Annotated in this window: 50 protein-coding genes and 1 pseudogene (2 of these 51 cut by a window edge); 25 read left to right on the top strand and 26 right to left on the bottom strand. The window is 64.6% G+C overall.

Annotation, left to right across the window (positions count from 1 at the left end; genetic code table 11):
• The 7 genes from RW112_RS18645 to RW112_RS18615 all read right to left on the bottom strand — a co-directional run.
• Positions 1–1088: the beginning of a type I restriction endonuclease subunit R gene (locus RW112_RS18645; RefSeq protein ID WP_317783181.1), read on the bottom strand. Its footprint begins 2152 nt before the window's first position; 1088 of the gene's 3240 nt are visible here — the first part of the coding sequence; it begins with the start codon at positions 1086–1088; its stop codon lies beyond the left edge, outside the window.
• Positions 1085–2281: a restriction endonuclease subunit S gene (locus RW112_RS18640; RefSeq protein WP_317783180.1), complete on the bottom strand. Its 1197-nt coding sequence runs from the start codon at positions 2279–2281 to the stop codon at positions 1085–1087. The genes RW112_RS18645 and RW112_RS18640 overlap by 4 nt, the downstream gene beginning before the upstream one ends.
• Complete coding sequence (locus tag RW112_RS18635) at positions 2278–4284, bottom strand: class I SAM-dependent DNA methyltransferase (RefSeq protein WP_317783179.1); 2007 nt, start codon at positions 4282–4284, stop codon at positions 2278–2280. Before RW112_RS18635 ends, RW112_RS18640 begins: the two co-directional genes overlap by 4 nt.
• 573 nt (positions 4285–4857) lie before the next feature.
• A protein-coding gene (locus tag RW112_RS18630; RefSeq protein ID WP_317783178.1) for an IS3 family transposase occupies positions 4858–6002 on the bottom strand; the annotation gives its coding sequence in 2 pieces (ribosomal slippage) (positions 4858–5726 and positions 5726–6002; 1146 coding nt in all).
• 465 nt (positions 6003–6467) lie between these two features.
• Complete coding sequence (locus tag RW112_RS18625) at positions 6468–9623, bottom strand: DUF3427 domain-containing protein (protein WP_317783177.1); 3156 nt, start codon at positions 9621–9623, stop codon at positions 6468–6470.
• A gap of 297 nt (positions 9624–9920) precedes the next feature.
• Positions 9921–10481 (bottom strand): hypothetical protein, encoded by a 561-nt coding sequence (locus RW112_RS18620; protein ID WP_317783176.1) that lies wholly within the window; start codon positions 10479–10481, stop codon positions 9921–9923.
• A gap of 17 nt (positions 10482–10498) precedes the next feature.
• Complete coding sequence (locus RW112_RS18615; protein WP_317783175.1) at positions 10499–11395, bottom strand: DUF6731 family protein; 897 nt, start codon at positions 11393–11395, stop codon at positions 10499–10501.
• Between the two features lie 412 nt (positions 11396–11807).
• On the opposite strand from RW112_RS18615, the gene RW112_RS18610 reads away from it, so the two are divergent.
• The gene (locus RW112_RS18610; protein ID WP_317783174.1) at positions 11808–12404 is read left to right on the top strand and encodes a hypothetical protein; all 597 of its coding nucleotides are present in this window, start codon (positions 11808–11810) and stop codon (positions 12402–12404) included.
• A 424-nt stretch (positions 12405–12828) separates the two neighbouring features.
• Here RW112_RS18610 and RW112_RS18605 read toward each other — a convergent pair whose 3' ends face one another.
• From RW112_RS18605 to RW112_RS18595, 3 genes are all read right to left on the bottom strand, one after another.
• Entirely contained in the window at positions 12829–13617 is a 789-nt protein-coding gene (locus tag RW112_RS18605) for a carbon-nitrogen hydrolase family protein (RefSeq protein WP_317783173.1), read from the bottom strand.
• A gap of 65 nt (positions 13618–13682) precedes the next feature.
• A complete protein-coding gene (locus RW112_RS18600) occupies positions 13683–15032 on the bottom strand; it encodes an APC family permease (RefSeq protein ID WP_317783172.1) in 1350 nt (449 codons plus the stop codon).
• 9 nt (positions 15033–15041) lie between these two features.
• Positions 15042–15932, bottom strand: coding sequence for a carbon-nitrogen hydrolase family protein (locus tag RW112_RS18595; protein ID WP_317783171.1), 891 nt, complete (start codon positions 15930–15932; stop codon positions 15042–15044).
• 83 nt (positions 15933–16015) lie between these two features.
• On the opposite strand from RW112_RS18595, the gene RW112_RS18590 reads away from it, so the two are divergent.
• Together RW112_RS18590 and RW112_RS18585 are read left to right on the top strand one after the other, a co-directional pair.
• Positions 16016–16780 carry a FadR/GntR family transcriptional regulator gene (locus RW112_RS18590; protein ID WP_317783170.1) on the top strand — a complete coding sequence of 255 codons (765 nt, stop codon included), beginning with the start codon at positions 16016–16018 and terminating at the stop codon, positions 16778–16780.
• A gap of 297 nt (positions 16781–17077) precedes the next feature.
• Positions 17078–18865 (top strand): ATP-dependent nuclease, encoded by a 1788-nt coding sequence (locus RW112_RS18585; RefSeq protein ID WP_317783169.1) that lies wholly within the window; start codon positions 17078–17080, stop codon positions 18863–18865.
• Positions 18866–19106: 241 nt separating this feature from the next.
• Here the strand turns inward: RW112_RS18585 and RW112_RS18580 are convergent, their stop codons facing one another.
• Both RW112_RS18580 and hisC read right to left on the bottom strand, forming a co-directional pair.
• Entirely contained in the window at positions 19107–20519 is a 1413-nt protein-coding gene (locus RW112_RS18580; RefSeq protein ID WP_317783168.1) for an amino acid permease, read from the bottom strand.
• Positions 20520–20560: 41 nt separating this feature from the next.
• Positions 20561–21670 carry a histidinol-phosphate transaminase gene (gene hisC / locus RW112_RS18575; RefSeq protein WP_317783167.1) on the bottom strand — a complete coding sequence of 370 codons (1110 nt, stop codon included), beginning with the start codon at positions 21668–21670 and terminating at the stop codon, positions 20561–20563.
• Positions 21671–21763: 93 nt separating this feature from the next.
• On the opposite strand from hisC, the gene RW112_RS18570 reads away from it, so the two are divergent.
• Together RW112_RS18570 and RW112_RS18565 are read left to right on the top strand one after the other, a co-directional pair.
• Positions 21764–22267: an Lrp/AsnC family transcriptional regulator gene (locus RW112_RS18570; protein WP_305940031.1), complete on the top strand. Its 504-nt coding sequence runs from the start codon at positions 21764–21766 to the stop codon at positions 22265–22267.
• A 120-nt stretch (positions 22268–22387) separates the two neighbouring features.
• The gene (locus RW112_RS18565; RefSeq protein WP_317783166.1) at positions 22388–24046 is read left to right on the top strand and encodes a thiamine pyrophosphate-binding protein; all 1659 of its coding nucleotides are present in this window, start codon (positions 22388–22390) and stop codon (positions 24044–24046) included.
• Between the two features lie 102 nt (positions 24047–24148).
• On the opposite strand, the gene RW112_RS18560 is transcribed toward RW112_RS18565, so the two are convergent.
• A complete protein-coding gene (locus RW112_RS18560; RefSeq protein WP_317783165.1) occupies positions 24149–24436 on the bottom strand; it encodes a hypothetical protein in 288 nt (95 codons plus the stop codon).
• Between the two features lie 312 nt (positions 24437–24748).
• Complete coding sequence (locus RW112_RS18555) at positions 24749–25996, bottom strand: endonuclease/exonuclease/phosphatase family protein (RefSeq protein ID WP_317783164.1); 1248 nt, start codon at positions 25994–25996, stop codon at positions 24749–24751.
• A gap of 199 nt (positions 25997–26195) precedes the next feature.
• On the opposite strand from RW112_RS18555, the gene RW112_RS18550 reads away from it, so the two are divergent.
• Entirely contained in the window at positions 26196–27152 is a 957-nt protein-coding gene (locus RW112_RS18550) for a lipid kinase (protein WP_317783163.1), read from the top strand.
• A 23-nt stretch (positions 27153–27175) separates the two neighbouring features.
• Here RW112_RS18550 and RW112_RS18545 read toward each other — a convergent pair whose 3' ends face one another.
• Both RW112_RS18545 and RW112_RS18540 read right to left on the bottom strand, forming a co-directional pair.
• On the bottom strand, positions 27176–28249 hold the full coding sequence (locus RW112_RS18545; protein ID WP_411709940.1) for a methyltransferase: 1074 nt from the start codon (positions 28247–28249) through the stop codon (positions 27176–27178).
• A gap of 268 nt (positions 28250–28517) precedes the next feature.
• Positions 28518–29090: a hypothetical protein gene (locus RW112_RS18540; protein ID WP_317783161.1), complete on the bottom strand. Its 573-nt coding sequence runs from the start codon at positions 29088–29090 to the stop codon at positions 28518–28520.
• A gap of 233 nt (positions 29091–29323) precedes the next feature.
• Between RW112_RS18540 and RW112_RS18535 the strand changes: the two genes are divergently transcribed.
• Together RW112_RS18535 and RW112_RS18530 are read left to right on the top strand one after the other, a co-directional pair.
• Positions 29324–30028 (top strand): DUF998 domain-containing protein, encoded by a 705-nt coding sequence (locus RW112_RS18535; protein ID WP_317783160.1) that lies wholly within the window; start codon positions 29324–29326, stop codon positions 30026–30028.
• Between the two features lie 43 nt (positions 30029–30071).
• A complete protein-coding gene (locus RW112_RS18530; RefSeq protein ID WP_317783159.1) occupies positions 30072–30743 on the top strand; it encodes a hypothetical protein in 672 nt (223 codons plus the stop codon).
• Between the two features lie 88 nt (positions 30744–30831).
• On the opposite strand, the gene RW112_RS18525 is transcribed toward RW112_RS18530, so the two are convergent.
• The 5 genes from RW112_RS18525 to RW112_RS18505 are packed head-to-tail and all read right to left on the bottom strand — an operon-like array spanning position 30832 to position 36598.
• Positions 30832–31911 (bottom strand): LacI family DNA-binding transcriptional regulator, encoded by a 1080-nt coding sequence (locus RW112_RS18525; protein ID WP_317783158.1) that lies wholly within the window; start codon positions 31909–31911, stop codon positions 30832–30834.
• Positions 31912–31949: 38 nt separating this feature from the next.
• Entirely contained in the window at positions 31950–32852 is a 903-nt protein-coding gene (locus tag RW112_RS18520) for a carbohydrate ABC transporter permease (RefSeq protein WP_317783157.1), read from the bottom strand.
• The gene (locus RW112_RS18515) at positions 32849–33730 is read right to left on the bottom strand and encodes a sugar ABC transporter permease (protein WP_317783156.1); all 882 of its coding nucleotides are present in this window, start codon (positions 33728–33730) and stop codon (positions 32849–32851) included. Before RW112_RS18515 ends, RW112_RS18520 begins: the two co-directional genes overlap by 4 nt.
• A gap of 48 nt (positions 33731–33778) precedes the next feature.
• Entirely contained in the window at positions 33779–35116 is a 1338-nt protein-coding gene (locus tag RW112_RS18510) for an ABC transporter substrate-binding protein (protein WP_317783155.1), read from the bottom strand.
• 45 nt (positions 35117–35161) lie between these two features.
• A complete protein-coding gene (locus RW112_RS18505; protein WP_317783154.1) occupies positions 35162–36598 on the bottom strand; it encodes a GH32 C-terminal domain-containing protein in 1437 nt (478 codons plus the stop codon).
• A 105-nt stretch (positions 36599–36703) separates the two neighbouring features.
• On the opposite strand from RW112_RS18505, the pseudogene RW112_RS18500 reads away from it, so the two are divergent.
• From RW112_RS18500 to RW112_RS18475, 6 genes and pseudogenes are all read left to right on the top strand, one after another.
• Positions 36704–36967, top strand: a pseudogene (locus RW112_RS18500) (bile acid:sodium symporter family protein); the annotation flags it as partial.
• Positions 36968–37055: 88 nt separating this feature from the next.
• Positions 37056–38642 carry a serine hydrolase domain-containing protein gene (locus tag RW112_RS18495; RefSeq protein ID WP_317783153.1) on the top strand — a complete coding sequence of 529 codons (1587 nt, stop codon included), beginning with the start codon at positions 37056–37058 and terminating at the stop codon, positions 38640–38642.
• 62 nt (positions 38643–38704) lie between these two features.
• Positions 38705–39058 (top strand): hypothetical protein, encoded by a 354-nt coding sequence (locus RW112_RS18490; protein ID WP_305940016.1) that lies wholly within the window; start codon positions 38705–38707, stop codon positions 39056–39058.
• Positions 39059–39165: 107 nt separating this feature from the next.
• Complete coding sequence (locus RW112_RS18485) at positions 39166–40059, top strand: potassium channel family protein (protein ID WP_317783152.1); 894 nt, start codon at positions 39166–39168, stop codon at positions 40057–40059.
• Between the two features lie 39 nt (positions 40060–40098).
• Positions 40099–40920, top strand: a complete 822-nt coding sequence (locus tag RW112_RS18480) for an alpha/beta hydrolase (RefSeq protein WP_317783151.1) — start codon at positions 40099–40101, stop codon at positions 40918–40920.
• The gene (locus RW112_RS18475) at positions 40917–41444 is read left to right on the top strand and encodes an isoprenylcysteine carboxylmethyltransferase family protein (RefSeq protein ID WP_317783150.1); all 528 of its coding nucleotides are present in this window, start codon (positions 40917–40919) and stop codon (positions 41442–41444) included. The genes RW112_RS18480 and RW112_RS18475 overlap by 4 nt, the downstream gene beginning before the upstream one ends.
• Here the strand turns inward: RW112_RS18475 and RW112_RS18470 are convergent.
• The 3 genes from RW112_RS18470 to RW112_RS18460 all read right to left on the bottom strand — a co-directional run bounded on the left by RW112_RS18470 (position 41439) and on the right by RW112_RS18460 (position 44053).
• Complete coding sequence (locus RW112_RS18470; protein ID WP_317783149.1) at positions 41439–41984, bottom strand: GNAT family N-acetyltransferase; 546 nt, start codon at positions 41982–41984, stop codon at positions 41439–41441. The two genes, RW112_RS18475 and RW112_RS18470, sit on opposite strands and share 6 nt — an antisense overlap.
• Positions 41985–42106: 122 nt before the next feature.
• Complete coding sequence (locus RW112_RS18465) at positions 42107–42709, bottom strand: excalibur calcium-binding domain-containing protein (protein WP_317783148.1); 603 nt, start codon at positions 42707–42709, stop codon at positions 42107–42109.
• Positions 42710–42826: 117 nt separating this feature from the next.
• Positions 42827–44053, bottom strand: a complete 1227-nt coding sequence (locus RW112_RS18460) for a DUF1524 domain-containing protein (protein ID WP_317783147.1) — start codon at positions 44051–44053, stop codon at positions 42827–42829.
• Between the two features lie 284 nt (positions 44054–44337).
• Here RW112_RS18460 and RW112_RS18455 point away from each other — a divergent pair, with 284 nt between their 5' ends.
• From RW112_RS18455 to RW112_RS18425, 7 genes are all read left to right on the top strand, one after another.
• A complete protein-coding gene (locus RW112_RS18455) occupies positions 44338–45411 on the top strand; it encodes a glycerophosphodiester phosphodiesterase (protein ID WP_317783146.1) in 1074 nt (357 codons plus the stop codon).
• A gap of 53 nt (positions 45412–45464) precedes the next feature.
• On the top strand, positions 45465–46463 hold the full coding sequence (locus RW112_RS18450; RefSeq protein WP_317783145.1) for a DUF6454 family protein: 999 nt from the start codon (positions 45465–45467) through the stop codon (positions 46461–46463).
• A gap of 226 nt (positions 46464–46689) precedes the next feature.
• On the top strand, positions 46690–47589 hold the full coding sequence (locus RW112_RS18445; RefSeq protein ID WP_317783144.1) for a phosphate/phosphite/phosphonate ABC transporter substrate-binding protein: 900 nt from the start codon (positions 46690–46692) through the stop codon (positions 47587–47589).
• On the top strand, positions 47586–48386 hold the full coding sequence (phnC, locus tag RW112_RS18440) for a phosphonate ABC transporter ATP-binding protein (protein WP_317783143.1): 801 nt from the start codon (positions 47586–47588) through the stop codon (positions 48384–48386). The genes RW112_RS18445 and phnC overlap by 4 nt, the downstream gene beginning before the upstream one ends.
• Positions 48376–49236 carry a phosphonate ABC transporter, permease protein PhnE gene (phnE, locus tag RW112_RS18435; RefSeq protein ID WP_317783142.1) on the top strand — a complete coding sequence of 287 codons (861 nt, stop codon included), beginning with the start codon at positions 48376–48378 and terminating at the stop codon, positions 49234–49236. The genes phnC and phnE overlap by 11 nt, the downstream gene beginning before the upstream one ends.
• A gap of 7 nt (positions 49237–49243) precedes the next feature.
• The gene (locus RW112_RS18430; RefSeq protein WP_317783141.1) at positions 49244–50053 is read left to right on the top strand and encodes a tyrosine-protein phosphatase; all 810 of its coding nucleotides are present in this window, start codon (positions 49244–49246) and stop codon (positions 50051–50053) included.
• Positions 50046–50684, top strand: a complete 639-nt coding sequence (locus tag RW112_RS18425) for a TetR/AcrR family transcriptional regulator (RefSeq protein ID WP_317783140.1) — start codon at positions 50046–50048, stop codon at positions 50682–50684. The genes RW112_RS18430 and RW112_RS18425 overlap by 8 nt, the downstream gene beginning before the upstream one ends.
• A gap of 123 nt (positions 50685–50807) precedes the next feature.
• Here RW112_RS18425 and RW112_RS18420 read toward each other — a convergent pair whose 3' ends face one another.
• Positions 50808–52643 (bottom strand): hypothetical protein, encoded by a 1836-nt coding sequence (locus RW112_RS18420; protein WP_317783139.1) that lies wholly within the window; start codon positions 52641–52643, stop codon positions 50808–50810.
• Between the two features lie 393 nt (positions 52644–53036).
• Here RW112_RS18420 and RW112_RS18415 point away from each other — a divergent pair, with 393 nt between their 5' ends.
• The 4 genes from RW112_RS18415 (at position 53037) to RW112_RS18400 (ending at position 57226) form a co-directional block, all read left to right on the top strand.
• Positions 53037–54098: a hypothetical protein gene (locus tag RW112_RS18415; protein ID WP_317783138.1), complete on the top strand. Its 1062-nt coding sequence runs from the start codon at positions 53037–53039 to the stop codon at positions 54096–54098.
• Between the two features lie 41 nt (positions 54099–54139).
• Positions 54140–55921, top strand: a complete 1782-nt coding sequence (locus RW112_RS18410; protein WP_317783137.1) for an ATP-dependent DNA helicase RecQ — start codon at positions 54140–54142, stop codon at positions 55919–55921.
• Positions 55922–56031: 110 nt separating this feature from the next.
• On the top strand, positions 56032–56670 hold the full coding sequence (locus RW112_RS18405) for a hypothetical protein (protein ID WP_317783136.1): 639 nt from the start codon (positions 56032–56034) through the stop codon (positions 56668–56670).
• 88 nt (positions 56671–56758) lie between these two features.
• Entirely contained in the window at positions 56759–57226 is a 468-nt protein-coding gene (locus RW112_RS18400; protein ID WP_317783135.1) for an SRPBCC domain-containing protein, read from the top strand.
• Here the strand turns inward: RW112_RS18400 and RW112_RS18395 are convergent.
• Positions 57206–57671, bottom strand: the 3' portion of a protein-coding gene (locus RW112_RS18395) for a cation diffusion facilitator family transporter (protein ID WP_317783134.1). Its footprint extends 260 nt past the window's final position; the window shows 466 of its 726 coding nt (coding positions 261–726); the start codon falls outside the window, past its right edge; the stop codon is at positions 57206–57208. The two genes, RW112_RS18400 and RW112_RS18395, sit on opposite strands and share 21 nt — an antisense overlap.

Here is a 57671-nt window from a genome sequence, read left to right as displayed (position 1 = left end):
TCCGAGACGATCAGGACCTTGTCGAAAATCTTCTCGTTCGCCTGGTCGTGGAGCCGGGCCAACCGGTGCGCGGTCCACGCAATCGTATTTGTCTTCCCCGAACCCGCAGAGTGCTCGATCAGGTAACGACGCCCCGGGCCCTCTTCGGTGATCGCGCCGACGAGCTTCGTCACCGCACACCATTGGTGGAAGCGCGGGAACATCAGCGTCGTCGAGCGTTTGATGCGGCCGGTGACCGGGTGCTCGTCGGCTTCGGTCTTGACGAACATCTGCGATCCCAGGATCGCCAGCCAAGTGTCGCGCTGCAGGATGTCCTCCCACAAGTACGACGTGGAAGGGCCATGCGGGTTTTGGGGGTTGCCTGCCGCGCCCGTGTCCTCGTGCCCCCGGTTGAACGGGAGGAAATACGTCTTCTCCCCGGCCAGCTTCGTCGTCATATGGACCTGGTCGTCGTCGACAGCGAAGTGCACCAGCGCTCTGTTGCCGAAGCCGAGAAGGGGCTGCCCGGCCGGGTCCCGGTCCTTGCGGTACTGCGTCACCGCCGTGCGCCACTCCTGCTTGAAGAACGACTTCAGTTCCAGCGTGGCCACCGGCAGGCCGTTGACGAAGAACACCAGGTCGATCGACCGGTTGTCCCCGCGCTTTGGCGAGAAGTGAACCTGACGGACGACCCTCAGCCGCACCTTGCCGTAGTGCTTGGTGACGTCCCGGTTCAGCGTCGTCGCCGGCTTGAACTGACACATCCTCAGATGGGCAGTTGCACCCCTGGTGTGGGAGAACTTCCGACGCAGCACGTTCAGCGTCCCGCCGCCCGAGCTCATCGGCGTGTCCAGACGAGACACGAGGGATGACAGCAACGCCTCACGGTCCGCAGCCTCGGCCGCCGTACCCACGCGGACGACTTTGGCGAACTCGTCCGGCTGCGTCTCGCTCAGCCACCAGTGAACGTCCTCGGGCCAGATCGCCCGTTGGGCGTCGTATCCCTCGTCGTTCTCGCTGTATTCCCATCCATGCGCCGCCAGGTACCCTGCGATCTCGGTCTCGAACGCCTCTTCGCGCGTAGCGTCGGGTCCTGTCATCGTCGTCATGCCGCCTTTCGTGCCGTGCGTACGTCGATCTGCCCTGTGGCTGCCGCCGTGATTAGGGCCGATCGGCGCTCCCTTGCGAGGGAGATGTGCTCCTCTGCCTTGGAGATGAGGGCGTCGATCGCGTCAGTCTCCGCCTTGATCTGCGAAGCGGCACGGCGTTGCGTGGTCAAAGGCGGAACGCTGACCTCGATGTCGGCGAGGTCCTGCCAATACAACCGCCATTGGGATGGCCGGATCCCTCGGGACCGGACTCTGTACTGTAGGACCATCTGAGGTGAGCGCAGTAGAAAGTGAGCAAACCCAGGGTCCAGGTCCGTGGTACTTGGCCGGAGGACCTCATAATCGGCGCTAACGATACCCCGGTGGACGGACACTCCCAGTGAGCCCTGCCATGCCTTCATCTTGTTAACGACCAAGTCATCGGGCCGAACCAAGAGGTATCTTTCGACATTCTCGGGAGTTTTATTGAAGTTATCCGATCTGGACGACTTCGGGATGACGCCGTGCTCTCGGTACACGGAGAGCACTTCCTCGTTTGGATTGTTCGCATCATTAGACGGACGGTATAACCAACGCAATCGACACCGCTCCCCCTGAACGCCTGCCAGAACGTCATCAAGAACGGAGCGCTTTCTTTCGGCGAGCAGTGTTACCAATTCCTCCTGCTTGGCCACGAGCGCGTCGATCTGGGCCGTCTCATGGTCTAGGAATTCAGCGATGGCTCGCTGCTCATCGATTGGTGGGAGGACGAATGGCATGTCCGTCAACATCCATCGGCGCACAGAATCGACTGTGGTCCGGGCGGAACCATCCTGCGCCATCAACCTGAAGAAGGAGGAGAAGTAGTAGAAGAAGTACCGAGGAAGAACTCCACGGAAATTGGTAAGCACATAGACACGCTGATGCGCGTGGAACTTGCCGCGAACGTGGTGGAAGACTTCTCCCACCGCACCATCACCAGCGGTAAGTACCGCCTCGGTGTTGAAAGTAAACCCTGTGCTACCGAGCGGCTTCGGTGATCGGACGTAGAAGTCATATTCACCGTCTGGCTCTGCATCCTGAGTGTCGCCTGACCCAGTCGCAACATCGCAGATGAAGCGGAGCCTGGTGATAGACCAATCTTCGGGAACCTCGCCCAGCCACCGGTTCCCGACATGTTTAATCACACGAGATGGGGATACCGTGGTACTCACGCTTCCACCTGCCGGAGCAACTCCATGATCTCGCCGATGACTCGTTCAAGATCCGCGTCGATCTCCTTGAGTGGCCTTGGCGGTTCGTAGTTGTAGAAGTGGCGGGTGAAGGGGATCTCGTAGCCCGTCTTGGTCTTGTCCCAGTCAATCCACGCGTCGTCGACATGAGGCTTCACCTCGGCTTCGAAGTACGCCTGCACCGTCTCTGTTAGCGCGTCGTGGGTCTTCGGGTACCCGCCCCACCCGAACGGTACGTTCTCAGTGTCGCGTAGAGCCGGATTCGGCTCTGGTTCGCCCTTGTTTTTACCCGAGGAGGCACGGCAGATGTCGGCCGTCTCGTCGTGGACGCCGATGGCCTGCCACAGCGACTTGCTCTGCGCGGCGGTCAGCCGCACACCGTGGTCTTTGAGGTGTTTGCCGAGCGCGTGATTGAACTTCTCACGATTCAGGTACGCCTCGTCGCCGAATGCCTTCAGTGCGTCGATGAGCCGGTCGATCGGGCCGAGCTTTTTGTCGTCGGCGACTTCGCTGATCCGCTCGGGTGTGCACTCGAACCGCAGCTGGAGGGGACGTTCTACGGTTACCGTCCAGTAGGCGAAGTCGCGGTTGGCGAAAACCTTGACGGGAACACGGATCTCGTCGTCTGCAGCTTCGTCACCTGTGAAGGCGCGAACGATCGCTGTGCGCTTCTTGTCCTCAATCTCGACCCGCTTCGAGCCGATCGTCTTTCGCAGCTTCGATCCCAGGCCAGTGGCATCAATGAGCTGCACCGTGCCCTTGCGCTCCGTGGGCTTTGCGTTCGACAGGATCCACAGGTAGGTGGATATGCCAGTGTTGTAGAACATGTCGTTCGGGAGCGCGACGATCGCCTCTAGGAGGTCGTTCTCCAACATGTGACCGCGAATCTCCGACGGGCCGGAGCCGGCACCCCCGTTGAAGAGCGGCGAGCCGTTGAGAACGATGCCGGCTTTGCCACCGCGGCCCGTCTCGTCGACGTCACGCATCTTTGACGCGACGTGCAGCAGGAACAGCATGGCCGCATCGCCGACCGCAGGTAACCCTGGCGCGAACCGGCCCTGGCCGCCGCGGGCGTGCTCTTCCTTTACCTTCTTTTCGACAGCCTTCCAGTCGGTCCCGAATGGCGGGTTGGAAAGCACATAGTCGAAGCGGCGGCCCTCAAATCGATCGACCAGGAGTGTGTCGCCCTGCCGGACGTTCGAAGGGTCCTGCCCCGTGATAAGGAGGTCAGCCTTGCAGATGGCGTAGGTCCGCGGATTGATCTCCTGCCCGAACAGAGCCGTCGAGGCGTCGGGGTTGAAATCCCGCAGATGCTCGTCGGCGACAGTCAGCATGCCGCCGGTGCCGACTGTGGGGTCGTAGATCGAGCGCACCGTACCGCGCCCGCGCAGGGCTTCGGTGTCCTCTGCGTAGACGAGGTCGACAAGAAGCCGGACAACATCACGTGGCGTGTAGAACTGGCCTGCGCCGTCGTTTGCGGACTCCGCAAACCGGTAGATGAGGTTCTCGAAGAGGTCCCCCATGTCCGCGTTCGACACCGCGTCGGGCGACAGGTCGATCTTCTCGAAGTGCCGCACAACCTGGGCGAGCCGGTCCCGAGCATCGAGCGTGCGGATGACATTCTCGAAGTCGAAAGACTTGAACACGTCGAGGTTGGCTGAGAAACCTCCGACGTAGTCGATGAGGTTCGCCGCGAGGTTGTCCGGGTCCTGTAGCGCCTTTTTCAGCGTGTAGTCACTCGTCGTCCAGAACGACAGGCCAGCGCTCTCGGCCGTGCGGGTCTTGAGCTTCAGATGGGTCCGCCGCTGTTGCTCTCCCTTATACGCGGAGACCACCTCGGCCATCGCTTCCCGATGCGGAGCCATGACGCATTCAAGGCGGCGCAGCACAGTGAACGGCAGGATGACGGAGCCGTATTCGGCCTCGGAATACGGTCCGCGCAGCGTGTCGGCGACACTCCACACGAAGTTGGAAAGGACAGACATGGGGTACTACTCCGGATCTCAAAGACGCTCGCTGCGCGTGGACGGTCACTTCATCTTCTCTTATGAGAGACCCTATCGAGGAGCTCCGACACGATGACGACAACCGTTCGAGGCCTCGTAAAGGCGCGGACATGAAGGCCACGAAAGGAGCAATCTTAGGACACTGACACGCGTCGACCGAGCGGCTCACGATTGGGATTGAGACGTGACCGCACAAACTACCGAGGCTAGATCGGTCGACCCTGAACTACCCCCTTTACGCGTCGATCACACACTCAAGCCGCTAGAACTTCGCGTCGGCCTCGCCCCCATGACGAGAGCGAACGTCACGCTCGAGCACCAGCGAGATGCGCGGCCCGAACGGCGCGACAGCTCCACTGACGCGCTCCGTGGCGTCGAAAGCCCCGCCTGAGCAGCCTTCAAGCTCCGTCAACTTTTGACCTATTCAGCCCTTCAGTGCGATGGCCTCGCCGTCGATGATCGTCGCCGGGTCCAATCCGCACTCGGGGCAGGAGGTCGATCCCGCGAAAGCAGCATGTAGGGGACTGCCCCGGCTTTTGTTGACTCGGGGTCTTAGGCCGCTGCGATCGCGGTCCGGTTGATTGTTTCATATTCGATCGGCGTGAGTTTGCCCAGCCGTCGTTGCCATCGCCGGCGGTGGTAGGTCCGTTCGATCCAGGTCGTGATGGCCAATCGAAGTTCCTGTCTGGTGAGCCACCGCTGACGGTCCAGGACGTTCTTCTGCAGCAGCGAGAAGAACGATTCCATCGCGGCGTTGTCCGCGCACGCACCGACCCTGCCCATTGAGCCTGTCAGCCCATGGTGCCGGAGGGATTCGACGAACCGGCGCGACCTGAACTGGGACCCACGATCCGAATGCACCACGGTCCCTGCCGGGCGGCGTGAGCGCACCGCGTTCTCCAGTGCGGCGACGGCCAGCGACGACTTCATCCGCGAGTCCATCGAATACCCGACGATCCTTCCGGAATAGACATCCTTCACCGCGCAGAGGTAGAGCTTCCCCTCGGCAGTGGGGTGCTCGGTGATGTCCGTCAGCCACAGCTCATTCGGCGCAGCGGCGGTGAAGTCCCGCTCCACCAGGTCGTCGTGGACCGGTGGACCGGGTTGCCGGTTCAGTCCACGCTTCTTGGAAAATACCGACCAAATCCCGTGGTCCCTGCACAAGCGCTGAACCCTGTTCTCACCGGCCATGATGCCCTTCTCGGGGAGTTCGTCGGCGATGAACCGGTACCCGAATGCAGGATCGTCGGCATGGATGTCCAGGGCGGCGTTAAGCAAGTGCGCGTCTACCCAATCCCGTTCCGTGACCGGGCTGGCTCTCCACCGGTAATAGCCTTGCTTGCTGAATCCCAACACCCTGCAGGTCACCGCCACGGGAACACCGTCGGCGGCAAGATCCGTGACCAGCGGGTAGGTCATTTTGGGTTGATGTCCCGTGCCAGATAGGCAGCAGCGCGGCGCAGGATCTCATTCTCCTGCTCCAGCAAGCGGTTGCGCTTCTTCAGCTCCCGCACCTCGGCCGACTCAGCCGCTGCCGGACCGGTCCCGGATTCTTTCCGTTCGGCCATGGCAATCCATCGCTTCAACGTCGCGACCGACAGCCCGAAATCCTTCGCAATCTGCGCCAGCGGCGCCTCGCCCTTGCGGGCCACATCAATAACATCCTGGCGGAACTCCGCCCCATAAGCCGTGGGCATGGTCAACATCCTTCCACGAGCAACAGCTCGTTAGGTCAAGGAGTCAACAAAACCGGGGGCAGTCCCGGGAGTACTGGAAGCCAATCCGGCTTAGTATGTTCGGCTCACCACGCTGTCCAAGGTCCTCCACGGTAAGCGCCCAACCGATTCCGCTGTTCGACGGCCACATCAGATATTGCTATAGCGAATGCGCAGGCGCGCTGTTCCTTTTGAAGATGGCAGAAATCGAGCAGGGTATCGGGCGGCGTGATTGAAGGCACTCTGAGATGACCGTGCGACTCAGCTGCCTCACTGGGAAGAGATCCTTGCTTTGGCTCCAGGGCCGAAAATAACGCCTCTGTGCGGCGAACACTGCGGGCATATGAAGTTGAGCCAAATCCGAGAATTCGGCAGACTAATGCCCCTGGAACTGCGGTTGTGATAACCAGGGCGGCGGATAGTGGTCTTGGCTCGCTGCAGGAGACCCTACTGCGCCACAGCAGCAGCTATCGCGTAGACATCAGCAGGCATCGGCCGGTGTAGTTTCCAGGTGATCGCAATGGGCTTCTCTCCGCTGTGCTGCACGTAGTCGACCTGCCCGAGGCACGTATAGGGAACGGTCAGGCCCGTCTCGTCGTCCGCCGTATCCCTAGTGAAGATCAAGATCTTCGAACCCCGCGAAGCTCGGTCCAGGTACCGCTTCCCCGTCGGGCTCCCCGGCGAGGTCGCGTTCTGCGACTCCCAGTGGAACAGTTCCGGGCTGATGGCGTAGTCCTTGTACATTGTGGTCGCCGAGTGCTTCTTATCGTCCTTGTTAAGCGTGACGAAGAAGGCGTCCGTGGACGTCGCCGGGCACCAGGCCACGCCCTCACGGTGCTGCACGTTCTTGCCCAGCTCCAGCGATCCATATTGCAGGGCCGCAAGGATCTCCTCGCGCCGGTAGGTGGCGTGCGAGAGCAGCGGAACGTGCTGCAGCCCCGCTCCGAGCCCCTTCGCGGCGTGCTTGGACGCGGCCACTCCCAGCTTCACGATCTGGCGGATCTCGCTGCAGACGAACTGATAGCCGCGCAGGTAGTCCAGACCGGCGTCGTACGACTGGAAACCGCCGCCGTCGTCCCACAGCGTATAAAACAGCATCCGGGCGAACGTCCGTTCCCTCATTCCAAGCTCCGCGTAGCGGGGCGCATCGGGGCCGACCAGCATCGAGTACGCCTCGGCGCGTTCCGGGTCGTCCACGTGGATAAGCGCAGCCATGCGGCCCAGGAGCTTCTTCTCATCGGCATCCGAGAGCTCCTGGATCCTCCCGCTGAGGGCCGCCTCCAACGGTGAGAACCCTTCGATCAGCCCCGCCTGGCGAAGGTAACCGGTCCAGGAATCCCTGGTCGAACGGTAGATCGACTTCACGTCGTTCCCGGACTGCTCCAGATAGGCCTCCAGCTCGATCTCCGCATACGAGGCGATGTCCCGGACCAGCTGGGCCCTGTTGAACCGCAGCTGTGCCTTGATGTTGTCCAGCACCACCTGCTGCGCCACCCGGTCCAACACGATCTGCGACCCCGAGGGCAGATAGGGGAACTCATCCTCGACGGCTTTCTCCAGCTCCTTCCGCCCGTAGCCGGTCAGCGCCCGGTATCGCAGATCGAAGCGGAACTCTCGGCGCTGCTGGCCGATGAAATCCATAACCGTCAGCACCGCCTTGCCCTCGGCACGGCGTAGGCCACGTCCCAGCTGCTGGAGGAAGATCGTGGCGCTCTGCGTCGGCCGGAGCAGCAGGATGGTGTCCACCTGCGGCAGGTCCAGGCCTTCGTTGAAGAGGTCCACGGCGAAGATGCAGTTGATCTTCCGCTGTCGGAGGCGTTCCAGCGCCGCCGCGCGGTCGACGTCGCCGGTGCTGCCGTCGACTGCAACGGAAGCGATGCCGGCGCGGTTGAACACCTCGGCCATGTAGTGGGCGTGCTGGACCGAAACGCAGAAGCCGATGGCCCGCATCTGGTCGGTGCTGGTGACCTTGTCGCGGAGTTCGCGGATCACCTTGGCGGCGCGGGCATCGTTGCCGGTGTAGAGGTTGTTCAGCTGTGTGCTGTCGTAATTGCCGCGCTTCCATTCCAGCTGGCTCAGGTCAACGTCGTCTGACACGCCGAAGTAGTGGAACGGCACCAGCAGGTCAGCGTCCAGGGCGTCCCACAATCTCAGCTCGCTGGCAGTGCGGCCGGCGAAGAACTGCTTGGCGACGTCGATGCCGTCGCCGCGTTCCGGCGTCGCGGTCAGGCCGAGGAGTTGCTGCGGCTGGAGATAATCCAGCAGCCGGCGGTAGGTGGGCGCCATGGCGTGGTGGAATTCATCGATGACCACGACGTCGAAGAAGTCTGGCTCCAGCTGCTCGACGCCGAGCGAAGACAGCGACTGGACGGAGGCGAAGATGTGCTTCCACTGTGCGGGTTTGTGTTCCCCGACGTAGAGTTCGCCGAAGGTGCCGTCCTGCATGACGTCACGGTAGGTGCGCATCGCCTGTTTCAGGATTTCCTGCCGGTGGGCAACGAAGAGCAGCTTCAGATCACGGCCGGCAGCCTCGCACAGGCGCTTGTAGTCCAGGGCAGCAATGACGGTCTTGCCGGTGCCGGTGGCCGCGACCACGAGGTTGTGGTTGAAGCCCTTGAGACGCTCGGCTTCCAGATCCTCAAGCATCTCCTCCTGGTGGAGGAACGGCTGGACTTCGAGGCCGGTGGACGCGTCCGAGTCGGCCGTACGCCGGCCGCCGTTGCGCTCCAGGGCTGCGTCCAGCTTGTCGCCGTCGCGCTCCGGATCGTAGCCCTGGAAGGCTCGCTGCTCCCAGTAGCTGTCGAAGGTGACCTCGAACTTCTGCAGCAGTGTAGGTGTGCCGACTGAACTGAGCCTGACATTCCATTCGAGGCCCTCCAGGAGGGCAGCCTGGCTGAGGTTGGAGCTGCCGACGTAGGCGGTGTCAAAGCCCGTGTTACGGCGGAACAGCCAGGCCTTGGCGTGCAGTCGGGTGGCCTGGGTTTCGTAGTTGATCTTCACTTCGGCGCCGTATCTGTTGACGAGCTCGTCAATGGCTCGGCGTTCGGTGGCGCCCATGTAGGTGGTGGTGATGACTCGGAGTCTGGCTCCGCGCTCCTTGAGCTCTTCGAGCGCCGGCTGGAGAAGGCGGAGGCCGGTCCAGCGGACGAAGGCGCAGAGCAGGTCGACGGTGTTTGCGGACTCTATCTCGGCCCGGAGCTCGGCGGCGAGGTTCGGATCGTCCTTGCTGTTGGTGAGCAAGGCTGAGTCGCTGAGCTTGGTTGCGGGACGACGGAGTTTCCGCCGCTTGAGCGCGTCCGGGCGATGGAGGGACTGGAGTTGAGCGGGGCCGGGTGCGATACGGTCCGTCGTGTTCAGTTCTTGGAGGATGCGGTTTGCTAGGGCGACTCTGCCCGTTGGCTTGGCGGCGGCGAGAGCTTGGCGGACGGCGTCGGCGACATGGCGGGTGAGGATGTCCGGGGTGTCTTCGACTGCTATGTCCACGAAGATCGGCTGAAAATCCGGATTCTCGTTCACGAGATTGCCGAGCGCATCTGTGTTGAGAAGTTCGTACAAGCCCTCAGACAGCCGCTCTGCTGCCTCTCCCCCAATATTGTTAGTCACTGCGCCAGGTTACTGGACCCGCAGCCGAATCTGACTAGCGGCTCTGATGTGGTCCGCTGGAGTCGACGAAAGATATTTCAGTCAACTCGGCTGGCCCCTGTGGTTCGCTGTGTCATTGGGCCTTTATTGGCGGCGAGGAGCCCGCCCAAAAGAGTGAAGGTCCGTTAGAACACCGGTGCGATGCCGGCCGCCCGTCTGAGTCCAAGGTGAAGCGTTGACAGCTTATTTTCGAGTGGTCAGAGCACGGCCCCCGTTCCCCTCGACGGCCCTTCATGCACGGAACTTAGGGACGGGCGCCTAGCCGTTCGTCCTTTTCCGGCCGAACGGCGGAATTGGTTTCACGTTGCTTTCGTCGATGGCTCGGGCGTCTTCGAGCTTGACCAGATGCATCAGTCTGCGCATCAACCAGATCATCCGCACGGTAGCATGAACCAAAAGTCCAAGTGCCAGTTCGATTAGCCATGGCACTGCGATTAGTTCCTTGGCCGTTGAAAACAGCGCAGCAATCAGACAGAGACCGACGGCGGCGAAAGCGGACGACATGGTCGAAACCCAGTTGGCCTGCAGCGCTTTACCGCCTCGAGCTCTGAACATGCGGAAGCGGGACGAGCTAGAGTCCAGGCCGAAAATAATGATTACGCCGGCGAAACCGCCAACGAGGCTGGACGAACCCGCTATTCCTAGGCAAAGCGACGCGATAGGGTCCGCCCGGGCTGGATCCATCAGCGCTACCCAAACGTTCGGTATAGCGGCGAAACCGGTAAGCAGAGCATGTGCGGCTACAAGTACGGCCATGGCCGAAGTAACTACAAGGGGGTGGTCCTGTACGAAACCGAGCAACTTGCCCAACTGCTTCACCTGACCTACTTGGAACTTTAGAGTTTACCTTGCCTGTATTTTTGAATGGCCGAACCGAGTGCGATCAGTGCAGAGTTCAAACTGGGCTCTTCGCCTTCCGGGGCATCGATGACCTCGCGGCTCGTTACCTTGTCGTTGAGGAAATCGACCTGTTCTCGCTTAGTTTCTCCATTTTGATCGACTATAAGGGTGGCCGATGACTTTTTGAACGTGGCATTGGCCATGAAGCTTTCCAGCTGCCCCTTCAGCTCTTCGGCGGCCATGGTATCCGGGGTTGCGTGGCCGAAACTTAGTATCAGTTCCATCGACAAATCTCCCGAAACCTCTTCGACGGCCTCCATGGCCTGGCCAATGGCACCTGCGCTGGATCCCGCCCCTAGAGCATGCGGCTCTACCTTAATATGGACCCGGGACACGCCGAACGACTCCCGTAAACGCTCCAGGCCGTCCTTCTTTACCAACGGACGCAGCTTGTAGAACGGCCCCTTAACCCCAACGGCCGTTACCTCGTTGATCCAAGTTTCAATGCCGGACCACGTCGGGCCTCCGGAGGACCGAAGGAAGGCAGCAAAGTTGCTGCCGTCGATGCCGGCTATGTAGACAGGTTCAAGCAGACCGTGGATGTTCGGCACATCGGACAGAGCTCCAACCGTGCCCAGCTCGTCTTGAACGTCCGGCCAATCAATTTCCGGCCGCGACCGCCCCAAATAGATGTAGTCGAGGAGTGTCTTGACGTCTGAACGAGCTTCGCCCAGCAGAAGGTTTCCCCGGTAGAACGTGCTACGTTCCTCTTCCTGCGCACCCTTCAGATGCGAAGCCAGCTGGTCCCAGAACCCGTCGGCCAAAGCCACAGCGTCGCCGCCGGCAGTCTCCTGGAAGACCTCCATGAAATAGACCGTGCGCTTCTTACTCAACCGGTTCCCCCTTGTAATCACGGCTTCACACAGCAGAGCGCCGTAGATCGCCGACAGCGCTGATCCACCAGCGCAAAACTATGTAGATCCTACAGCCCAGTCCAACGTGGGCACGGCCAGACGCTTCGCCTGAATCAGAAGGAAATAGTTGCGACGCAATCGTCAGTCGCCTAGCTGGCCGAGTGAGGACCTATATAGTTACCGGCGACAAGATGCAATGACAGGGGCGACGATCATGCAGGCGCAAGAACCACATCAAACACCTCCGCAGGCTACTGTGTCGCGTTCGACTGCGATAAAGCTGGGCGGACTCGTGCTGAGCGCTCTGACCTTCAATTGGTTGTCGGAGCTGTGGGCACCCGCAGCGCCTGTCGTCATCGTATTGGCACTAGTGAGTCTCGGGCTCCTGTCCATGAGTGATTCCGACAGATTCGAACGCTCGCCCTCATTTGCGTGGATTAGTTCACTCAAGCACGATCGCTTGGTGGAGCTGTCGCTCGCTGCCCTCGTCCTGGGATCCATCATTGCTGCGATTTCACTCATTCCTATTTGGCCCACGGAGCATTTTGCGGTTCCGCTACCGGAGCCGCTTGAGGACTTGGGCCTGAGCGGCGGCATGGCCAACAACTACGAACTGGGCGCGATTGCGTCGATAGTGCTAATGGTCACTTTGGCTGCCTACAAAGCGCCGAGTTTACGCCGCCAGGGCGCATTCCTAGTGTCAGCCATTTACGGTATGGCCTTGGGATTTACCTACCTTCGCCCCCACGAAAACGTCTTCATCTTGACGTTCACGGGCAGCCTCGCTGCTGCTTCGCTGGCCACTGTCCTGATAGTTGCGCTGCCGAGGATGTTTGACGTACTCAAGTCGTTCTGGGGCCTGAAAAACACGCGCGAGGAAAAACCCGCCGAGGCACAGCCAGAAGCCCACCGCAGCGATGCCGGCGTCGCAGGTGACCAGCGGCGGCACCTCCCGCCCCAGACGGAATCCGCCGCTACCGAGCCCTGAGGCATCGCTATTGGGCAAGTGATCAGGACTAGTGACAGATCGCCGCGCGACTTGATCCGCAGGCCGCCGCCTGCCCGCCCTGCTAACGGGCGCATTCTGAGCCGTTCCGGCACGGGAGCAGGCACAGCAGAGCAAGCTCTAGGCATCGCTTCGCCATAGAGCGCCCAATTGAGCGGGAACGATGCGGTTCTCCCACGCCGTCGCGTCCGTGGGGCATTCAATTAGTCAGTCAAGATCGCCGAAGCCCGTGTGTTAAGCCTCCACCGTCCTTTAAATCGTAGACACGTCTGCGTCTCCGGCACCCTCACGCCCCTGGACGGCACCCCACCGATTACCCACGCACGCACTGCCTCCTGGACGAGCGCGTGCCGAAAAAATCGAAATATGAGCTGAAGGGCTAACCGTTCCTGGTTTGAGCGCGCCCTCAAGCTTGCGGCAACCGCCGCTGCCGGAACATGGGGAACAACTCCCGCACCCTCGCCACCGTCTCTAGCGAGACGTCCACTGACCGCACCCCAGGCTCCAGGCCGAGATCAGTTTCAACAACTCCCATGGGATCAACCAAAATGCTGCGGCCCACCGAGACCGGCGGAGCCTGGCACACCCCCGCCACATACACGCTGTTCTCGATGGCCCGGGCCGCGTTCAGCGCCAGCCACTGCTCGGTCTTGTGGGTGCCCGGCACCCAGGACGAGCAGACCAGCAGCACCTGCGCGCCGGCGTCGGCCAGTGACCTGGCCAGCTCCGGGAACCGCAGATCGTAGCAGGTCATCAGGCCGAAGCGCGCTCCCCCGGACTCGAACACCACCGGGCGGGTGGACGGTCCCGGCTTGATGAACGTCGATTCCCCGAAGCCCTGTGCATCGAAGAGGTGGATCTTCCTGTAGAAGGCGAGCCGGTTTCCGTCGGGCCCGAAGGCCACCAGGGTGTTGTAGCCCTTGCCGGGCTCGTCCGAGGTTTCCACCACGCCCGACACCAGCGCGATGCGGTAGCGCCGGGCGGTGCGGGCCAGTTCCTGGCAGACCGGACCGTCCAGCGGCTCGGCCACTTCGGGGAACGTGGCGTCCACCTTCTTCTTCTCGTAGGTGGCGTATTCCGGGAAGGCGACCAGCGCGGCGCCGTCGAGCGCGGCCTCGGCGGCGAACCGGTCGATCGCGGCGAGGTTGGCCTGGATGTCGGTGCCCGACTCCAGCTGCCCGAGCGCTATCCTCACGGCTGTTCCTTCCCTTCTGTCACCAGCGCCCAGCTCAGGCGGCGGCCCAAACTCTGGCGTCCGGCTCAGGCGGTCGCCTCGACCGTCGCCTTTTCCGTGGCCGTCATTTCCGGCGGGGCCGCCTTGAAGCCGCGCGTGATCAGGGCCAGGACCACCACGCCCAGCACCAGCCAGGACAGTCCCAGCGTAATCGCGTTGCTGTCCAGCTGGGAGAGCAGGTAGGCGCAGATGATGGCTCCGACCACCGGGACCACCACGTAGGACACGGGGTTGAGCTGGTGCCCGGCACGGCGCTGGCGCACGTAGTGGAACACCACCGAGGCATTGACCAGGGTGAAGGCGGTGAAGGCGCCGAAGTTGATGAACGACGTCGAGGTGGCCACGTCCAGGAGGATCGCGATCAGGCCGACGATGCCGGTGATGATCAGGTTCCCCACCGGGGTGTGGAACTTCGCATTGAGCCGGCCGAAGACCGCCTTGGGCAGCACCGAGTCCCGGCCCATCGCGTACAGCAGGCGGGAGGCGCTGGCCTGCGCTGCGAGGCCGGAGGCGAACTGCGCCACCACGAGGCCGGCGAGGAACACGGCGCCGAACAGCTGCCCGCCGATCTGCAGCGCGATGGAGCTGGCCGCGGAGGCGGAGTCCTCGAACACTCCGCCGGGGTGGACCAGCTGGGTCACGTAGGACACGGTCACGAAGATGCCGCCGCCGATCAGGGCGATCAGCATGATGGCGCGGGGCATGTTCTTGCGCGGTTCGATGGTCTCCTCGGTGAGGGTGGTGACGGCGTCGAACCCGAGGAACGAGTACGCCGCGATGGCGGCACCGGCGGAGATGGTGGCGAAGCTGGACGTGTCGTTGAAGAACGGCTGCGTGCTGGCCAGGCCGTCGGCGCCCTGCGTGGACACCACGTTGCCGATAGACAGCGCCACGAAGAACACAATGACCAGCAGCTGGAACGCCATCAGCACGTAGTTGGCCTTGTCCGCCACCTTGATGCCCAGGATGTTCAGCAATGTGGTGATGAGGATGAAGCCCACGATCCAGACTCCGATGGGGATTCCGGGAAACTGTGCGGTCAGGTACGAGCCGCCGATGAGCCAGATGACCATGGGCAGGAAGAGGTAGTCCAGCAGGATGGCCCAGCCCACCAGGAACCCCACCCGGGGATCGATGGACCGGCGGACGTAAGTGTAGGCGGATCCGGCCACCGGGTACGCAATGGCCATCCGGCCGTAGCTGTGGGCCGTGAACAGCATGGCGACGAGTGCTACCAGGTAGGCAGACGGCGATGCCCCGCCGGTGGTTTCGGCGATGATGCCGAAGATCCCCAGGACGATCAGCGGGGTCAAATACGCGAGGCCGAACAGAACCAGGGAGGGCAGTTTCAGCGTGCGGGTGAGTGTTGTTGTCACGGTGTTTCCTTAGGCGTTGAAGGTCTGGGGAGCCCAGGTGGCCGGGCTGATCCGGCCCTGGTATACGGGCAGTTCGACGGCATCTTCGCCGTCACGGAACTGGGACCAGGGGCGGTTGAGGTTTTCGGTTCCGTGCGTTCTGACGCGCTCGACGGCGGCAAGGTCCAGTTCCGCCGTGAGCAGCACCGGGGCGTCGTCGGGGGCCTCGGCGAGGGTGTTGCCCTCCGGGTCCACGATGATGCTTTGGCCCTTGCCGCTGGGGCCGGCGCAGTTGACGCTGACCACGAAGACTTGGTTCACGATGGCATTGGCCTTGGCGAGCACCAGCTCCTGGCGGCGGTCCGGCGTCGTGGTTTTCACGACGTTGAGGATGACCTCGGCGCCCATCCAGGCGAGCTGGCGAGACACCTCCGGGAACCATGCGTCGTAGCAGATGTTCAGGCCCACCCTGCCGATGCCGGCCAGGTCCACGGTGGTGAACCGGTCGCCGGGGTCGTAGGGCTCGAACGGGCGCCAGGGGAAGACCTTCCGGTAGTAGCCGGCCAGCTCGCCCTCCGGGGACAGGACCAGCTGGGTGTTGAACAGCTGCCCTTCCGGTCCGCGTTCGCACACGCTGCCCGGGACCAGCCAGATGTTGAGGTCTTTAGCGAGTTGTTTAAGCTCTTTGACCCTTGGGCCGTCCAACGGTTCGGCGGAGGCCTGGAGCATTTCGGTGCGCTGCTGGTCCGGCTCCGTGTCCGCGAACAGGTGCAGCTCGGGGAAGACGATGAGCTTGCTGTGCGGCTGGACGGCGAGGGCGGCTTTGACCTCGTCGGCAAACGCCGAGACGGGTTCACCGATGAGCCGGGGCCGGGCCTGGGCTGCGATGAGGGGAAGAGTGCGTTGCATGATTGTCTCCACGTTGGGGGGTGTGATCTGAGTTATATTAGATCAGAATGATCTAATTATGGGAAGGGGCAGGTTTGGGTCGTAAAGTAGCGGATATGACCCGACAGTTGGAGGACACCGCCGACTCCTCACCCATCGGCGCCGGCAGACTGGCCGGCATCGACCGGCGCAGCGCCATCGATGCCGTCCGGCTACGGATCGGCATGGCGATTTCGCTGGGTTTGCTGAAACCCGGCGAGCGTCTGCCCGACCAGGAGGATGTGGCTCTGGGCCTGTCGGTCAGCCCGATCACGGCCCGCCGCGCGCTGGCGAGCCTGGCGGAGCAGGGCGTGGTGGTCCGCCGCCGGGGGCGGGCCGGCGGAACGTTCGTGGCGGAGGAGCCGCCGCAGAGCGTGCTGGCCGAGCTCTCAGCGTCACCGGCCGAGTCGCAGGCTGTGAACCGGCTGGTGGACCGGAGACTGTTGTTCGAATGCGCGGTGACGCACTACGCGACGCTCAACGCCACGGCCGAGCAGCTGGATGAGCTCGACCGGCTGACCCGGGAGATGGCCGAGTCCTCGGACTGGTCCGATTACCACCAGGCAGACGAGCAGTTCCACCAGCTGGTGGGCACGGCATCAGGGCTGGGGACGGCGGTCGAGGTTTACCACGAGGCGCTGGCCGAGCTCTATGAATACTTCATCCCCTACCCCATTGAGCTGCTGCACAAATCGAACTGCGACCACGTCGCGCTGGTGGCCGCCCTGCGATCCGGCGATGTGCAGGAAGCGGTGGAGGTTTCCCGAAAGCATGTGGACATCCTGCATCGGACGATGTTTATGGGCCTGGCACAGAGCGGAGACCACTCCACGCCTGAGTGAAAGCCTGCTGCCTATCGGCTAACTGGGGCGACGGAACGCCTGCAGAACCGATCAGTTCCTCACATGCTAGTCCGCCGCGTCTCCTACCCAATGGTGGCACAGCGCTTCAGGCCGGAGGAGTTGGGGGACATAGTTGCGAGAATCCCGGACATCTCTCGCTTTGGCTCGATTTTGAGAAGGCCAAAGGCATTCTGGTCGCTACGGTCGTTCAGTAGGAGGGGCCTCATATCCTAGGGTTACTAGAAACAGTTACGTCCATCGTTTTAGATTTTGTTACCAAAAAAGGGGGAGCAAGCAGTGAGGCTCGTTGAAGTCACGGTTAAAAATTACCGTTCAATCGGATCGCAGACCAAGTTTGACGTCGAAGATCTAACAACTCTGGTTGGACCGAACAATGAAGGAAAAACGAATCTCCTCCGTGCGTTAGGCCTCGGCATGTACCTTATAGAACGGTGGAGCACTCTTCCACGGGGGCTGTCAAATCAGGGCGAATTGTCGGGCGCTGCAGCTGCATGGGTTCTTCGGCCCTCCAGAGCAAGCCCTACGTCTCGGCGTCAAGAAAGCATGGGGTATAGCTGGGTTGATGACTATCCGCTCGGCAAGCAGGATCGTCGTGGTACTCACCCCACCGTGTTGCGATTGAAGTTTCGACTCACGGAGACTGAAATTCGCGATTTTAATCTTGCAACGGGTATTGCCAACAATGGTGAGCTACCAATCGAAATGAGTCTGTCACGCGGGTCAGCTTCCTTTGGTGTCGTAAAGCCAGGGCGAGGGGCTGCAAACCACAAGGTAAAGGCCCGTGAGATCGCCGGATTTATTGCCGAACGACTCACTTTCGTTCTCATCCCCGCCGTCCGAACGGTTGAACAGGCTCGAGGTTTACTAAGTGACTTGACTCGACTAAGAATCCGCGAAATAGCGAAATCAGATGAGTATCTGAAATTAGCACGTCGACTGAACGAGTTGCGCCAGCGAGCCGTCACTGGGGTCAGCACGGAGTTGACGGCGTCTGTGCAGCGCTATCTCCCTTCAGTTGCCAATGTGGAAGTGGTTACCAGTGACTTTGAACAATCCGACACGGTAGATGACGTACTGATCGATGACGGATCGGTGACGTCTATCGCAAATAAAGGTGATGGCGTCAAGAGTCTCGTGACACTCGCTTTGATCCAGGAGCTCGCAAAAGAACAAGCGAAGAGCCATAGCTTTATCCTCCTGGTTGACGAACCGGAGGCCCACCTTCATGCTTCGGCGGTACATGAGCTGCAAATTCTTTTTCAAGAGCTGTCCGCTACGCAACAAGTAATTCTGGCCACTCACAACCCGATCTTCGTGAACCGTGACCGAATCGGATCCAACGTGCTCGTGGAAAGGAATGAAGCGAAGCCGGCAAAAACCACCGCGCAAATACGACAGGCGCTCGGAGTTCAGCTACACGATAACCTGGACTCTGCCGAAACCGTCGTTCTCGTGGAAGGACTCTCAGACGAGAACGTCCTTCCCAGTCTCCTCAGCCGGCATTCTTCAAGCATCCGCGCCGACATTCGCAGCGGGCGAGTGGTCTTCAAGTCAACGAAGGGAGCGGCAAAATTGCGAACTCACATTGTTCGCGAAAAATCCACGGTCTCTAAAATAATTGCCGTTCTGGATGGCGATCAGGCCGGGCAGCAGGAGGCCAACCGCCTCAGGGAAGAAAAGCTTCTCGATCCGAAGAATATTTTTGTCATCCGGGATACAACTATGCGCCAATCGGAGTTAGAGGATCTATTTGAACCGGCCGCATATGTCGACGAATTGTCACTAGAGTTCGGACGTACGTTCACCCCGCAGCATTTTGCCAATCGTTCGGTCAAGTGGTCGACAAACCTGGCGGCTGCAGCCGCATCGTTAGGAATCGCTGACGAAGGAATCCAGCTGGAAACGAAAGCGAAAGCGCGAGTCGCGTACTTCGTTACGAACACAGATGCAGCGGTGCTCAAAACGCATGCCCAGGAGAACATAGATGCCCTTAGGGAATTGATCTGGCCCAAACCCATGTCCGAAGGAATGCCATCTGCCGGTGCGGAGAACGTGACAGTTTAGATTCGGGCACGCATCGGCCCGCAGACAACTCTCGGTTTAGCCGTCCCGGGGCGCGCGTCAAGCGCCGAAAATAGGCGCAGGGGTAGCAGTTGCCTCCTAACCGATCCGCCTAGCTTGCCAGACCTGGCTCGTGGAAACCGAGAAGGCGACCAGCCTGCCCTGTAGCGAGGAAGGCGCGCCCGGCCAGACCGGACGCGCCCTTCACGCCAAAGAACCCACGAAGTGGTTCACACCGCCTGATTCAGTCGATCAGCACAGGCTCCTTGTCGCGGTCCTCAGCTTCAACGATGCCCGAAACCTTCCCGTTCCGGTGGTGCAGCCAGTTCGCCACCGCCAGGAGCGCCACGAGTCCAAAAGTGCTCAGGAGCTGGGGACGGGAATCCTCGCCAATGAAGCCCACCGTGAAGATCGCGGCGAGGATGACCAGACCAAATACAGTGAGCCACGGGAAGCCCGGCATCCGCAGTGGAAGCTCCGTCCCCTCGCGGTCGGCACGGAGGCGCAGCGCGAGCTGGGCCAGGAGCGCGGACGTCCACACCAGCAGGCAGGTCGAGCCCACGATGTTCAGCAGCACGCCAAGGACCATCTCGGGGAAAGCCAGCTCCAGCACAACCGTGACAACGCCGAAGGCGACGCTGGCCAGCACTGCGACAACCGGGACCCGAGCCTTGGACACCGAGGCAAGCAAGCGAGGTGCTTCACCGCGCTCAGCCAGGGAGTACGCCATCCGGGAGGCACCGTAGAGGTTGGCGTTGAGTGCGGACAATAGTGCTGCGACGGCCACCAGGGTGATGGCGGTGGCCGCACCGGGCATACCGGCGGCGTCCAGCACCGCGGCGAACGGGCTCTTCAGCCCCTCAGAGCCGACGGGAACCACAGCCGCGATGATGAAGATGGCACCGATGTAGAACACCAGGATGCGCCAGAGCACCGTACGGACTGCTTTCTTCACGCTCCGGGCCGGCTCCGCGGTTTCAGCTGCCGCCACGGAGACGATCTCGGTGCCGCCGAATGCGAAGGCCACCACGAACAAGGCTGTGGCAATACCGGCGAAACCGCTCGGGGCAAAGCCGTCGCCCATGAAGTTGGACAGACCCGGCGACTGCACGCCCGGCAGCCAGCCGAAGAGCAGGGCAGCGCCCACAGCCAGGAACGCCACGATTGCCGCCACCTTCAGCAGCGCGAACCAGAACTCGAACTCGCCGAAGTTCTTCACGCTGGTGAGGTTCACGGCGGTGAGCACCACGATGAACACGAAGGCCATCAGCCACACCGGCAGGGCGGGGAAGATGGTGGCCAGCAGGCCAGCCGCACCGAGCGCTTCCGCTGCGATGACCACCACCAGCTGAATCCACCACAGCCAGCCCACCGTGGCACCGGCCACCGGCCCGTAGGCCTTGGCGGTATAGACGGAGAACGCACCGCTGTCCGGGTTGGCGGCGGCCATCTCGCCAAGGGCCCACATCACCAGGATGATGAGGGTGCCGGCCACGAGGTAGGAGATCAGCACGGCCGGGCCGGCAGCCTGGATGCCCGCGCCGGAGCCGATGAAGAGGCCGGCGCCGATGGCGCTTCCCAGGCCCATCATGGTGAGCTGGCGGGGTTTAAGGGCCGCGCCGAGGGCGCGGGCAGACGTCTTTGTCTGTTGTTCCATGGGAATTCCTCTGGTTGTAGGCGGAACGGGTTGGTAAAAGGTCAGGCGATTGTCGAGGCTGCGTGCGCTTCCAAAAGCCGGAGAACACGGTCGTTGGAGGCGGGATCGGCAACGGTGATCCGCACGCCGTCGCCCTGGTACGCCCGGACCATAACGCCGGCGGCGTCAAACGCGTCCACCAGCCTCGCGCGGAGGCTCTCGTCCGCGCGGATCCACAGGAAGTTGCCCTGGCTCGGCTGCAGTTTCCAGCCCTGTGCTTCGAGCTGCTCGGCCATCCGGGCGCGCTCCTGCCTGACGGCGGCCACCCGGGCTTCCATCTCCTCCCCCGCGTCCAGCGACGTGATGGCCGCCTTCTGGGCCAGCGCGCTCACGGAGAAGGGAACGGCGGTCCGGCGCAGACCCTCGGCGATGTCCGGTGCCGCCACGGCGTAGCCCACGCGCAGGCCGGCGAGCCCGTAAGCCTTCGAGAAGGTGCGCAGGATGCAGACGTTCGGGTACCGGCGGTAGAGCGCCATAGAATCGGGGCCGCTGCCCGCTTCGGCGTATTCCACGTAGGCCTCGTCGATCACCACGAGGATGTCCGAGCGGACGGCCCGCAGGAAGGTCTCGATGCGGTCGTGGCTGATCGGCACACCGGTCGGGTTGTTGGGAGTGCAGAGCAGGATGACCTTCGTGCGGTCAGTGACGGCCGCGGCCATGCCCTCGAGGTCGTGGCCCTCAGCGTCGTCCAGCGGGATGCGGACCGGCCGGGCGCCTGCCAGCTCAACCAGGATGGGGTAGGCCTCGAAGGAGCGCCACGCGAAGATCACTTCATCCCCGGCGTCGCACAGTCCGGTGATGATCTGCTGGAGGACGCCGACGCTGCCGGGTCCAACCGCCACCTCTTCGGCGGTGACGCCCAGGTGCCCGGCGAGCCGTTCGCGGAGTTCGACGGCGGCACTGTCGGGGTAGCGGTTCATCGTACCGGCCGCTGCGGAGACCGCAGCGGCGGCCGCAGGCAGTGGCTCGTAGTGGCTTTCGTTGCTGGCGAGGGCTGCAATGTCCATGCCGGCGCTGCGCCGTCCCGGGACGTAGGGCGGAAGTCCGGCCACCGCGCCACGAAGGGTGGGGAGCGCGGCGCCCGGCCTTGTCAGGAGTTGATCAGGGGTCATGAGGACCGATCATGGTTGTGACCCCGCCCACAATGCAAGATACCCTCAACCCATTGGGACTTCTGCTCAACTTCAACAGTCTGTGGTGAAAATATGACCATCCCCAACCCCCGCGCCCTGGATTCCCTCGACGGCAGGATCATCCTGGCCCTCGACAAGGATCCGGAAGCCAGCGCCCTGGCACTCTCGCGGACGCTCGGCGTGGCACGGAACACGGTCCACGCCCGGCTGGCACGGCTCGAGCGCAGCGGCGCCCTTCGCTCCTTCAGCCGGAGGCTGGATCCCGCCGCACTGGGCTATGACCTGATGGCCTTCCTCTCGCTGTCCATCAGCCAGACCCGGACAGGTGCGGTGGAAGACGGGCTCGCCGCGATCCCGGAGGTCATCGAGGTGCACGCCACCACCGGGGACGCGGACCTCATGGCCAAGGTGGTGGCCCGCAGCACGGCCGATCTCTACCGCATCACCAACGAGATCCTGGAAATCGAGGGGATCCAACGGACCAGCACGGCCATTTCCGTGCTGGAACTCATGCCGCCCCGCTACGACGGACTCCTGAGCCGGCTCTCCGAGCAGGAATCCCGCCCTTCGCACTAAGCGTGGGTGATGCACGCCACAAGTGGGCAAATTTTCACTTGGCACTCCCATTCCCTGCCAATAATCCCAATCAAATCAGCCCCTCTTGCCTATCTGTGAACCAGCCCACATGATTCCTGCATGACTTCTCTTACCGTCTCCGGCCGCGTGGCACAGGTTCTCAGCAGCTACCTCAGCGATGTCTTCGGCGTCATGGGCAACGGAAACGTCTACTTCCTCGATGCCGCGGAAAAGCTGGGCCTCCGCTTCTCCGCCGTCCGCCATGAAGGCGCCGCCGTCGCCGCGGCCGACGCCTACTACCGGACGTCAGGACGCCTCGCAGCGGGCACCACCACCTACGGCCCCGGCTACACCAACGCACTCACCGCCCTCGCCGAGGCGGTCCAGGCGCAGATCCCCGTTGTGCTGGTGACCGGGGACGCCCCGACCAGCGGGGCCCGCCCTCAGGACGTCGACCAGGCGGCAATCGCCGCAGGACTCGGCGCGGCCACCTTCACCGTCACCCGCGACGCCGCGGGCTCCATCACGCAGCAGGCGGTGGAATATGCGCTCACCAAGCGCACCGCCGTCGTGATTGCCATCCCCTATGACCTCGCGGCCCTCGAAGCTGCGGACGAGGAGCTTCCGGCGCCGCTGGCAGCGGCGGTGAGTGACGACGTCGACGGCGGCCTTGGGCAGGTAGCCCGCCTGCTCGCCGGGGCGAAGCGGCCGCTGATCCTCGCCGGCCGCGGTGCGCATCTCGCCGGCGCCGGCCCGGAACTCCGGGAACTCGCCGACCACCTGGGCGCGCTGACCGCCGGAACCGCCCTGGCGCTCAACCTCCTCCAGGGCGACGGATACCTCGGCGTCGCGGGCGGCTTCGGCACGGACACCGCGGCCGGGCTCATGGGCGAGGCCGATGTGGTCCTCGTGGCCGGGGCAAGCCTGAGCCCCTTCACCCTGCGGTTCGGGCACCTGCTCGGCCCGGACAGCACCGTCATCCAGATCGACACCGCCCTGCAGCCGACGCACCCCCGGGTGGACACGTTCGTCAGCGCGGACGTGAAGGCTGCTGCGGGACGCATCCTCCGGATGCTGGACGGCGAGGCTTCAGCAGTTGCCTGGCGCGCGGAAGCCCGCAAGCGCCTGGCCGAAGGACCGGCCCACCACCCCGGCTCCGACGAGACCGCGGACGGCAGGCTGGACCCGCGTTCCCTGGCCATCGCGCTGGACGCCGTGCTGCCGGAGCGCCGCACGGTGGTCCAGGACGGAGGGCACTTCCTCGGCTGGGCTCCCATGTACTGGAACATCCCGCGGCCGCAGGACCTGGTCATGGTGGGCACGGCATTCCAGACCATCGGGCTGGGCCTTGCCAGCGCCGTCGGGGCAGCCCGCGCAGTGGAGGACGGGCGCACCCTGGTGCTGGCCTCCGGCGACGGCGGTTTCCTGATGGGCCTGTCCGACCTCGAATCGCTGATCGGTGCGGCGAGCAGCGCTGTCGTCGTGATCTACAACGATGCCGCCTACGGAGCCGAAATCCACCAGTACGGCTCCCAGGGCCTGACCGAGAAGCCCATGCTGATCCCTGAGGTGGACTTCAGCGGCGTCGCCCGTGCGCTCGGTGCCGAGTCGGCGATCATCCGCTCGCTGGCGGACCTTTCCGAGCTCCAGGACTGGATCGACGACGGCGCGAAGGGTACCTTCGTGGCCGACTGCCGGATCACGTCCAGCGTCCGGGCCCCGTGGATGAGCGAGTGGATGAACGCCAAGCAGGCCGCGAAGGCGGCGGTGGCGGGGTAACTGCCCGACTGGCACGAAAAAGGAGGCCGACGACGACACCCAGTGTCGCCGTCGGCCTCCTTTATGCCCGCGCGGTGTTGCTTCCCCGCAGGGCGCTGGACCCTAGGCCGCCGCTGGAAACGTTACGTAGCTGCCCTCGATGACGCTGGCGGCAACAACGGGAGTGCCGCCTACTGTGACATAGCTGCCACGGGTGACGGGGGGCAGGTTTGGCGCGCCATCGACGGTGACATAACTGCCCTCAACGCCGACGGGGACGCTGTCGGCCGGGAGAGTCACATAGCTGCCGCCGCGCACTGCGGTGTCAGCGACAGGCGTCCCAGTAGCCGCCTTGACGGTGGTTTCGGTGGTGGATGAGGAGGTTGCGGGGCGTTCGGTCAGCAAAGTCATGGGTTCTCCGTGGGGTTTCGGGGTGAGGGCCATACAGGTTCTTGTGCCGCTCAAGCAGGAGGGCGGTTGCGTCGTGTCGCTTGCCCCGCTGGCCCGGGTGTCTTCACCGGTGCGGTACTCAAGGGCTACGGCGGCCTGTACCTAACTTTACCGACTTATCGTGAGTTACTCAGAATAAGGTGGGAAGGCTCACGTTTACGCAAGGCTCCTACGACATTGCCTGCTGCAGCGGAACCCTGCAGACGACGCCGTTGGTTCACCGTTACGGGCGGCTGAAGCAACGGCGTCGTTCATTCGCGTTCAGGGCCTGCCTCAGCCCCGGACCTGCATGTCCACCCACACCAGGCGGTGGTCGCTGCTGGGGAACGGATAGACGCCGGTCAACCGCGAGAGGGGGTCAGCCTGGGTGGGCCAGAACACGCCGGAATCGAGCACGCGGATTTTTCGTGAGGGCAGCACGTAGTCGGCCCGCAGGTTTCCCGGCGCGGCATCGGCGAAGTCTGCAGTGTCGTAGCGGGGGTCGCCTTCATGGGTGGCGTTGGCTCCGCCCTGCAGGGCCGCCGCCTCCACGGCACCCTCGGAGGCCGGCAGCGGGTCCACGATGTGCTTGGAATCCAGGAGCTGGTTGATCGCGGCGTCGACTGAGTCGCCGTCGAGCGGGTCGGCGTTCTGGTCGCCCACGACGACGAACGGTTCGCTGGGCAGGAGCCCGCGTTCCTTACCTTCATCGTCCACGATGTACGCCGACTTGCCTGGGGTGACGTAGTCAGCCCAGAACCGGATCTCATCGTGGTTGCGGCGGCCATTCCGGTCCTCAGGACCGTCAAAGGTTGGCGGTGTGGGGTGCGAGGCGAGCACGTGCACCGTTTCGCGGCCCACCTTCACCGGAACATCCCAGTGCGACTTGCTTGACAGGCGCACGACGTCGAGCTCCTCCGGGGAAAACCAGTCTGCCGGTTCGGGCGTCGCCGGGTTGTCCGGCAACAGCGCCCCTGGCATGTCTTTCCACAGGAAGTCCTGGAACGTCCTCACGTTCTCCGTGTCGATGGGGTACTTCGACAGGATGGCCATGCCGTACTGACCCTCGAAGGCACCGAACCCAAAGGCGTCGTCTCCGCCTGCGACCTGGCCGTTGTTGTTGAGATCGAACCCGCTGGCGATCCCCGTGTTCGACGGCGCTACGTAGGCGTAGGGGTAGTTGACCGGATCAGCCCCGCCCTGGCCGATCGCCAGGTAATTGTCACGGAACAGATCAGCGGCACCCATGTTGGGCACGTAGTCGAACTCGTTCAGCAGGACGACGTCCGGGTTCGCACGCTGGATGACCTCGGCAACGGTGCGGGCCTGCTGGTCGTCCGGAGTGCTCAGATCGGCCTCAAGTTCGCCGGCGGTGGCCCGGTTGAGCGACAGGTTGTAGGTGGCCACCCGCAGGTCCACCGTGTGGTCCTTAGTGGGCTCGGCTTTCGGCTCGGCGGCGGCCGGACCGCCGCCGAATCCAACGGCAATGCTGCCGAGTACAGCAGCGGTGACGGCAGCGATGAATGGGCGTCTCGTGGACATGGGACTCCTTGGCAGCGAAAAAGTGGCGGAAAGAACGAAGTTGCGTTCAACCTAAGCCTCCAAAATGACCACCAGGCGTACCGCAGACGAACGGAGATGGCACGGAGCCGAAGCTCCGGGAGCCCTTTGCCGCGCCAAATGAGTAGATCGGCGCCGGCGCCATAGGAAACCCACAGGTCCGCGCCCTAACATGGCCCACATGAAAGCTGCCCGGGACGCCCGCTCCGCCGCCGTCGTCATCAACGCCGGATCCCGCCGAGGGGCGGCACACGAACTTGCCGTGGACACGATGCGCAAGGCAGGCCTGCCGATCTCCGACGTGCACCACGTGCTGTCCGGGGCAGACCTGGCCGGGACGCTTGACCAGGTGCTGGCAGACGGGCACGACCTGGTGGTTGTCGGCGGCGGCGACGGGACGGTGTCCTACGCCGCCGGCCGGGTTGCCGGCACCAACGTTGTGCTCGGCGTTCTTCCGCTGGGCACCGCCAACGACTTCGCCCGCACGCTGGAGATACCGAGCAATCTTTCGGAGGCGTGCGCCACCATCGCCGACGGGAAGGTGGTGGACATCGACCTCGGCCGGGCCAACGGTGAACCATTCCTCAACGTCGCGTCCGTGGGCCTGTCCGTGGCCGTGACGGAGGCTCTGAGCCCCCGCCTGAAGCGGTACGTCGGGCCCTTGGCGTACAGCGTCGCCACGCTTCGGGCCTATGCCCGGCACAAGCCGTTCCGGGCCCGCCTCGAGTTCCCGGAAGGGGACCACGAACCGCTGGAACTGGACAACCTGCTTCAGGTAGCGGTCGGCAACGGCCGGCACTACGGCGGCGGCAACACGGTCTCCCCCACCGCAGGGATCGACGACCACCTCCTGGACATCTACGCCATCCTTGCGGGGCCGCTCCGGGAGCACGTGAGCATCGCGCGGTTACTTAAGGACGGCAGCTTCATCGAACACGACAAGGTGTACCACCTGACCAGCCGAAGCGTCCGGCTGGTCACCGAGCAGCCGCTGCCGGTGAACCTCGACGGCGAAATCGCCACCTCCACGCCCGCCGACTTCACCGTCCAGCGCAACGCCGTCCACGTCGTCGTACCCCAGAGCAGCACCAGCGCGATGTTCGACGGACCGGGCGCCACGAACTGGCCGCCGTCGTGATTCCCGACGGCGGAAGGCTGTGACTAGCGGGGAACAAGCCGCCACAGGGACGTGACCTCGGCCGTGCGCGCCTCGAACAGAGGATCGTCGCGGTCCGAGGCCTTCGGATGTGTTGGCTTGGTGTCGAGCCGTTCCACCACCTTCAGCCCGGCCGCCTCGATGGCGGCCAGCAGATCCTCACGCGACCGCAGGCCAAGGTGCTCGGCCAGGTCCGAGAGGACCAGCCAGCCCTCCCCGCCCGGCTCAAGGTGGTCGGAGAGTCCGTTCAGGAAGCGGAACAGCATTCTGCTTCCGGGGTCGTAGACTGCGCTGTCCAGGCTGGAATGCGGTGTGGCCGGAATCCAGGGCGGGTTGCACACGATGAGCGGCGCCCGTCCGGGCGGGAACATGTCCGTCAGGACGGCCTCAGCACGGTCCAGGACACCGAGGTTCCGGAAATTCTCAGCGGCGCAGGCGATGGCACGCGGTTCATTGTCGGTAGCCACCACGCGGCGGACGCCGCGGCGCGCGAGGACGGCAGCGAGCACACCGGTGCCGGTTCCGACGTCGAACGCCAGCGTCTCAGAGGGCAGCGCAGCCGCGGCGACGAGATCCACATACTCACTCCGGGTGGGGAAGAATGTGCCGTAGTGCGGGTGGATGCGGCCCTGCAGGGCATCGACGTAGACGCCATTACGCCGCCACTCGTGGGCGCCGATGGCCCCGACAAGCTCATGCAGGGATACAACGGAGGATTCGCCGATGTCACCGTACGCTTCAGCGGCCGCCTGCCGGACGTCCGGGGCGCGGCGCAGCGGCACCACCGGGCCCGGATCAAGTGGAACCAGCAGGAGGCCGAGAACACGTGCACGGTGCGAGCGGGACTGGCGGTGCCGATAGAACTGATCGGCCGGAGTTCCTGCGGTCCTCTTTCCGGCGCCCATCCGCCGATCCAAGGCGTTGAGGATCTGCCGTGCGTTGTGGAAGTCACCGTGCCAGAGCATCGCGATCCCCTGTGACGCCATCCGATTCGCATCATCGGCCGTGAGAGAGTCGGAGACCACCTCGACGCGCGTCGGCACCGGTCTGCCGTTCGCCGAACGCCACCGCGCGGTCATGCTCTCGCCGGCCTCAACCCAGGTCACGACGGCGGGGTCATCCACCGCAGCTCCGCGTGAGGGCTTGAGGACAGGCGTCGGGATTCCCACGGGAGCTGGCGTGTCGGTAGTGATAAAGGTCCGTTCCAAGCGTCAGAGGAGCCGATCGGCGACTGACGATTGCGGCGGTGATCCACGACGTGGAAGGCGACGGCCCAGGATTCCGGACCGTCATCCGGCCGCGAACCGAGCTGGGTTGATGGCCGCTGGAGCCATTCAACCTGCATTGTCAGGATACAGGTGTGCGGTGGCGGCTAACCGACGCTGCAGAAATCTGCCGCTTGACCTGCTCAAGCTCATCTTTGAGCAGGTCAACGGTGGCACGGTATTTTTCGAAGTCAGCCGCCCGGCGCCTGGCCATGGCAAAACTGATGACGGCCGCGAGAACGGCAAGCGGGAACGAGAGCAGCAGGGCCCAGCCGGACACGGCAAGGAAGTCCAGCGCTACGGGAAGTGCCTGCTTGAATGCCAGGAAATCGTTCACCCCGCCGACCATTCCCTGCAGGGCGGAGTCCAGGGGGCCAAAGTACTGCCCCACGATAGGCGTCTCGGAAAACGACGGAGCGCTCAACGGCGGTTCTCCTCCCGCCGACCAGCGCGAATCACGGAAAGTGTTCAGGACGTAGATCCCTGCACCCGCGTTGAGGGCCGCGAAGAGCAGGACGGCTCCAAGCGCAGTCCAATGAAGCCTGCGCCAACGCCAGAGGCCGGCCACAAACGCGAAGACTATGGCCGCAGCCCAGGAAAAGTTGCGGAGTTCGTCGCGGCTCAGGCCGCCCAGCAGATCCAAGGTATTCCCCACCCTTTGCAGTTGATGCGTGTTCCGGTCCCAAGCAATGCCTGTTCAGGTCCCAAGGGAGCCTATCCCAGGCATCCCGAGCATGCCGCGGCAGTTACGGGTGCGAGGCAAGGCCGTTCGGCCCTATCAACCTGCGGCAACCGGCCCAAAGCTTAGAACAGATAGGCGCTGGGGCGGATGCCCGCGGGCCCCTGCACCGAGCCTTTGCCAGACCGCGGCTCTGAGGACATCCGGACATGTCAATCGACAAGCACGGGCTCCCGCTGCGCAGGCGGGCCGCGACGCAGGGAAGCCAGCGCCATGACACTGCCCGCAAGGCTCTTCTCACCGCAGGACCGCTGTCTTCGCTGCTGTACGTGGTTGCCACCGACGTGGTGGCAGCATCCCAATGGGACGGATACCGCCGCACCGAACAGATGGTGAGCGAACTGTTCGCCGTCGGCTCCCCCGGCCGGGACGTCCTCGTCCCGTTCACATGGCTCTACACGGTGCTGTTCACAGCGTTCGGCGTGGGCGTCTGGAACTCCGCGCGCGGCAACCGTGCCCTGCGCATCGCCGGCGGCCTGCTCACCGGGTACGGGCTGTGGAACATCATGGGCGCCCTCTACCCCCTGACGCTGGGGGACGATGCTTCCATTCCCATGCATATCCTCGCCACCAACGTCCAGCTCGCCCTCATGGTCTCGGCAATGTGTTTCGTGGCTGCGGGATTCCACGGCCGGATGCGCGCGTATTCGATCGTCTCGCTCGCGGCTTCCGCGGTGATGGGCATGGTTGCATTCGCAGCGGCCCCGGGACCGGACCTCGTGCTGGGCATCGGCGAAAGAATCAGCATTGGTGCGTTCCTGCTCTGGGTGGCAGTCCTCGCGGTGGCGCTGTGGAAGCGGCCGGCAGTCGTGGCAGCTCCGGCGGGTTCGGCGCCGGACTCCGCCACGCGGTAGCGGCCTCTCCGAGCCAAAGGCGGGCCCAGTTCATAATGACCAAGTGATCACGCTCGTCAAAGTCCTCCACAACATCCTCTTCGCTGCCGGCTATCTGGCCATCGCCGTGCTTGCCTCAGTGATCAGCTACTCCGGCAAGCCGGAGCTAGGGCTCGGCATCATTTTGGCCGCAACCGCCATGTTGGCGACACTCCTCATCGCTTCCGCCGTAATCAACCGCCGACACAAGCGGGCCGTGCAGGCTGCCCAAAGTGATGTACCCGTTGTCGCCGCCGGGCGCACCAAAACCTACAGCGCGCACGCCTCTGAAACTTACGAACACGATGCCCAGACGGTCTGGTCGCTGATCCGGCCGGCCGAGAGCGCCGTATTGCTCTCTGACGCGCAGCGGGCCTTCACAGTGCCGGGGACACCTGCTGGCGTCGGGGAACAGCAGTGCTTCATCGACCGAGACGGTTCGGTTTCCATCATCGAGGTCATCGGTGAAGAGAGCCCGTGGTGGGCAACAACGAGGCCTATATCGCCGGGCGAGACGAATACCCGCTCCACGTACCGCCTTAAACCGACGTCAACCGGGTGCGTCCTCACGGTTGGGACCGTCATGGAACTCCCAGCAAATGCCGTGCTCACAGAGACCCCCGAGGATTGGTGGGAAACCCTAATGAGGCCCTACCTAACCCGGGTCAAGGAAGTCCTGGCCGCGGGTCAAAATTAGCGTGGGCGGGCCAAGGTGAACTCGCCGCCCAACCAAGGTGCCGACGTCGTACTTCTATCCCTCTGCGCCGTACCCGGCGCCCAGAAACCTACGCCGGCAAGTGCACCGCCACGGATGCCCGTTCAACGGCGGGGCACATGATCTTCACCGCGGCGTCGTCGGGGGCGTCGTCCAGGCCCAGCAGCATGCGCACTCCCGCCGCCCCGAGCTCGTAATGGGGCAGGGACACTGTGGACAGCGGAGGCCGGAGATGGGCGGCGATAACTTCCTGGTTGTCGAAACCCACAACGGCCATGTCATCCGGAATGGAGAGCCCGTTTTCCCGCAGGCCGTCGTAAAGTCCCATGGCCATCCGGTCGTTGTAGCAGTACACAGCGGCGACGTTGCGCTTGAGCAACTCTTCGGTGGCTCCGTATCCGCCTTCCTGATCCGGATAGGCTTCCAGCACCAACTCCGGGTCGAACGGAATCCCGGCAGCTTCCAGCGCGTCCTTGTAGCCCTGGAGCCGTCCGTCCCTGGCGGGCGCGGGGGTGGTGGCGTTGATAAAGGCGATGCGCCGGTGGCCGCCGCGGAGCAGGATTTCCGTCGCGGACTTCCCGCCTTGCTCTTCGTCGGGTACAACAGCACGGGCAGCGCCGGGCTCCGGCGAGAAGCAGTTGACTAAGACGAAGTCCGCCTCGCGCAGCGTTTCGGGGACGACAGTGGGACGGTGGAACCAGGTCGAGTACAGGATGCCGCGCACCTTGTATTCCAGCATCATGGCGATCGCGTCCGTTTCCAGGTCGCGGTTTCCCTCGGTGTTGGCGATCAGCAGCGCGTAGCCGTGTTTCCAGGCTTCGTCCTGCGCCCCGTGGATGATCTGACCTGCGAACGGGGTGGTGGCCACGCCGTCTGCCACGAGCCCGATGAACCGTGAGGTGCCGCTGACCAGCGTCTTCGCCATGGCGTTGGGGCGGTACCCGAGCTGCCGGATCGCATCCTTGACGCGCTGGCGCGTCTGCTCCGCAATGCGGGCGTTCTTCTTCTTGTTGATCACCAGCGACACCGTGGCAGTGGACACACCGGCTGCTTCAGCCACTTCGCGGAGAGTCACCGGCTGGGCACGGCTTTTCCTCACAGGAACGTCGGGGGTGGCCGCGCTGCCTGAATTTTTCTCCTGCGAAATCATCTGTCCTCCATCAGGAGTATATCCATCCGCCATGGCCGTCATCCCTTCGTCGCCCCGCTTTCCAAGCCCTGGATCATGGCCTTGTTCAGGACCAGGAAAACCAGGAGCAGGGGCGTGATGGTGACGCACACAGCAGCGAAGGTGGCAGTCCAATCCACCTTGCCCATGGCGCCGATGTAGTTCTGCAGGCCCAGGGGGATTGTTTTCAGGTCTTCGGAGAGGACGAACGTGTTCGCGAAGATGAAGTCATTCCAGATGAAGATGCTGTTGACCAGCACCACGGTGACCACTGTATTCAGCGACAGCGGCAGCGTAATCAGCCCGAAGATCCGGTACGGGCCGGCGCCGTCAAGGGAGGCGGCCTCGTAGGTTTCCCGCGGGATGTATTCGAAGAATGATGAGAACAGGTAGATGGACATGGGCAGCGCGAAGCCGGCCAGCGGGATGATCATCGACTGGTAAGTGTCCAGCAGGTTCACTGTTGAGTAATCGATGAACAGCGGGACCAGGGCGATCTGGACAGGAACGATGATTCCGATCAGGAACAGCCCGCGGACAAACTTGCTCAGGCGGAAACCCAGGACCTGGATGGCGTAGGCGGCCATCATGCCAAACAGGACGATCAGGACGTTGGCACCCATGGTGACGATGAAGCTGTTCAGGATGTACCTGCCGAGGTCGCCCGTTTCGAACGCGCGCGCGTAGTTCTCCCACGTCAGCGAGCTCGGCAGTGCAAACGGGTCACCGGTGGCGAAGTCGTGCTCGGTGCGGAGGCTGGTCAGGAACAGCCAGGCGAGCGGGTAGACCTGGACGATGACGATCAGCATGATCAGCACCCGCGACAGGGTCCGGTACAGGCTGGGCTTCCGGCGTCGCCTTGTGATGGCGGGCTTCGGGGGCCGGGCGGCGGGTGGAGCAGCCGGGGCTGTTTGGGTGATCATGAGTCTGCCTTCCGCTTGAGCATGAACAGGATGAGGCCGACGGCGACCAGGCACTCGATCACGATGAACACGGAGATAGTGCTGGCGTACCCGAAGTCGGTGCTGGTGAACGCTGTTTTGTACATGTACGTGGTGAGCAGTTCCGAGGATTGGCCGGGGCCGCCGTTGGTCATGAGGTAAGGGATGTCGAAGCCGCGCAGGCCGTAGGTGGTGGCCATGATCGTCGTCGTGATCCACACCGGCCGGATGTACGGGAAGCGGATCTTCGTGAAGAGCGTCCACTTCGAGGCGCCGTCCAGCACCGCAGCTTCTTCCAACTCCTTGGGCACGGCTATCAGCGCGGCGTAGATGATGAGCATGTACAGCCCGGTGAACCGCCAGCCCTCGGGAGCGGAGACCGCAGCAAGTACCGTGTTGACGTCGGACAGCCAGGCGCGTTCCAGGTTGCCGAGCCCGATCCAGTGCAGCAGCTGGTTGAGCAGTCCGACGGGGTCGATGGAGTAGATGCGCACGAAGAGGAATGCGATGGCCACTGTGGAGATCACGGCAGGCAGCAGGTAGAGGGTCTTGATGAGCTCCCGTCCCCGGCGCAGGGACGTGAGCAGGCTGGCGACGACCAGGGCGCCGCCGAGCTGCAGGACCAGGCAGATGGCCAGGTAGAGGAGCGCGTTGAAGAACGAGCGCCAGAAGATGTCATCGGCGGTGAGCATCCGGACGTAGTTATCCAGTCCGACGAACTCCATGTCGCTGATGCCGTTCCAGGAGAAGAAGCTGAGGAAGAACGACTGAAGGATCGGGAAGAGCACGGCTGCGCAGTACAGCAGCAATGGTGGAAGCAGGAAGACCAGGACTGAGGTCCGTGACCTGTTGGGAAGCATGGCTTGGCCTTTCGGGCGGGGGACCTTCCGGTCCCCCGCCACTGCGGTTTACTTGAAGAACTTGGGGGCGTTCTGCTTGATGGCGTTGTCCATCGTGCTGGTGAATTGCTCCGGCGTAATGTTGCCCTGCACCAGGAGCACCAGTTCCTGCTGGAGCCTGCCGTTGGTGGTGGGGTCCAGCTGGGTGTCCCACGGCATGGCCTGCTTTGCCCCGAGGGTGTCCGCCGTTTCCAGTGCCTTCTTGTACAGCGGGGTGGCGTTGGCCGGGACCGTGGTCTGCACATTCGTGGTGGGTGAGAGGGCACCGGTGGCCGCGTACTCGGCGGGGTACTTTGCCAAGGCAAACTTCAGGAAGTCGCTCACCAGCGGATCGTAGGTCTTGGAGTTGACGGCCATTCCGATGCCGGATGGGGAGACGAATTCGTTGGCCGCCGTCACCGAACCGTCTGTCGTTGGCAGGGTGAAGAAGTCGACGTCGTCCCGGACCTCGGCGTTCAATTTGTCGGTGGCCAGGCTTGGCAGCTCCCAGGTGCCGATGTTGTACATCGCCGCCTGGCCGGACGTGAACTGGTTCTGCGCGTCGGAGTAGCCCTGGGCGGAGAAGCCGTCCTGGAAGCACTTGGCCTTACCCAGCTCGGCCATCCACCTCACGGTCTTCTGCCCGGCAGGATCGGAGAACTTCGCCTCACCCTTCTTCAGCTTCTGGACGAAGTCCGGACCGGCTTCCCGGAACGGCTGATAGGCCACATAGCGTTCCAGCGGCCACTGGTCCTGTCCGTCAATGGCAATCGGAGTGATTCCCGCAGTGCGCAGCGCGGTGCACAAAGCCGGGATGTCATCGAGGGACTTCGGCACCGTGACGCCGGCCTTTTCCAGCAGTGCCTTGTTGTACCAGAAATACTCCAGCTCGAACTGGAACGGGATCATGTACAAGGAGCCGTCGTCGAATCGCTGGTAGTCCAGTGCCCCGGGCCGGTAGTCATCGTAGATGTCCAGCGACTTCAGGAGCTTCCCTGCATCGACCATCTTGCCCTGCTTTGCCAGCTGCTGCGCGAAGGGCGTGGCGTCCGTGTCGAAGAGCTCAGGGAGCTTGTTGGCCGCAGCCAGGGTCTCCAGCTTTTGGATGTAGGAGGGGCGGTCCGGGGTGGTGATGAGGTTCAGCGCGAAGCCCGGGTGGTCCTTGGCATAGTCGTCAGCGAGCTTCTTCATGATGTTGATGACTGCCCCGTCGGCCGGACGTGACAGCAGCCACGAAATTTCACGGGGTTTGATCTCCCCGGTGGGGCTGACATTGGCCGGGTCGCTGGAGGCTCCTACGCCGCCGCAGGCTGACAAAGCCAGGGCTGCGGCGGCTGCGACGGCGGCAGCACGGAATAGTTTCTTCATTGCGGCAATCTCCCTTGATTGGGTCAGTGGTTGGGGGGGTGATGTTCAGTTGTCGGTGCGTTTACGTATCTCAAGGTCGGTGACGGTGGCGGATCCTTCGCCTGAGAAGAGCCCGATCCGTCCCGCGGGCAAGTCGTAGATCCGGGTGCTGAGCGCCACCTGCCGGTCCACGACGGCGACGCACAGGTCGCCGTCGACGATCACCTCCAGGGTGTGCGGGCCGGGGGCGAGCTTGCAGGCGCGCTCCAGTTCGACGTCGAACGGAACGTCCCCGGACACGTGCCACTGGGCGTCCCCAGTGATGGCCCGTGGCCAGCGGTCGAAGACGAGCCGGCCGCGTTTCGGTTCCAGGCGCAGGATGTAGGAGTGGTCTCCGTCCTGGCTGGCGCGCAGCAGCAGCCCGCATTCGGTGGTGTCGGGGCCGATGTCCAACACTGCCTTGGCATAGAACTGGCTGGGCAGTTCGTCGTCGGATACGACGGCGGTGTACCCGTCCGGCGCGTCCAGTCGCGTAGGCAGTCCGCCCGTCAGTGAAACGGTGACGTCGTCCCAGAAGCTGTCCACGAGTTCGTCGGCGAAGCCGAAAGCCAGTGTCCCGTCCGGGTTTTGGCGGGCTTCCAGCACGGACATTGTGCCGGCCCACTGCCAAGGGCCGTGGTCGGTGTTGCCTTCCTTGCTGGCGATCCATCCGAAGAAGAATCGGCGGCCGTCCCGTTCGGCGGTTTTGGAGGCGTAGAAAGCCCGGCCGTCGATGCTGTCCAGGTCCGGGACGGTCCACGGCCCGTCGGGGCTCTTGGCCATGCGGTACCGGGTGGTAAACGATTCGGAGAACTCGGAGTAGACCATGTACCACCAGCCGCCCCAGGAGAAGACGTCCGGGCATTCGTGCGTGATGTAGCGGCGCGGATCCCAGAACGGTTCCGCATACTCCCAGGTCATCAGGTCGGCGGAGACGCACTGGGCGATGACGCCGCGGCGCCGTTCCGGTCCGGTGGAGTGCCGGGCCGCCAGCAGCATCCTCCACCGGCCGTTGCTGTCATCCCGGAACACGAAGGGGTCCCGCCAGTCCCCGGACTCGAAGCCGTCAGGAGCGCCGAAGGTGAGTTCGGGATGTTTGGTCCAGGTCTGCATTCCGTCGGTGCTCGTGGCGTGCATGACCAGTTGGAGTGGTGCCCCGTCCGCTCCCAGGTTGCGCGGGTTCTGCCCGGTGTAGAACAGGTGGTGGATGCCGGTTTCATCGACGACGACGCTGCCCGTGTAGGCGTTGAAGTCCAGATCGTCCTCCGTGCCGTGCTGCAGGGCCACTCCGTGGTCTTCGAACTGCGTGAGGTCCTTGGTGGTGACGAGGTTCCATGACGTGCCGGGTTTCGGGTCCGAGCGTACTTCGTGGAGGTAGAAGAGCCAGAACTCCCCGTCCTTCTCGAAGGGGATGAGGTCACCAACCCATCCATCGGCGGGCTGGAAGAAGACTGAGCGTTTCATCTGCGCTGATGTCCATTCTGCTAAAGCGTTTGATCACACGAATTTAGCGGCATCGTCCGAATTGATCAAGCGTTTTAGCAAAATTTGTTTTTTCCGGGGCGCCCGGGCTATGCCCTCGGTTACGCTGCTGCCCGTTTGTTCCGGCTGCCGATTCCGTCCCGGCGCACCACCGCGATCGAGGTGGGCATGCAGAACTCGGGCCTTGCAGCAGGGCTGGCACGGCAGTACCTGACTCCCGAAGCGGCCCTGCCCGGCGCCATCTTCTCCGTCTGGCACAACGTTTCCGGCGCGGTCCTGGCCGCCTACTGGCGCCGCCGCAGCACCCCTGCTGTACGCGACGGCGAGCCGGTTACGGCGGCTGCAAACTAACCCTTGTAGGCATCCGCCAGGACATGCATTGTGCCCCACCCGGCCACGCCCTACCGTAAAGGAACAGTCAGCCTAAGCAGGTGCAGGAATGCGGACAGTGTGGTGGACGTCGCGCTGCTCATTGCTGTGCTTGCTCCTTGCAAGCATCCTCGGCGGTGCCACTCCCCCGGCAGCGGCCTCAGCCGGGACGACGGCCACGGAACCCGCGGATCCGGAGCGTACTTACGCAGCGGTGGACTCCTTCCTGCGGGAGCAAATAGATACCCTCGGGATTCCCGGCGCTGCCGTCGCCGTCGTCCGCGACGGACGCCAGGTGCACTCGGCCGCTTTTGGCCGGGCCGATGACTCGGGGCGGCCGATGACCGCCCGGACGCCCGTCCTGCTGGCCTCAACCACCAAATCGCTCACGTCCATTGCCGTGATGCAGCAGGTTGAGGCCGGCAGACTGCGGCTGGATGAACCGGTGCAGGCCTACCTACCCTGGTTCACGCTGAAAGACAGCCGGTCGTCGGCCATCACCGTCCGCCACCTGCTCCACCAGGCCAGCGGCATGGCTTCGAAGGACACGGCCTTCGAAGCCTTCGAAGCCCAGGACGCGGAGGCACTCGAAGAAGGGGTGCGGGCCCTGTCGGAGTCCCCGCTGGCCGGCACCCCGGGTGAAGCATTCGGCTATGCCAGTGCCAACTACAACATGCTGGGCCTCCTGGTGCAGACGGTCTCCGGCCAGCCGTTCGCGGACTACATGCAACAGCACGTCTTCGGGCCGCTCGACATGGCGAACAGCCATCCGACCCGGGCTGCTGCCCGCGCAGACAACGCCGCCGACGGCTACTCGCGGTGGTTCGGCGCGTTCTGGCGCCAGACCGACGTGCCCGCACCCACCACCGGAATGCCGTCCTCCACGATGTATTCGTCAGCCCAGGACCTGGGCCACGAACTGATGGCACTGCTCGACGACGGCCGGTACGGTGGCGCCCGGATCCTCCGGTCCGACAGCGTTGAGGCGATGTTCGAGCCACGCGTCCAGGTGGACGGATCCAAGCGCTACGCCATGGGCTGGTTCACCCGGCCGCTTGTGGAGTCCGCTGATCCGGCAGCACCGCCCGTCCACGAGGGAACGCTGCCTCTTCTCCTGGAGCATCAGGGCGAGTGGGGCAACAGCCACACCTACCTGGCCATGATTCCGTCCGCCCGTCTTGGCGTGGCCCTGGTCATCAACGGCAATGACACCGCTGCCCCCTCACGGCTGAAGGCAATCGACACCAACCTCCTGCGGATTCTCCACGGCCATCCCCCGGTGCCTGCGGTGGTGCACGAGGACTGGCTGCAGCAATACAGCTGGGCGGTGTCGCTCGCACTCCTGCTGGCGGAACTGCTGAGCCTGTGGCTGGCGCTCCGGTTCCTGCTATCGCGAAGACACCCCCCTGCCGGAAAGCGGTGGACTCCCCTGGCGTGGGCCGCCGCGGCCCTCGCCCTCGACGGGTTTGCCCTGTGGCTGTGCCTCGTCTACGCCCCAGCGCGGTTCGACACCCACCTGTCCGTCATCGTCCGCCAGTTTCCCGACGTCGGCGTCTCGCTGGGGCCGGTGCTCGCACTGGCCGTCCTGTGGCCGATCCCGCGGACGGTCTGGCTGCTTCTGACGATGAGGGCCGGCCCGGAAGCGAAAACCGCCTGAGTTCCACCGGCCCCGTATATAGACTGCTGGAGTACGTGTCCCTCGACTATTAGGAGAAGTTCATGACATACAGCGGAAGTCCGTCCGAGAAGCCGGTGGCAGCCGGTGACCTGGACCGCAGCCATATCGGCCAGACGGTGAGCTTTCAATCGAACGACTTCACGGTTGTCTTCGGAACACTCTCCGGCATTGCCCGGACGGAAGCCATGGTGTACCTGTCCCTTCAAGGAGTGGGCGGCGGCACCCACCTGAAGGACGAGTACGACGTGCCCGTCGGCCAGGACGTCTACGTTCAGCTGGATCCCCTGAGCACCGCCGGGAAGACTCTCGCGGAGGCGGAACGGGTCATCAAGGAGAAGTTCGACGAGATCAAGAAGAACCTCCGGGACCGGGAACAGAAACCCGATTCCGAGTAACCGGCCTCAGCCAGCGAGGAACCCCGCAGTGCCTGTGCACTGCGGGGTTCCCCTTTTTGTCACTGTGGCCATGACGAGGCACCAGGGCGCCGCCCATAAGATGAGGCATGGACTTCGAGGACACGCTCTGGACGGTTTTGGGGGCCGGGCTGGTTCTGCTGATGCTCGTTGACGTCTTCCGCACGCTCCTTTATCCGCACGGTTCCGGTCCTGTGGGCCGGGCGATCATGCGCGGATTCTGGCTGGTGTCGAGAAAACTGCGGGGCCGGGGCTCCTTCATCGCCGCACCTTTGGCCATGGCCGCAGTCATTGGCGCCTGGGCAGGCTTGGCGGCCGTCGGCTGGGCCCTGCTCTATCTTCCCCACCTGCCGGCCGGCTTTGTCCACGCCGCCGGGGTTCCCCAGCGGGGCGACTTTGCCGAAGCGCTTTACATCTCACTGGTCACTCTTTCCACGGTGGGGTTCGGCGAAATCGTGCCAGGGCATCCGGTGCTCCGGCTGGTTGTGGCCCTCCAGGCCGTGACCGGTTTCGGGCTGCTGACAGCAACGGTCACCTGGATCCTGCAGACGTACCCGGCCCTGAACCGCCGCCGGGCCCTCGCCCACGAACTGAACCTGTTCCGGGAGGCTGCAGGCCCTGCAGGTGTCTCGTCCCTGGACCCCAAGCATGCCGCCGGACTGCTGGAGTCCATGGCCGGAAACGTGGCTTCGGTGAGCATCGACCTTCTGGCGTTCCACGAAACCTACTACTTCCGTGAAGTCGAGCAGCGCGGATCCCTGCCGGCCACGGTGGCCTACGCCCAGGAGCTGGCATCCCAGGCCCAGCGCAGCGAAAGCCCTGAACTCCAGTTCGCCGGCAGGATGCTCCACGCGGCGCTGGACGGACTCGCCGACGTCCTTCGCGGCAAATTCGGCCATTCAGGAACCACGTCCTCCGATGTGTTCGACAGCTACGAACTGCACCACAGGCACGTGCGGCGCGGGGAGCCGGGCGCACGCTAACGCCGTTGTGCCATGACGTGCCCGGCGTACCCTGAGGCTATGGAATCCGACGTCCGGGATCTCAGGCTCCGCACCGGTATCAGGGTGCCCTGCCTTGTTCAGGGCGACGCCGACGCACCGCCGGTGCTGCTGCTGCACGCGTGGGCCGAATCCCGCGGAAGCTTCGACCGCCTCCTACCCCTGCTGACCGGAATCAGGGTTTATGCCCCCGACCTCCGCGGGCAGGGCGAGGCGGACAAACCGGAGGACGGCTACTCCCTGGCGGAACAGGCCAACGACGCCGCAGCGATCCTGGACGCCCTCAACGTTCCCCGGGCGTTCGTCGTCGGCTCCTCCAGCGGCGGCTACGTGGCCCAACAACTGGCCGTTACCTCCCCGGAGCGCGTCACCGCTCTGGTCCTGGCGGGCTCTCCCCTGAGCCTGCAGGGCCGGCCCGCCTTCGCCGATGAAGTGGATGCCCTGACCGACCCGCTCGACGCGGACTGGGTCCGGGAGTCGCTCACCTGGTTTCCCCTGCTGCACGAGGTTCCCGCATGGTTCATCGAGGACCGCGTGCGCGACGGCCTCAGGATGCCCGCCCATGTATGGAAAGCCATCCTCAACGGCCTGTGCGAAGCCACACCGCCCACGGAATCGGGAACCATCCAAGCCCCCACGCTGATCCTCTGGGGCGCCGAGGACGCCCTGCTGCCACGCGGCGACCAGGAAACCCTGGCCGCACGGATCCCCGGCGCGGTCCTGAAGGTCTACCCCGACGTGGCGCACGTGGTCCTGTGGGAGTGCCCGGAGCGGGTGGCAGAAGATACGACGGCGTTCTTCCGTACCGTTGGTGACGCCGGCAAGCCACGGGAGGCACTGTGACGGACCGCTTTGCACCCTCGCTGGCCGCCCGGCTGAAGGGGGCCTACGACAACCTTCCGCTGCCGATTCCCGTCGTTGCCGGACTTGCCGTGGATGCCCTCCTCGCCAGGCGCCGTCCGTGGCCGCTCCCCGGCTCCCGTTCCCTCCACCGAGTTTCCGGCGCAGGACTGCTGCTCGCCGGCGTCGGCCTTAATGTTTGGGCGGTCGCCGAACGGCGGCGCCGTTCGGCCGGCCCCTTCGAACTGGAGCGGCCGGAGGAACTGGTCACCAGCGGCCCTTACGCCTTCACCCGCCATCCCATGTATGTGGGCTGGTGGCTCATCCAGCTGGGAGCGGGAACCTCGGCCGGTTCCTCGTGGGTCCTCGCGACGCTGCCGGCGGAATTGCTGGTGGAGCATCACTTCGTCCTCGGTGAAGAGGTCAAACTGGCCGAGCTCTTCGGACGGTCTTACCCCGATTACGCGGAAAAGGTTCCGCGCTACCTCGGGCTGCCGGCGCGGCACCGTCCGGGAGAGTCCTCATAACCCGGCTGGCTCAGAGCGCGCCACATCTATCCAGTAGCGCCGAAAATGCCGTCCGTTCGCGCCCATCCTCACGTCCTCGAGCAGGCCGCCACAGCGCACGATAGTCCTGGCGGACGCTGTGTTGGCATCATCGCAGGTCAGAAGAACCCGATCAGGCTCTCCCTGCGCAGCCAAACGGGCACACACTTCCTGCAGGGCCCACGGCGCCGCCCCTCGCCCACGATCGGACGGCCGGACCCCGTATCCGATATGCCCGCCGGAGTTCAGGAGGGCCGGGGTGAGGTAGTGGCGGAAGGCAATCGCTCCCACATACCGGGAGCCCTCCGTGATCCACCGATAGGTGCACGGAACAATGCCGTCCGTCGCGGGAGCCCGTTCAGCTTCGGCCAGCCTTCGGACCCAGGCAGCAAACCCCTCAGGGCTGGTGATGTCGTCATCTGCAACCAGCCCGGCACCGTCCTGATGGGCGCCGCCCCACTCGCGGTGGGACTCGGCAAACGACGGGTAGAAGGACGCATCCGGGGCAACAAGTTCGAACATGCACACGACCCTACGTGGTGCCAGGGCGTCAGCCCGGTTCATTGACACCGGTCGAACACAAGGGAAAAGCCGTGGGTACCTCCGGAAAAGAAGGTACCCACGGCCTTCTCGGCGTCTGAATCCTACTTATCGCACCCGATGCCGTCGCCGTCGCGATCGAGATGCTTGCCATAACCAGGCGTACCGGCATAAATCGGTGCGGCTCCGGCTGCACGCACCGCGGTGCAGTTGGCGTACTGGACAGAGGAGGGCGCCGGAGCTACCGGCGCAGGTGCGGGCGCAGCGGGAACCTGAGCCGGAGCCTGCGGGACGGCCTGCTGCGCAGCCGCCTGTTCGGCGGCTGCCTTCGCGGCAGCAGCAGCCGCATCCGCGGCAGCCTTCTCCGCGGCCGCCTTGTCAGCCGCAACCTTGTCCGCAGCAGCTTTTTCCGCCGCCGCCTTGTCGGCCGCAGCCTTTTCGGCTGCAATCTTTTCAAGGCTCTTGACGCCGAGCTTCACGGTTGCCCCCTTGGCCGCCTGCGCACCTTCCGCGGGGTCCTGGGATGTCACCTGCCAGTTCTTCTCTACAATGATCTTCTTGCCATCGACGGTGTCCACAGCCTCAACCTTGAGCCCGAGATCTTTCAGCTGATCCGTGGCCTTGTCCAGGGTCAGACCCAGCACGCCTGGAACCGTGACGATTTCATCAACCGCTGCAACGGCGGTTGCGGTTTCTGTCGGCTGCACTGCCGATTTCTGGCCACCGCATCCCGTGAGCATGAGACCGGCTAGCACTACTAGTGTCAACGTCTTCTTCATTTTTCCCCCTTGGAAAGTTTGAATCTGTGGAGTGATGGAACTGGTCTAGCTTTCGCAGGCAACGCCGTCGCGGTCACGGTCCAGCGCCGGGCGGTAGCCCGTTGACCCGGCGTACAGCGGGGCGGCACCTGCAGCCTTGGCGGCGGCGCAGTTGGCGTAGTAGGCGGCGGCCGGTGCCGGCGCAACAGGAACCGGTACCGGAACTACAGGAGCGGGAGCGGCTGGAGCCGGGGCCGGGACCACAACGGCCGGTGCGGGAGCGGGCGCCACCGGAGCGGGCGCCACCACGGGTGCAGGCTCCGGCGCCGGCGAGGCAGCAACCGGCGCTTGCTCATTCGTCGGCGCCAGCTGGCCGGCGCAGTCGCCCAGGATCCTGGCCATGGCATCGTGCTCCGCCTGGGTGACCCACAGGCTGTACGTTGCCTTCACCGAAATCTGGCGGGCGACGTATTCGCACCGGAAGCCCTTGTTCGGCGGCAGCCAGGTGGCGGCGTCGCCGTCGCCCTTTTTCATGTTCGTGGGACCGTCCGTCGACTGGAGGTTCAGCGGATCGTTGGCGAAGGCCGTCCGCTGTTCCGTGGTCAGCTGCTGGGCGCCCTTCTGCCAGGCGTCACTGAGCGCAACCACGTGGTCAATCTGCACGGCGCTGCTTGTTGCTGATCCGCGCAGGAAGTTGATGCTGGTGCCCGTGTACGGGTCCGCCAGGGTTCCGGACTGCACCTTACAGGGCACGCTGTTGGTGTACTTAATGCCCGTCAGGTCGCGCTCGAGGGTGTCGTTCCGGGTGTCGCAGCCGTTGCGGTCCACGTCGGCCCAGGCCTGCCCGAACAGTGCGCGGTCATAGCCGGTCTTGGGTGCCCTGCCCTTGATCGGGAGGGTGGCCAGCAGGTCGATCGCCTTGGTGGCGAAGGCAGGCTGCGTCTTCGGAGCCGTGACGCTGGCGCCCTGCGCCAGCAGGTAAGGGCTGTCCGGGTCCAGCGGGGCGCCCGTCTCCTGGACCGCGGGAGCGGACGACGGCGTCACCGTGGCTTTCGCTGTCGGGCTCGCCGAGGCTGTGGCCGGCGACGCCGCGCCCTCCGATGAAGCGGCCTGAACGTTCCAGTCAATAGTCCGCGGCACCACGGAGGCACCCGCGATAAAGAGGGCGACGGAAACGGCAAGTGCCGTGACGGCGGCGACGATGTACGTGGAAACGCGTGGCTTCTTAGGCCCCCTCGGGCCCGGCCCACCGCCAGATGGCGCTGGACCCAGAAGACTTTCGTAGTTCGACATTGTGTTCCCCCATTGGAAAGGCCCGGCGATATGAGCCGGGCCTTTTGCTAAGCCGAAATGTTGCTAATGAAAAGCCTATTTCTGCCCTAACTGGATAACCGCGAATCTGCGGAGATCTTGGGACAACCTTGACTGAGTCTTGATCGGACCTTGGGCGTGCAGAGCGGATTGCGTTCACCAGCCCGTCATATTTCCTCCATCGGCAGGCAGTCGCCCGTTTCCGCTAGGTGACCAGACTGGATGCCGCTCGTAAACGGGCATGACACCGATCTGGAGACCTACCGATGAACAACGCAAAGCTGCTGACCGTGGCCGCCATGTGCGCAGGATTGGCGCTGGGGACACCCCTTCCGGCGCAGGCTGCCGATACCAACCCGAAGGGCGCCGACAACCACTTTGACCTCCAGGCCCACCGCGGAGGACTGGGGCTGACGGTTGAGTCCACTCTTCCCGCGTTTGCCAAGGCGCTCGAGACGGGTGTGACCACTCTGGAACTCGACCTCCAGATCACCAAGGACGGCCGGGAAGTGGTCACCCACGACCGCAAGATCAGCGACAAGAAGTGCGCTGACACGGCTCCCGTCACGCCCGGGGACCCGCAGTTCCCCTACGCCGGCAAATACGTCAAGGACCTGACCTTCGAGCAGGTGCGAACCCTCGATTGCGGAAGCCTCTCCCTCCCCCAGTTCCCCGGACAGCAGGCCGCCCCCGGCGAAAAGATGCCCACCCTCGCGGAAGTTTTCGCCCTGGTGGACTCCTACCGGGCCAGCCAGGTGAAGTTCAACATCGAAACGAAGGTGGAGGCCGGCGCCCCGGAGCAGACCGCTCCCCGTGAACAGTTCGTGGACGTCGCGCTGAAGGAAATCAAGGCCGCCAACATGCAGCACCGCGTCTCCATCCAGAGCTTCGACTGGGGCGCACTGCGGCTCGTTCAGGCGGCTGACCCCCAGATCCGCACCGTCGCGCTGACCAACAAAGACTTCCTGCACGTCGGCCAGCCCGGCAGTTCCCCGTGGCTTGGCGGGATCGACGCCGACGACTTTGGCGGCGACCTCGTAACCGCCGCTTCCCACCTGGGCTTCGACGCCGTCTCCCCCGTCCACGGAACACCCCAAAACGGAACCGTGGCGGACCCGGGATACGTTCCTTACGTCACGGCGGACATGGTCAACCGTGCCCACGACGCCGGGATGCAGGTCGTCCCGTGGACTGTCGACGACAAACCGACCATGCGCGCCCTGATCTCCGCCGGCGTCGACGGCATCATCACGGATTATCCCGACCGGCTGCGTGAGGTCATGGCCGAGCACTCGATGAAGCTGCCGAAGCAGTACTCGCTGGAACCGGGCGCCGTCTAGGGGAAACGCCCCGCACGCCAGTCCGTACCACCTGACTCTTGAAAGGCATCCCCATGAACCGCATTCGCACCCGCGGCATCCTGACAGCCACCGCTGCCGTCATCGCCCTCGCGGCAGGCAGCGGCATTGCCGCCCAGGCCGCGCCCCAGTCCAGTGACAGTGACCGTCGCGCCGCCGACACAGCCCTGGCCGACAGCTTTAAGGCCGTGGACCGCTCCACCAACTGGGAGATGACGGGCAAGCTGAAGCTCGACTTCCCCACGTTCCATCCGCAGGGCATCGCCTACACGGAGGATCACATCTTCCTGTCGTCCGTGGAAATCATTGAGCGCACCGTCAAATACCCGGCCCCGCGCGACGGGTACGACCGCACGGCCGGGAAGGGCGTCGGCCACCTGTTCGTCATGGACAAGGCCGGGAACCTGCAGAAGGACATCATCCTGGGCGAAGGCGACATGTACCACCCGGGCGGGCTGGACTTCGACGGGGAGAATATCTGGGTGAGCGTGGCGCAGTACCGGCCCAACAGCAGCTCGATCATCTACCGCGTTGACGCCGCCACCCTCGAGGCGCACAAGCAGTTCGAGGCCCCGGACCACTTTGGCGGCATCGTCATGGACCGCCAGACCGGGCACCTGGTCGGAAACACCTGGGGCTCGCGGAGGTTCGCCGAATGGAACCTCAGCGGCAAGCAGCTCAGCACCTGGCAGAACCCGAACCACTTCATCGACTACCAGGACTGCCAGTACGTGGCCGATTCGCAGGCCTTGTGCGCAGGCGTTGCCAACCTGCCCCAGACCCCGGCGGCAGGCGGCACGGCGGCCACCTACGAACTGGGCGGCATGGCCCTTCTCGACCTCACCAAGAAGACAACCCTGCATGACGTGCCATTCCAGAAGTGGTCGACGGCAGGCCACGTGGCCACCCGGAACCCCTTCAAGCTCACGGCGGAGGGCAACCACCTGACCATGCACGTGGCGCCGGACGATGCCGAGGAAGGCAACGGCACGGAAATCCTCACCTACGAGGCGACGGTGACACCCGCGCAGTAATCGCCTTGTGTCCCGGAGCGGGCGGCCGAACGTACACGTTCGGCTGCCCGCTCTGCGTTTAAGATCACGACGCCGGCCGCCTACGGTCCGTTGTGGCCCCCTTCCGGCTGCCGCACCTGAGAAATTTACCTTCAGGACATTCAAGGTACGGCAGTCTCGTAATTCCGATTCAGATACCGGTGGTTTCGTAATTCCGTCACCCCCAACACTGACGGAAGGCACCACCATGCACGCACGTGCAGGCATCTTTGCCGCTTCACTCATCAGCCTCCTGGCCCTCACCGGCACGCTTGCCGGCTGCTCCGGAGGAGCCAGCGCCTCCTCCGGCGCCCCGGGCACGGAACTCACCTTCGCCACCCCTCCGGGCACCGACGATCCCGAGGAACAGCAGATCATGGCGGACCTCGCCGCGATGGTTGGCGAGGCCTCCGGCCGCACGGTCAAGAACCTCCAGCCCGCCGACTACCTGGGCGTCGTGGAAGCCGTGCGCAACGGCTCCGTGGACGTAGCCGTGCTCAGCCAGTTCTCCGCAGCGCTTGCCTACAAGACGGACAGCGTGGACCCGCTCCTCGTCTGGGGAGCCAGCACTGAACCGGCCAGCTTCTGCCTCACCAGGACGGACAGCGGCGTCAACACCCTGGCGGATCTCAAAGGCCGCCAGGTGGCCTTCGTGGATCCCGGCTCCACCACCGGCTACTTCATGCCCAAGTCGCTCCTGGCCAAGAACGGCCTGACCGACGGCACCGACTACAAGAGCACGTTCGCCGGCTCGCACGACTCCGCCGTCATGGCCATGGTCAACGGCAGCGTGGATGTGGCCTGCACCGCCCGCCAGCTCTACCCCACGTTCATCGAGAAGCAGGTCTTCACCGAGCAGGACGTCAAGATCATCGCCAAGTCCGATCCCATCCCCGTGGGCATTTCCATCGTGGTCCGCAAGGACCTCGACGAGGAGGCCCGCACCGCACTGAAAGAGAAGCTCCCCGCGCTCATGGCCGGCAACGAGAAGATCACCAAGACCTTGGGCCTCAAGGGCGAACCCGCCCAGGACCCCGAGTTCAGCACGTACGCTCCGCTGGTTGACGTGGCCCAGTCCGTCGGTGTGGACCTCGAGGACCTCCGGTGACGACTCCCGCCCTCCTTCAAACAGAACGCCCGACGGCGGCACCCCCTACCGTCGTCGGCCGGCGCCTCCTCGTCCAATACGGCGAGCAGACCGCCCTGAACAACGTGGACCTGGACGCCTATCCCGGCGAGGTGGTGGCCCTCCTGGGCCACTCCGGCTCCGGCAAGTCCACCCTCATGAAAACGCTCACGGGCATCACCCCTTTCACCGCCGATGCGCTGGACGTCGCGGGGCGGAACGTTGCCCGGCAGTCGCCGGCCGGACTCCGCGGGCTGCGGGCCGACGTGGGCCACGTCTTCCAGCACTTCAACCTGGTCCCCCGGCTCAGCGCCTTCACCAACGTACTCACCGGCGGCCTGCACTCCGCGGGTCCGATCAACCTAACGGGCACGTTCAGCACCGCACAGCGCGCCCACGCTCTTCAACTCCTGGACCGCGTGGGCCTGGCCCATAAGGCGAAGCAGCCCTGCCGCAGCCTCAGCGGCGGCGAGCAGCAGCGCGTCGCGATCGCCCGCGCCCTCATGCAACAGCCGCGCCTCATCCTCGCCGACGAACCCGTCGCCTCCCTGGACCCCCGCCTCGCCGGGAACATTCTGGGCCTGCTGCGGGACATCGCCCGGGAGGAACAGATCCCCGTCATTGTCAGCCTGCACGTCGTTGGACTCGCACGCCGCTACGCGGACCGCGTCCTGGGCCTGCATTCCGGCGAAGTGGTCTTCGCCGGCCCGGCCGCCCACATCACCGAAAAGGAGGTGCAGCACATCTATGGAACAGACACTGAGCTCCTTGAGAACTGACACACCGCACACTGAGACAGCAGCGCCCCACGCCGGGCACTCCGGCCCAGGAACGCTCCCGGAAGCGGACCGCCTCCGTCTCTCCCGCCCGTTCAGCCTCCCCACGGCCCGGGGCGCCACGCTCTGGGTGGTCATCGCCGTCGTCCTCGTGTGGGCCGGCGCAGGCGCGGGCCTGAACGCGGACAAGCTCCTCAGCGGCATCCCGAACATGGGCGACTTCCTCTCCCGGCTCTTCCCGCCCACGTTCGACAAATTCGGCGTCATCGCCAAGCTCCTCATCGAGACGCTGCAGATGGCCCTGGTGGGCACCGTGCTCGGCGCACTCGCGTCGCTCCTCCTGAGCTTCGGAGCCGCGAGCAACATCGCCCCGCGCTGGGTGTACGCGACCTGCCGCTGGATCCTCAACGTGCTGCGCTCCATCCCGGAACTCATTTACGCCCTCATGTTCGTCTCCGCCGTGGGCCTGGGCCCGTTCGCCGGCATCCTTGCGATCGTGCTGGGATCCGTGGGCTCGATCGGCAAGATCTACGCCGAGGCCATGGAGTCCGTGCAGCCGGGACCTGTGGAGGCGCTCACCGCCGTCGGCGCCAACAAGCGCCAGATCATCACCTACGCAGTCCTGCCCCAGGCCGCTCCCCTGCTGGTCAGCTACACGCTGCTGCTGTTCGAGGGCAACGTCCGCGGCGCCACCATCCTGGGCCTCGTCGGGGCCGGCGGCATCGGACTTGAACTCACCACCGCCATGCGCATGTACGACTACGGGCACCTCTGCGCCATCATCATCAGCATCATCGTCCTGGTCAGCATCATCGACCGCCTCAGCGCCCTCATCCGCGCCAAGCTCAGTTAGGAACCCAGTGCAGGAATCACCAGTTGCCACCCTCGATCCGTCAGCAGCACAGGGGCCGGCCGCGTCCGGCCTGGCTCCGGCCAACCTTCGCGACATGGGCGGGCTCCCCGTCCTGGGCGGCGTCACCCGGGCGGGCGTGCTGCTGCGGAGCGACGACGTCTCCGTCATGCCCGCCGCGTTCGCCCGCCAGATGGTGGACGACGGCGTGCGGCAGGTCATCGACCTCCGCTCACCCGAGGAGGCCCTGCTGACCGGGCGAGGCCCGCTGACCGTGCCCGGGGTGAACTACCACCACCTGCCGCTGACTGCATCGGTGGCCATTCCGGAGGACGTCAGCCGCACCCTCATGTCCGCTTCCACCACCCCCGAACAGGTGGGCACCTGGTACGCGAACCTGCTAGAGACGCAGGCCCGACGGCTGGCCCTCGGCGCCACCTTGGTGGCGATGGGCGACGGAGCCACCGTCTTCCACTGCGCGGCAGGCAAGGACCGCACGGGCGTCTTCGCCGCCGTCATCCTCTCCGCCCTGGGCGCCTCCCCGGAGACCATCTCCGCCGACTACGCCGTGACCGCCACCCGGCTGCCGCGCCTTTACCCGCGCCTCCGCGCGATTCTGGGGCAGCTCATGCCGGACACCCTGACGGACGTGGCAGCCCGGCAAGGCGCCATGATGGGGGCGCATGCGGCGTCGATGGATGCCATGCAGCAGACCTTGGTTGAGCGCCACGGCAGCGTCCTGGAGCCCGTGCGGCGGGCCGGGCTGAGCGACGCCGTGATCGGGCAGCTGCGGAGCCGGCTGGTGGACGTCCGTGGCTGAGGCGGTGGCTGACGCCGGGGTTGATGCCGCGGAGGACGCGGCCGGCCGCCGTTCGCCGGGGCGGCCGCGCGACACGACGCTGGAAACCGCGGTCCTCTCCGCGACGGTTGACCTGCTCCTGGAGCGGGACACCAAGGAGGTGACCATCGCGGCCATCACCGAGCGGTCCGGCGTCAGCCGGGCGGCCGTGTACCGGCGGTGGGCCAGCCGGGAAGAGCTGCTGGCCGCGGCCCTGGACAGCGTGCGGTCCGGCATCGAACTGGCCCCCGCCGCCACCACACTGGAGACCATCCTCAACTCCTACGAACTCGCATCCGTAGCCGTTGAAGGGCGCGTGGAGACGCTGGTCAAGAAACGGGTGGCGCTCGGCCTGGAAAACGACGAGCTGCGCACGCTGTCCTGGAACCGCCACGTCTCCCGCCGCCGCGCCACCATCGCGGAGCTGATCCGGGACGGCATCGAGGCCGGGGAAATCGACGCCTCCGTGGACGTCGAGGCCATGATCGACCTCATCAACGGCCTGTACTACTACCAATTCGTAGTCCGGGCCCCGTCCGATCCGGCCGAGGCCCGCTCCCGGGTCCGCGCCGCGGTCCAGCTGGTGTGGAACGGAGCGATGCGGCGGCCCTGAGCGGGAGGGGGTGAGGACACTCGCAGCAGCACGAAATCTGCGGAGATACTCACAAAACTTAGGAGGGAGGCGGCAAGCCGCCCCCCTCCTAGGGTTGTTCCTCGTTTACATGTTGTTCCGCGTTTACGGATCCTTGAAGATCCAAAGTCCGCTGTCCCGGTCGCTGGCGAGGATGTAGGTCATACCGTCCTCACCGATGAAGGTTTCCACTCCCCAGAAGTCGTTTCCTTCATCGTCGAGGTACCCGCCGACTTCCACGAGCTCACAGGTGGCGGTGTCGGCAGGGTTGCTGCACTCGATCTGGACCGCCCGGAGGCCGCCGGAGTAGTACGACAGGTATGCCAGGGATGGATCCTGTGGGTCCACGGCTACTTCATGGACGCTCAGGTCACCGAAACCGAAGGCAAACGCCGGGTCGTGGGCTTCCGGGATGGCGTAGGTGTCCAGCTCCTCAAGGGTGTTGGCATCCAGCAGGTGGACGTAGCCCCAGCCATCAAAGACCGAACCCACTTCAATGTCAGCGCCGACGGTCCCGATGGCCAGGTTTTCGGGGTAGGTCCACGGCGCATCCAACGGTGCCAGGTCGAAGAGCCGGTGGAAGGCCGCATGGGTGGTGCAGACGGCAACGATTTCATCGACGAAGGCGCCCGAGCCGCAGAAGGGCTCGCCTGGGACAGCTTCGCCGCTGTGATGGTTGACAAAAACCACTGCGTCCCAGCCAGCCTGCGCTGCCTGATGTGCCTTCTCGCCGGGGAAACAAGCTTCTTCCGTGGCACCGGGGTCACCGACTGGACCTCTCTGGAGCACAAGGGTGGTTTCCTCCCCGGGTTCCAAGGATTCGACGTATCCCGGGATGCTCGCTGGAGTGGGAATCGCTGCAGAGTCCGGGCAGCCGTAGCCGCCATAGACCACTGGGCCGTTCAGGGTGAGGTCGTCCAGAATTGCCGGGGCCTGGCCGCCGGAAACTATCACCGAGGGATAGGTGCCCTGATGGGCGCCGCTGGTGATGGTGAAATCATCGGTGCGGTAAGGCGCGAAGTCCTCGTCCGTACCGATGATGAACCGGTTGTCGGCCGTGAACTCCGCCTGATGCGCGTTGCCCTCCGGGGTAAGGGACACTCCCAGCGATTCAAGTAACTCCGGGTCAACGGCGGCGAACTCCGAGTCGCCAAGGAAGACGGCGTTGGCGGGATCATCGACGTTCAGGAGAACGTAGCCACCGTCCCAGTAGGAGAGCAGCATGATGAACTGACCGTTAATTTCCTTAACCACCATGTCATGCAGGAAAGAATCGGTAAGCCCCAGTTCGGGTTGCTGCACCTCGAAGTCGTTGAGATCGTATTCCGCGATAAGACGCGGCCGGTGGGGATTGGTGATATCGAGAATGTCCACGTCTGTGAACTCTTCATTATCGGTGAGCACTATGTAGGCGTTGTCGCCTGCGTCCCACGCAAAGGCGCTGTGGATCTCGTTGGAATCACTGTTGCGCGGTTCGCGGTCGCCGAAATTCTCGGACAGTTTCTTTGGGTTCAGCGGGTCCGAAACGTCAAAGAGGGAAACCCCGCCTTTTCCGTTCTTGCCGCACGCTTCGTTGTTCACCACCAGGACTTCACCGCTGAAGTTTGCAGTGGTAATTTCCACTACCTGCAGGCCTTCACCCGGGCGGGTGTCCTGATGCGACGGGATGAACCCGACCTCTTTCGGTTCCGATCCCTCTGCGAGCGCGGCCTGGTCCACGCTGGTGATGTCAACGATGTAGACGCCGGCATCCGGGCTGGTTTGGCCGCCGGTTTCCGGCCCCGCACAGTCAGGCTCGCCCCAATTGGCGAGAAAGGCTGTATTGCCATCCGGCGAGACACTGACGTCTGCGATCAAATCGGGAGTGTCTGTCAGGCCGACCACATCCACGAGTTCAATCTTTCCGAACGCCCCGGTCCCGAGAAGATGCCCCTCGTCCATACCGTGCTGACCGTCCGGGTGCGCTGTCGCGCCGGTCAGCCCTAATGCTGATAGCGCCAAAGTACTTAATGCTGAAAATAAGACCAATCTGCTGCGTTGTGGCATGCTTCGCCTCCAGCTGAGTATTTTATTGGGCCCCCAATGGCGCTCAGCCTAAACCTGCGTTTATCCAATGTCTAGGGAATTCCCAGCTTTCTTTAAGGGTCTTGATGTATAAGCCTCGGGCCGTTAATTTGCCCCGCTGATTGCCGCCGTGAATTTGCTCCCGCGCGGACCATCCTGCGGGCCGGGCCCGGGACTGTGCGGGCGCCCTCAGCACCGTCCATCCCTTGTGGGCACGCCGCCAGAGCAGTACCATCCCCTCACCGAACACCTCCGTGGAAGTGGGCAACGATGCTCGATACCGCAGAAAACCCGGTGATCAACGCACGCCGCGACCTGGTCACCGAGCTCCTGGGTGTTTGGCTGGTGCTGGCCGTCTTCCTGGACGGCTGGGCGCACCTGAACCTCCCCAGCCTGGAGACGTTCTCCACGCCGTGGCACGCGGCCCTCTACTCGGGAATGATGGCGACGGCGCTATGGACGGCCGCCGTGGCCTGGCGAAACCGCAAACCCGGACAGCAGCTCACAGGCGCCCTGCCGCCGGGCTACCGGGGAACTGCGGCGGGCCTGGTCCTCTTCGCCGTCGCCGGCGGCCTGGATCTCCTGTGGCACGAGCTCCTGGGCATCGAAGTCACGCTGGATGCCCTGGTCAGCCCCACCCACCTGCTGCTCGGCTTCAGCCTTTTCCTCATCCTGGGCACCGCGGTCCGCAGCGCCCGGGCAGCCGGCCGCGCCGGGAACGTCGAGTGGACCCCGGCGGCGCTGTTCGCCGTCGTCCTGATGACCGGACTGGGCGCGTTCTTCCTCATCTACTGCTCCGCCTTCCTCCGGCCCGGCCCGACTGCCCTCTTCATCCCGGTGCCGGTGGGAACCCCTGGCCGCTTGCAGGCGGAGATGCCGGTGGTCATCGCCCTGACCAGCTACCTGCTCACTACTGCGCTCATCATTGCGCCGTTCCTGTTCACGCTTTCATCCGCCCGGCGCCCCGCCCGCGGGATTGTCACCATGCTGGTGGCAGCTGCGGCCTGGCTGCCCGTGGCGATGATCGGCTTCCGCCCCACCGCAGTTGCCGGAGCTGCCGGAGCGACAGCGGCCGCCATCCTTGCGGACGTGCTGCTTGCCCGCCTGCCCAGGGTTTGGCTGGACCGGCGGCTGCCCGCGGTGACAGCCGGAATCGCGGCGCTCGTGTGGACGGGCCAGCTGGTGGCCTTCGCGGTGGCGGACGGAATCCGCTGGCCGGTGTCGCTCTGGCTGGGGGCGGTGGTGCTCAGTGCAGCGGCCGCGGCAGGCCTGGCCCTGCTCAGTTCCTGGGGCACCGCCGGCGGCACACGTTATGCTGAACCCCTCGGCTGAAGACACCCGGCCATCGGATCGCACCCCACGGAGCTGCCATCATGGCCGAGGCCCCTGCCCCCGCACTCCCCAAAGACACAGTCCCCAAGCACACAGTCCCCAAAGACACAGTCCCCAGCGCCGCTGATGCCGCTGGCGCCGCTGAAACGGACACCGCCAAAGATCCCGACGCCGGCCTCCGCCAGCTCGCCGCGGACACCTTCGGGCTCCCCCGCCTCCGCGCCGGCCAGCTGGGCGGGATGCGCGCCCTCGTCGCCGGCCGGGACGTCCTGGCCGTCATGCCCACCGGCTACGGGAAGTCAGCGATCTACCAGGTGGCCGCGCTGCAGCTGCACCGGAACGGCGCACGGCGCGGTCCCGCCGTCGTGGTTTCCCCGCTGATCGCCCTGCAAGAGGACCAGCTGGACGGCCTGTTAGAAACGCTCGGCGGGACTGCCGCCGTCGCCATCAACTCCGGCCACAGCGATTCCGAAAACCACCACGCCTGGGAAGCCGCCGGGCGCGGCCAGGCCGTCTTCGTCTTCCTGGCCCCCGAACAGCTCGCGAAGACCGAAACCGTGGAACGGCTCGCCGCCCTGGACGTCCCGCTGTTCGTGGTGGACGAGGCACACTGCGTGTCCTCCTGGGGCCACGACTTCCGACCCGACTACCTGCGCCTCGGCGAGGTCCGCGAGCAACTGGGCAATCCGCCCGTCGTCGGCCTTACCGCAACCGCTTCTCCCCCCGTGCGCGATGAGATCCAGCAGCGCCTGCACATGATGGACCCGCTGGTCCTGGTGCACGGCTTCGACCGGCCCAACATCCGGCTGGAGGTCATCCGCCACCACACGGACAAGGACAAGCGCCGCGCCGTGGTCAAGCAGGTGGCCGAGCTCAAAGGCCCCGGCCTGCTGTACGCCGCCACCCGCAAGGACACGGAGGCCTACGCCGCCGAGATCACCGCCCTGGGCCTGCGCGCCGCGGCGTACCATGCCGGCCGGAAGCAGGGCGAGAGGGACCGTGTCCACGAGCAGTTCCTCGACGACGAACTCGACGTGGTGGTGGCCACCACCGCCTTCGGCATGGGCATCGACAAGCCCAACGTCCGCTTCGTCATCCACGCGGACATCCCCGATTCCCTGGACAGCTACTACCAGGAGATCGGCCGCTCCGGGCGCGACGGCCAGCCCGCCGCCGCCGTCCTGCACTACCGCTCCGAGGACCTGGGCCTGCGCAAGTTCTTCGGCACCCATACCCCGGATGAGGAATCGCTCCTGGCCGTCCTCCAGGCACTGCGCGCCGCAGGTGGCCCGGTCAAGCAGAAGGCCCTCGCCGAGAAGACCGGTTTCTCCCCGCGCAGGCTCACCGGACTGCTGAACCAGCTGCAGGAAACCCGCGCCGTCACGGCCGGCAAGCGGGGCATCCGGCTTGAAGCGGACGCCAAGCTGCCCGCGGTGGTGGAACGCGCCGTCGAACATGCCGAAGCACGCCAGCGCGTGGACCGCTCCCGCATCGAGATGATGCGCGGCTACGCCGAGACGGACGCCTGCCGGCGCCAGTTCCTTTTGGGCTACTTCGGCGAAGACCTCCCCGAGCCCTGCGGCAACTGCGATACCTGCACCGACGGTTCCGCCTACGAGGAGGATTACGACGACGACGCCGCGGCCGCCGCGGGCGGCGACCCTTTTCCGCTCCAGGCCGCCGTCGTCCACAAGGAATGGGGGCCGGGCCTGGTGATGCGGCACGAGGAGGACGTGATCACGGTGCTGTTCGAGAACGAAGGCTACAAAACGCTGTCACGCCGGGCCGTGGCGGACGGGAAACTGCTGACGCTCGCGACGTGAAACAGCGGCTGCCCGCGGACGGGTGCCTGCGCTTCCTTCCTGCGGATGCCCTTGACGGGCGGTGTCTCCGGGGCCATATTTAGCGCATCACCACCTCCGTGGAGCCGGTCATGCCTGAGAAAGTTACTTCACCTGCCCCGCACGGGACCCGGGCCCCCGCTCACCTTCGGAGTGCTGCATTCGTGGCCGTCGGTGTTGTCTGCGGCATTGCCTGGGCAGCAGGTTTCCGTGCCTACATGGTGGAACTCGCGGGTCCCGCCTCCACCTTCAGCTGGCGGGGAACCTTCGGGACGCTCCTTCTGCCGGGAGCCATTGCCGGAGGACTCCTGGGCTGGGCGGAAGCACTCCGGCGTTCCGGCGGCCGGCGGGGGTGGCGGTGGCTCGCCCTGGCGCCGCTCACGTTTGCCGTCGCTCCGTTGTTCCTGCCCGGGGCGGTGACCGCCCTGCTCACCCAAGGCCTGGGCGGAGGTGCAATCGCCGTGGCCCTGATGGGGATCGGCGGCGGCTACGCCCTCTCCGGCAGGGGGCCGCTCTGGGCACGGCTCCTGTGCGGCATCGCCACTGCTGCGCTCACCGCCGCGCTCGCCCTGACTGGTCCCGGGATCGCCGGGCCCAGCCTCGCCATCTCCGAACCGCGCGGCGCCTGGGTGGCTGTGCTGGCGGTCTCGTTCATCGTGGTGCTGGCCCTCGCCTCCTCGATCCCGCACCGGCCTGTCCAGCACACGGTCCCGGCACCCCCGGTGAGCTGATCCGGCACCGGTGGGCTCCCGCCGTCGTGCATTCCAGCCTTGGCCCGACGCCCTTCCGCCAGCGTGCGCAGGATGCCAGAGTTGGGCCATGAGCGCTGAAAATGGGAACGAGGAAAGCGGCGGGCTGGTCCTGAACCTGGAGAGCACGCTTCCTGCTCCGCCGGACAACATCTTCACGATGCTGACGGAATCAACCGAACTGGTGAAATGGTGGGGCCCGCACGGCTTCATCATCCCCGCCGCCGAAGTCAACCTCGTGGAGGGCGGGCGCTACAGGTTCCGCATGACGCCGCCGGACGGTGAACCGTTCCACCTCTCGGGCGAATACCTGGAGATCGACCCGCCCTGGCGCCTCGTTTACACATTCCGCTGGGAGGAACCGGCGCCGGATGACCGGGAAACCGTTGTTGACCTCACGCTCCACAGCGCCGACGACGGCACCCGCCTGGCGCTCTCGCAGGGCCCCTTCCTGACGGAGGAGCGGCTGGCCCTGCACCGAAGCGGCTGGACTGAATCCTTCGAGAAACTGCGGGCGTTATTCGGTGGCCGGCCCTGAGGCGGAATGACGCCTCGGCGCGTCACCGGCCTCTGCGCAGCAGTCGTCGCCTTCCGCCGGCTGGCCGTCAATGACGTTCGGGATGGTGCAGCAGGTTTCGCCACGCCAGGCCTCCATGCCCTCGCGGACCGCGATACCGGCGATGACCAGCGCGGCCCCGGCGTCGGCCCACCACCAGCCCAGGGCGCTGTTCAGGACCAGCCCCGCCAGCAGGACGGCGGAAAGGTAGGTGCACAGCAGCGTCTGCTTGGAATCGGCCACGGCTGTGCGGGAACCGAGTTCCCGCCCGGCGCGGCGCTGCGCCCAGGACAGCACGGGCATGATGGCCAGGCTGAGGGCCGCGATCACGATGCCCGGCGTCGAATGCTGCGCCGCTTCCCCGCCAGTGAGTGCCCGGACAGAATCCACGGTGACGAACGCCGCGAGGGCGAAGAAGGAGATGGCG

Origin of the sequence: Arthrobacter sp. B10-11 (genome assembly GCF_033142195.1) — a bacterium.
GTDB classification, from domain to species: domain Bacteria; phylum Actinomycetota; class Actinomycetes; order Actinomycetales; family Micrococcaceae; genus Arthrobacter; species Arthrobacter oryzae_C.
Note: the sequence above shows the minus strand (reverse complement) of the source record. Positions and strands in the feature narration are given on the sequence as shown.

Excerpts from the sequence above, each read along its gene's own strand:
- RW112_RS18590 (WP_317783170.1), top strand. The coding sequence starts at position 16,016 with ATGACCCGACAGTTGGAGGACACCGCCGACTCCTCACCCATCGGCGCC.
- RW112_RS18555 (WP_317783164.1), bottom strand. The coding sequence starts at position 25,996 with ATGTCCACGAGACGCCCATTCATCGCTGCCGTCACCGCTGCTGTACTC.
- RW112_RS18550 (WP_317783163.1), top strand. The coding sequence starts at position 26,196 with ATGAAAGCTGCCCGGGACGCCCGCTCCGCCGCCGTCGTCATCAACGCC.
- RW112_RS18450 (WP_317783145.1), top strand. The coding sequence starts at position 45,465 with ATGAACCGCATTCGCACCCGCGGCATCCTGACAGCCACCGCTGCCGTC.
- RW112_RS18610 (WP_317783174.1), top strand. The coding sequence starts at position 11,808 with ATGAGTGATTCCGACAGATTCGAACGCTCGCCCTCATTTGCGTGGATT.
- RW112_RS18545 (WP_411709940.1), bottom strand. The coding sequence starts at position 28,249 with ATGACCGCGCGGTGGCGTTCGGCGAACGGCAGACCGGTGCCGACGCGC.
- RW112_RS18560 (WP_317783165.1), bottom strand. The coding sequence starts at position 24,436 with ATGACTTTGCTGACCGAACGCCCCGCAACCTCCTCATCCACCACCGAA.
- RW112_RS18525 (WP_317783158.1), bottom strand. The coding sequence starts at position 31,911 with ATGATTTCGCAGGAGAAAAATTCAGGCAGCGCGGCCACCCCCGACGTT.
- RW112_RS18520 (WP_317783157.1), bottom strand. The coding sequence starts at position 32,852 with ATGATCACCCAAACAGCCCCGGCTGCTCCACCCGCCGCCCGGCCCCCG.
- RW112_RS18495 (WP_317783153.1), top strand. The coding sequence starts at position 37,056 with ATGCGGACAGTGTGGTGGACGTCGCGCTGCTCATTGCTGTGCTTGCTC.
- RW112_RS18490 (WP_305940016.1), top strand. The coding sequence starts at position 38,705 with ATGACATACAGCGGAAGTCCGTCCGAGAAGCCGGTGGCAGCCGGTGAC.
- RW112_RS18445 (WP_317783144.1), top strand. The coding sequence starts at position 46,690 with ATGCACGCACGTGCAGGCATCTTTGCCGCTTCACTCATCAGCCTCCTG.
- RW112_RS18470 (WP_317783149.1), bottom strand. The coding sequence starts at position 41,984 with ATGTTCGAACTTGTTGCCCCGGATGCGTCCTTCTACCCGTCGTTTGCC.
- hisC (WP_317783167.1), bottom strand. The coding sequence starts at position 21,670 with ATGACCCCTGATCAACTCCTGACAAGGCCGGGCGCCGCGCTCCCCACC.
- RW112_RS18565 (WP_317783166.1), top strand. The coding sequence starts at position 22,388 with ATGACTTCTCTTACCGTCTCCGGCCGCGTGGCACAGGTTCTCAGCAGC.
- RW112_RS18570 (WP_305940031.1), top strand. The coding sequence starts at position 21,764 with ATGACCATCCCCAACCCCCGCGCCCTGGATTCCCTCGACGGCAGGATC.
- RW112_RS18405 (WP_317783136.1), top strand. The coding sequence starts at position 56,032 with ATGCCTGAGAAAGTTACTTCACCTGCCCCGCACGGGACCCGGGCCCCC.
- RW112_RS18415 (WP_317783138.1), top strand. The coding sequence starts at position 53,037 with ATGCTCGATACCGCAGAAAACCCGGTGATCAACGCACGCCGCGACCTG.
- RW112_RS18455 (WP_317783146.1), top strand. The coding sequence starts at position 44,338 with ATGAACAACGCAAAGCTGCTGACCGTGGCCGCCATGTGCGCAGGATTG.
- RW112_RS18535 (WP_317783160.1), top strand. The coding sequence starts at position 29,324 with ATGTCAATCGACAAGCACGGGCTCCCGCTGCGCAGGCGGGCCGCGACG.
- RW112_RS18635 (WP_317783179.1), bottom strand. The coding sequence starts at position 4,284 with ATGTCTGTCCTTTCCAACTTCGTGTGGAGTGTCGCCGACACGCTGCGC.
- RW112_RS18580 (WP_317783168.1), bottom strand. The coding sequence starts at position 20,519 with ATGGAACAACAGACAAAGACGTCTGCCCGCGCCCTCGGCGCGGCCCTT.
- RW112_RS18515 (WP_317783156.1), bottom strand. The coding sequence starts at position 33,730 with ATGCTTCCCAACAGGTCACGGACCTCAGTCCTGGTCTTCCTGCTTCCA.
- RW112_RS18505 (WP_317783154.1), bottom strand. The coding sequence starts at position 36,598 with ATGAAACGCTCAGTCTTCTTCCAGCCCGCCGATGGATGGGTTGGTGAC.
- RW112_RS18485 (WP_317783152.1), top strand. The coding sequence starts at position 39,166 with ATGGACTTCGAGGACACGCTCTGGACGGTTTTGGGGGCCGGGCTGGTT.
- RW112_RS18510 (WP_317783155.1), bottom strand. The coding sequence starts at position 35,116 with ATGAAGAAACTATTCCGTGCTGCCGCCGTCGCAGCCGCCGCAGCCCTG.
- RW112_RS18400 (WP_317783135.1), top strand. The coding sequence starts at position 56,759 with ATGAGCGCTGAAAATGGGAACGAGGAAAGCGGCGGGCTGGTCCTGAAC.
- RW112_RS18460 (WP_317783147.1), bottom strand. The coding sequence starts at position 44,053 with ATGTCGAACTACGAAAGTCTTCTGGGTCCAGCGCCATCTGGCGGTGGG.
- RW112_RS18410 (WP_317783137.1), top strand. The coding sequence starts at position 54,140 with ATGGCCGAGGCCCCTGCCCCCGCACTCCCCAAAGACACAGTCCCCAAG.
- RW112_RS18480 (WP_317783151.1), top strand. The coding sequence starts at position 40,099 with ATGGAATCCGACGTCCGGGATCTCAGGCTCCGCACCGGTATCAGGGTG.
- RW112_RS18420 (WP_317783139.1), bottom strand. The coding sequence starts at position 52,643 with ATGGACGAGGGGCATCTTCTCGGGACCGGGGCGTTCGGAAAGATTGAA.